Raw genomic sequence first — 57,671 nt, 5'->3', positions numbered from 1 at the left:
GTATCACTCCGGGAATGGTAAAAAACACTTACGGAACAGGTTGTTTCCTATTAATGAACACCGGAAAAGAAGCGGTTATTTCAAAAAACAATCTTCTTACCACAGTGGCCTGGAAAATCAACGGTGAAGTCAATTACGCTTTGGAAGGAAGTGTATTTGTTGGAGGCGCAGCGATTCAATGGCTGAGAGATGGGCTTAAGCTTATCAAATCTTCGGAAGAAGTAAATGAATTAGCAGCTTCTGTTGAAGATAATGGTGGGGTTTATTTTGTTCCTGCACTCACTGGTTTGGGAGCTCCTCATTGGGATCAGTATGCCCGGGGAACAGTTGTAGGGATCACCCGGGGGACAACCAACGGACATATCGCAAGAGCTACGCTGGAAGGAATTGCATTTCAGGTCTATGACATCGTAAAATCTATGGAAGCAGACTCTGGAAGACCAAGTCTTGAACTGAGAGTAGACGGAGGTGCTTCTGCAAGTGATCTTCTGATGCAGATACAGTCTGATCTTTTCGGATTTAAGATCACAAGACCAAAAACACTTGAGACCACTGCCCTGGGAGCAGCCTATCTTGCTGGTTTAGCAGTGGGATACTGGAAAGACATCAATGAAATACAATCTCAATGGGTTGTAGACGAGGATTTCAATCCGAAAGTGGATAAAGAAAAAGCAGATAACATGATTCATTTCTGGAACAAAGCTGTAAAGCATTCTCAAAACTGGATTGAAGATTAATTCACTGACCTTAAAAATACACATATGACTCCATTTATCGCAGAAGTGATCGGTACGATGCTTCTTATATTGTTAGGCAATGGCGTTGTAGCCAATGTTGTCTTGAAGGATACCAAAGGAAATAATTCCGGATGGATTGTTATTACTACCGCTTGGGCATTAGCTGTTTTCGTGGGAGTAACTGTTGCAGGGCCTATAAGTGGTGCTCATCTGAACCCTGCTGTTACCATAGGCCTTGCTGTAGCAAAAAAGTTTGAATGGAATCTCGTTCCTTCTTACATTGCGGCTCAGATGATTGGAGGTATGTTGGGTGCCTTTTTAGTATGGTTATTCCATAAAGATCATTTTGCCATTACAGAGGATGAAGGTGCAAAGCTGGCTTGCTTCAGTACTGGTCCTGCGATCAGAAAAGTTTCATCTAATCTTATCAGCGAAATTATCGGAACATTCGTACTGGTATTTGTTATTTTTCACTTTTCGGATCCGAGTATTAATGTACAGGCAGATCCTAATGCAAAAGTAGGATTAGGTTCTATAGGAGCCATTCCTGTAACATTCCTTGTTTGGGTGATAGGACTTTCTTTAGGAGGAACTACCGGATATGCTATTAACCCTGCCAGAGATCTTGCTCCAAGAATCATGCACGCCATTCTTCCGATAAAAGGAAGCAGTGACTGGGGTTACGCATGGATTCCTGTGATAGGCCCTGTTATAGGAGCTGTTATTGCGGCTTTATTATTCATAATATTAAAATAAAATACAGATGATGAAAATATTAAAAGGAATCTTCTTGCTTACTTTAGGTGCAGGAAGGTTATTTTCACAGGAAAGCAGTGAGCCTAAGGAAACCAAAGAAGGGAGACTCGATTTTACGGCCAACATTCAGAACAACCATTTGTGGAGAGGACTAATTATTACAGACAAACCTGTTGTGATGGGAAATCTTTCTTATGCACTGGATGCGGAAAAGAAATGGAAAGTGGGTATCTGGGGAGCATCTGCTCTTGCAGATGATAAGGACAATACGCATTATAAAGAGATCAATTACTATGTTCAATATTCTAACGGACGTTTTTATATTGGATTATGGGATCTTTATAATTCCCGAAATATCAATACTGCCGTTGCTGCGGATGACATCTTCAGTTATTCTCAGAGAAGAACAGCACATATTATTGATTTAAGAACTAACTATACTTTTGGGCCTTCATTCCCAATTAATATTGAAGCAGACATTATGTTGTATGGAGGTGCTAATGCAGGAGAGGTGATATTAGAACCAGATGGAAGCTATAAAAAGAACAGATATTCTACCTATGTTCAGGCTAGTTACCCTGTCATTAGCGGACAAAAAGTGAATCTGGATGCTTTTGTAGGTGCAGGATTTTCATTGAATGGGAATACCTTTTTATATGGGAATGGCAAAAACAACTTCGATATCGTGAATATCGGGGTAAAAGCCGGAAAAGTTCTTAAGATTACAGAACACTACAGTTTACCTGTTTCTATGATGGCCATGTGGAATCCTTCTAATAAATATGCGAGAATTCAGCTGGCTGCGACTGTTTTTTAAATCAGATTTTTAAACTAAATTATATAGAGACCACTCTTTTGGGAGTGGTCTTTTTGTTTGTTTAAAATTACCGGGATTCCACTATTTATGAGTTCAGCAGATATCTTTACCTTTGAAAAAAAAAGAATATGAAAAAATTTTTCAGTTTAATCATTCTATGCATCAGTATTTTTAGTCTGGCGCAGGTAAAAGTTCCTTTTGTGGGACATAGAAGTTTTGATATTTTGGAAGGCTATAGCGGGACGGGAACTCCACATTATTATTTGGATGTAAAGAAAAATGGAGATGTACATTTTGGATATGTTCAGGTAAATCAAGCTAATGGAAAGGAAACAAAAGAAGAAGTAAATGCAGGTAAATATGCTCCGAATAAAGTAATGAAAGTACAGTTTAAAAAGTATGACGAAACTTTCTTTGTTAAGTTTGATAAAAATAAAATCTTGATGACTGACGAAAAAGGAAATATCCAAAACCTTGATGGTTGTTGTTCCGCCCGAGAAAGTGTAGATAAAGAGACTTGTACTTGTGAAAGTGAACTGTATGAATAAAACCTAGCCACTCCTTGGAGTGGTTTTTTTTTGTTATGAAACCACCCCGTCAAAAATTCTTTGAATTTTTGACACCCCTCCAATGGAGAGGAATGGTTATACGAATTGTTGGGGTTTGTGGGGAAGGAAGTTTGGGATTATGGAATTTGTCAGGAATAAGGAATCACCGGGATTTTACGGTTTATAGTTTGTATAAATATCTTTACTTTTGAGGAATCAATTATGCACACCACAGTATGAAAATACTAAATATTTTTTGGATCTTACTTTTTATTGTCTCCTGCAGTAAAAAGGAGAACCATCCTTACACATTTTATTATTGGAAAACAAATCTGAAACTGAATCAGGAAGAGAAGAAAGTTTTAGATCAGGCAACTGTTCCTTACTTATATACAAGATTTTTTGATGTTGATAAATCAGGCGGAAAATTTCAGCCTGTTGCCGTCATCACAAAAGATCAGAGTTTTCAGACTGATAAGCAGATTGTACCCACTGTTTTTGTCACCAACCAAACGATGCTAGGGATTTCCCAGGACGAAATTAAGTTTCTGGCTGAGAGCATTCATCATTTGGTTCAAAAGAAAGCGGAAGAATATCATTTAAAAATAAACAATGAAATCCAGATTGACTGTGACTGGACTGCCGGTACACGGGATGATTATTTTAAATTTTTGAAGGAGCTCAAAAGAATTTCAGGAAAAGAGATCACCTGTACGTTACGCCTTCATCAGGTTAAAGATAAAAAGCAGACAGGAATTCCTCCTGTTGACAAGGTTTATCTGATGTGCTACTCCACTTCTTCCCCACTGGACAAATCTGACAAAAATTCTATTCTGGATGTGAATATCCTGAAAAGCTACCTTTCAAAGCTAGAAGACTATCCTATCAAGAAAATTGAAGTTGCTCTGCCTATTTATTCATGGGGGATTATCACCAATCACCTTGATAAGCATAAATTGATTAATGCTTTGTCTAAAAAGGATCTTGAAAATCCCAACTTTAAAAAGATCTCCGAATATGAGGTTGAAATACTGAAAGATGGCTTTTATTTCGGAAATTATCTGAACAAAGGCTTTACCATAAAGATAGAAGAAATATCAAAGGAACAATTAGAAGATGTAACTCATTTTCTTCAGAAAAAAATACCGCATTTTAATATTATTTATTATCAATTAGATAGTAAATTTGTGTTAGATCGAAAATTTTAAATCTACCATAAATTAAGACAGAGAATAGAGACTCAGTATCTTATGCTATTTTCTGCCAGCACCATTGATTACAAAACAACTATATAAAAACTAAAAAACACTACAAACCCTATGAAAAAGTATATTCTTTCACTGGCGGTTGTATCTCTTTTCTATACGAATTCCAACGCCTGTGCGTGGTCGGATCCGGATTATGAATACTTCAACCTTTTTACGCAGAGTATTATTAAGGATAAGTCTTATCTTCCTTTTCTTCATACCTATTCTTCAAGATTCTTTGGTGATTATAATCCATCTATGATTCCTGACGATAATATTGAAACATGGAAAAAATATTTCAACAATCAGCTTAATTATGCCGAGACACAAAGTCTGGTGTATAAGGTAAGCATGAATGACCTGAATGCTCTTAAAAATGGGACTCCTACCCACCCACTGTTACAAAAACTGGGAATAGGATTTTACTCAAAATATAAAGAAGGAATTGATTATTTGATTGAGGCCAAATATCTGGAACCTTTCATGAGCATCAATTATGTTGAAAGTGAAAATTCGTTTTATTATAACAGAGACGAGAACAGGAAAAATGCCACATCTCTTGATTATCATAAAACAATCGCCGCTCTTACTTCTTTGTATAATGCAGCCAGAAATCCTGAGATCAAGCAACGTTACGGATATCAGCTTGTACGTCTGAACCACTATACCAGAGACTATGATGCCGCACTACAGGCTTTCAAAACATATGTTGAACCTATCAAGCTAAAAGGTACAGTATATTATATGGCTCTCGATCAGTTGGCTGGTGCTCAAAGAGGATTAGAAATGAATGGTGATGCCAACTGGAATTTCTTTCAGGTATTTATGAACAGTAAAAACCGTAAGGAATCTGCTTTTATCTCTATGAAACTTTCGGATACGGCTTCTTTCAGTAATATTATGAAAAGAGCTAATACGAATGAGGAAAAGAACATGGCTTATTTCCTTTTAGGATATGAAGATTTCAACAACCCTATTCCTATTATGGAAAAGATGTTTGATATCAATCCTGATTCTGAAATCCTGAAGGTAATGGCAGTAAGAAGTATCAACGAACTGGAAAGAAGTTATCTTCCGACCTATTATTATACTTCCGATGCCTACGGCAGAGTGTCTGTTTATAGAGGTAATACTGAAAACAACACTTCAAAAGATGCCACTTCCGATAAAAAAACAACGGAAGTAAAAGAGGTAAAAGAAGAGAAAGTATCTTTCTGGCAGAAAATTGTAAGGTTCTTCAAAAATCTTTTCGGAGGTTCTAAATCTGATGCTTCCGGTGATGGAAATAAAGCAGATCAAAGTGATGATGAGTTATTGAATAATCCTAACAGAATTCCTTTTTACACTACAGGATACAGTGGATATGAGGATAACACAAAGGATTACCGTGATGACCTTGAAAAATTCACTTCAAAGGCTAAAGAAAAGTCAAAAGATGAATATTGGCAGATTGCCGATGCTTATCTTAAATTTTTAAAGAAAGACTATAAAGAAAGTACTGAGATCCTAAACGATATCAAAACAACTAATCCTGAATATCTGGAGGAAATTAAAAGGATGAAGGTTCTGAATGATATTGTTTCGCAGCCTAAAGTGGATGCTGCTTTTGAAGATCATCTAATGAAGGATTATGCTGAATATTTTGTGGAAAAAGAAGTTAAAAAAGATACGGCTAATGTCAACAGTGATTACGACTATTACGGAAGTGCACCTTCCACAGCTGATTTCTTAAAAGATGTAATGGCCAACCGTTACTTCCTTCAGGGAGAAGACGGAAAATCCTTCCTGATGAATAATAAGCTTTCTGACCTTCAATATAACCCGAACTCAAGTCTGGTAAAAAGTGTTGAAGAGTTTTACAGAAAGCCTAACAAAACCCAGTTTGAACAACAGATCATTGCTAAAAATATGGACAGCGTAGGAAATGTTGACGCTTTCTTCAATACCATCTATGGTGACAGAGCTATGAGACTTGCAGATTTTGAAAAGGCTAAATCTTATTATGAAAAGGTTCAGAAGTTTGGCGGAATTCCAAGAGAGAATTATGACTGGACTGAGAAAGACGGTCAAAAGATTACCCAAAAACAATATACTTCTTCTGAATATAATGGCTTTAATAATATTCCAGGTCTTGTTTTCGGACATAATGCATGGGAAAGCTACCAAAGCCCAGATGCTGAATCTATGAAATCTGAAGGTTACACCGAATTCCCTTTCATTAAAGATACTATGAATAAACTGGAACTGACGGATGTTTTGATCCAGCTTAAGAAAATCGGAAGCGGTAAGGATGAAAAGGCTGCAAGAGCTAATCAGCTTATCGGAAACCTGTTATACAATACATCAATTTTAGGATATTACCGCCATGTGTTTGTTATGGATATTGATAACAGCAACGGAGGAAAATACTACTTCTGGAATAATGATAAAGGCAATCCTTACAAGTATTATTATAAGAACTTCCTTGATACTTCTTATATTGAACCGGATAATTTTGATCTAGCGATCAACTATTATCAACAAGCGCTTAAGCTTTCGAACAATAAAGAAGAAAAGGCTAGAATCCTGTTCCAGATGGCAAGTGCCGAACAGGGTAAATATTACCAGTATGAAGCCAAGGCTCCGAAAGATTTTGATTATTCTGATCCGAAATGGTCTGAAAAAGAGGATGCCCACCAAAAGGAAATGGACAATCTGAAGAATCAAAAATACAGAACGTATTTTGCTCAGCTGAAGGCACAGTATTCAGATGCTGAAACTACCAAAAACCTGATGGGAAGCTGTAGTTATTTCAGCTACTTCATGAGATAGCCGATATAAAAAACGAATAGACAAAAAGTTATTAACTTCAAATAAAAAAGGAATCGTAATGATTCCTTTTTTGTTGTTTTTTGTCTCATCATACTTTATATTCTATCATCTATCCTGATCCCGTGACCATAAATTGATTAATGGAATATCTATTTTCACTCCTACACTGAATATAGTAGCATCGAATGTTTTATTGTTAATAAGTCGTCCATCATCTGTATATACGGTTTTTAACGGAAGAAGCTTTACACTCCCAAATAATACAAAAGGGCTATTTCTTATACCATAAATAAGACTCACCGAAGGGCTGAAAACTTCAGAAAAATGAACATCTTTCGGATAATCTTCTGTAGAAGATACTAAATAATGGTTCACTATATTTCCCAAATCAATAACATCAACAGTAAAACCAAAATTGTCTGCCTTCGGTCCATTTGAGGACCATGTAAAGGCCACTCCAATTGGGGCAACAATTTCACCAGTAAACTGTTTCTTCAAAGAAGTATTTCCATTCGTTAACAACCCTGAGAAGCTTCCTCCTACATATGCATTCAAGTCAATAGAATGTGCCATTCTTCTTTTGAGTTTATACGAAGTTGGAGGTAGTGCATGTGAATCGATAACATTTGCTAATTCATGTTCATCTTTTGCAGATAAAACATCTCCGAAAAATGAAGTGAGCTTGAAGAATTGATCCTGATATTTAAGTTTTAATTTGTCTATGGTTTTATTATATTTTGACTGTTGGAAATAAGCAGTTCCCAAACTTTTTAAAAGCGCAACCGTTTTTTCTTTGTCATTAACACTAAGCAAGTACAATGTATTGACTAAATGCATAGCATCTATCTTATCAATCTTTGCTGTATCAGATATTCTGGTAATTAATGAATCAAAATCTTTATCAAGTTCCTGCAACATTAGATAATTATCATTTTTAACATCTGATATATACTTGAAAAACGGTTGTACTTTTGAGATTTGACGGAAATTAATAGTATCTAATTTTGGATTTCCTATAAAGTTTAACTTAAGCCCACTGCGTTCATTAAAACTATATCCCAACGTTAGTATTACTTTTTCATTTAAATCCCAAAAAGTGATGCTTTTTGTTTCTATTTTAATTTTTCTTTCTTTCAATTTAAAAGAGAAACCTGCTCCCAATGTACCCGTATCAGTTTCTTGTCCTACTTTATCAATAATACTCATTACCTTTTGGGCAGCAGCTACAAAATTTTTGATTTGGATTTGTTCATATATTTCAATACCATCTTTTAAGATCTCTATTTGTTCTGAAAGCTCGATAGATGAATTTCCTGTTACTAAATATTGGTTAGCATCCATATTACTAATGATTTGCTCTGTAATCCTCCAGACACTATAAAAATTATAATTGGACCTTTCCTCTTTCTCCTTATTACCATCTAAAATAGCTTGTGAATCTTTATTTATTTTATCAAACTGGCTAAGGGTAATTAGAAGGTTACCCATCCATTTAGAAAGGTTGCTTTTATTATTTTCCTTATTCTTATAGTCTGAAAATTTAATATGTTTTAGCTGTGACCCATATTTAATTTCTATTAACTCTAACAGTACATTCCATTGATCCATTCTTAAGCTGTTAATTTCTTCAAAGGATAGGAGCCTATAGGAACTTTTATTATCCATTACATCCACTACAAAGAGCTCATTGGTTAAAACGTATAACAATGATATTGAATGATTAAGATATTTTTTTATTTCATCTCCATTACCATTGTACTTAGGATTCATATAAAAATACCGCACAATATCTCTATAATTATATCTTTCAGAAATCAATCTATTCAAATCAGCACCGAAATTAATACTCGTGAGAAGCTCTTTTCTACTCTTAATATCTTTGACTAAGAACTCCTCTACCCACTTACTTCCAGCTATATTCACAGGCATCCTTATAAAATCTGAAGAAATTGCGTAACGCCATGAACTACTGAAATTAGGAGTTTTATAGTCTTCAAGTCCCGCAAGAAGTTTAGCTGTTTCGGGAAACGCTTCAAAAACAAGGGGATTATTGAGTCTCTCTCTCACCTGATCCATAAACCAGATCAAAGTTTCCTGTTTCGCTCTGTTGGCTAGAAAAATAGCCATTGCCTCTATCATCTGAGATTCTGATGGTATATTGAAACTCTGAGCAGAGGTCCTTTGCTGTGCGGCCTGAACAATTGAATTTATATTGATTTGGTTTTGAGAGGCTTCGAAATTATTATTTAAGGGTATTACAATATCTACATCCTTTCTTTTATCAACATATGCATTTGCATATTGCCTTACATTTTCTTTATATAATTCATTCTCTTTCGCTAAATCCTCTACCTTTTTACGATTACTATTTAATTTTTCTTCTACCTTCGATAAATTAACTTCTTTAAATAACTTAAATGAATCATTCTGGAATTCTTCTGTTTTTTTAGTATTCAACAGGCTTTCAAAAATTTTAGCTTTAGGACTGAATTTCTGATAAAATTGTATACTATCTTTAATTATAAGGAGAGTTTTAATTAGTTCCAATTCTTCATTCTCTTTATCTAATTCTGCCCCTCTTAATACTAAAGATTTAAAATCTTTTTCAAGGCTGTTAACCTTTTCTGTCTTGTTACTGTCAATGTATTTTTTATCAAATAATCCTAAATTGAATTGTCTGATTATATCACTTCTTGTCAACTCATTTAATGTATTTCTATTAACAAGAAAATTACCTATATAACTTGTCTTAGTAGGATCACCAGTAGATTTATAATCTTTTGCTAATGAGTCAACTTTTGTTTTTCCTAAATTTGATATCAGGCTACTGTATATTTCATTAATTTGATCAGATGTTAGATTATCAGAGTTAATAACCTTACTCAGGTAATAAAGATTATAAATCTTCAATTCTTGGTTTTCCTGTGCGGAAACAATTGAATTTAGTCCCAATATCAATATGAGGGCTAAAAGGTTAAATTTCAGTTTCATGGCTTTTGGTTTTTCAGTTTTAGTTTAACATAAATTTACAACTTATATTGAATAATAGCATCCTTATTTTTTAATAAAAAAAGAGAATGAAAAATCATTCTCCTTTATTCTTTTGCTCTTGCTTTTGCAGCCATTCCTCATGTTTTCTTTTGAAGAATTCATATTTATAATCCTGATTTCTCTGTGCAGCATCTATGGAATGGGAAGTGTGGATATCTGCATCTTTCTTGGCAAATTGAGCCAGATTCTCGTAATAATGATGAAGTTGATCCAGCTCTGCTTCGGTAAGATCTTCAATATCTACTATTCTATTACTTGCTTTTTCATGAGCCGCAATGATTTCGTTTAGCTTGATCTGTATGGCTTTTGAATCTTTGTTCTGAGCTTTTTGAATGAGGAAAACCATTAGAAAGGTGATGATGGTAGTTCCGGTATTGATAACCAGCTGCCAGGTTTCGGAGTAATCAAAAAAAGGTCCTGTAACTGCCCAGGCTACAACCACAAATGTTGCTCCAATAAAAGCATATTGGCTTCCTGTAAATTTTACTGCCCAGTTTGAAAATTTTTCAAAAAGATTATTATTCTTGTGATCCATAGGTCAGATTATTTTATATTAAATGTATAAAATTAACCTGAACGTGTAAAAGAAATATTGAAATAAAGATAGAAGAGTATATAACAAAAAAACATTAAGATGATTGATTCATCTTAATGTTTACAAAATTAATTTGATATGAATAAATTAAAAGTTAATACAAATTTGAGAAAGGAATCTGTAGTAATTCCTCCTTTCTAAACCAGTATTAATATCGTTATTTCTTACTTTGAATCCGAATGAATACTCTCCTTGAGCAGCTGCTTTTCTCTGCAAATCTAAAATCACTTCTCATATTCTTTAGTAAGAACATTTTTTATTGTATTTCATCAACATTTTTTTCAACTTTTCCATTGGGTTTAAAAGAAATAGTTTGCTCCGAACTGATATCTGATTCCATCGATTCTGAAACCAAAATTAGCAGCAGGATCACTGGTATCATTACGGATATCTTTATCTAATAGATTGTACACACCAAATGTGAAACGAACATGTTTATTCAGTCTGTATACAGTTCCTAAATCTAATAGGAAATAAGATGGGATTGGGTATTCCTGTGCTTTCCCTCTGCTTACTCCCGGCTGGCTCTCACTTCTGTAGTTTCCTCTTGACCAGAATTCGAAGCTGTCATTGGCTTTCCATGATAGGTTTACATTGGCCATGTGCTTAGGGATTCTGGCATATGGTTTATTGTACAATGCAGGGATTTCATCAGATTTAATCTTTGTATCCGTATAGGTATAGTTTGCTTTTAATACGATATCCTTTGATACATTTACCCCAAGATTCGCTTCAAGTCCCATGCTGTTTGCCTTACCAAGATTTTCTCTTGTTGAGATAAAGTCATAGATATGATTATACAGGGCTTCAAACTGCTTACATTCTTCTGTATTGTTACATTTTCTAACTTCAACCAGCTTGTTTTTAAAGTCTGTGTTAAATCCTGTTACACTTAGGTTAATCACCTTCTTATTATCTTCAAACATTACTGTTAGTTCCTGATTGAAGCTTTTCTCCGGTTTAAGATCTTTGTTTCCGATGATTACTCCATCCTGAGTTCCACCACCGGTTACCTGTCCCCATCCTGGATTTACAGCTCTTAATCCCGGAGCTTTATATCCCCATGAAGCACCTCCTTTGAAAGTAAAGTTGTTAGTAGCACTCCATACTAAATATCCTCTTGGCGTAAAATTAGAACCATAGTTCTCATCATTATCTAAACGTGCTCCTGTAACCAAGTGTAGTTTATCAACCAATTTCCAGTTTCCTTCTGCAAAAGCAGACCAGTTCCAACGAGTCAGCTTGGTTACTACTTCCCCATTTTCAGACTTCATTTTATTTCCTAAGTCATTCAGTCTTTCATATCTGTATTCTGCACCAAAGCTGATCACATGATCTTTAATGTTGAAATTATTAAGACTGTACGCCGAGAAAGTTTCATACCTCATATCCCTGTTCGGGTTGTTAGTATTGTCATACTGGATGTAAGAATTTGTATGGAAGTTTGAATAATCTCCTTTATGACTTAATGCCAATACATTTCTCTCGTAGTTGTTACGTGAACTTTTTGCTTTAGGTCCCAATGAATAACCCGGATTCTGGTTTCTTTCCTGACGGTTATAATCGTAGCTTAGCTTAAATGTATTGTTTGTATTTGGAGTAAGGCTGAATTCTGTACCAAAAGCTTTGATTACTCTTTCGGTAAATCCACCTACAAATTTATCTTCATTTCTGTCCGAATAGCTTCCTGTAACTTTCATTTGAAGAAGGTTTTTCACTAAAGAACCGGCAGCATATCCATCAATCTGGTATGTATTTCCTGATTCTTTATGAACTTGCTGTATTAAGCTTGTTCCAACAGATCCTCTCCAACCGTCACTCAGTTTCTTAGTGATGATATTGATTACTCCGCCCATTGCATCAGAACCGTATAGTGAAGACATTGGCCCTTTTACCACTTCAATTCTTTCAATGGTTTCCAAAGGGGGCATCCATCCCTGCTCAATACCAGGACCGTCAGAGTTTGGTCTTGTCTCTCTTGTGTTGATTCTTTTACCATCGATTAAGACTAATGTCTGGCCAGATTCTGCACCTCTTATTGAGAAATCACTTGTACTTCCTCCTCCTGTAACGAAAACACCCGGAACATCCTGTAAAGCATCTGTAATATCTCTATAGGCTCTTTTTTTAAGATCTGCCTGGGAAATTACAGAAATAGTTGCTGGAGTATCCTTGATCTTCTGAGCATACCCGGAACCCGTTATTACTACTTCATTAATATGGTTACTTTTTAACGTGTCTTTAGTTTTCTGACCGCTTAATAAAGCTGATCCTAAAACAAGCAAGGAAAAAGATACTGTTCTAAACATCAATAATTTTTTTGTAAAATTATTATTTTTAATAATTCTAAATAAATAAACTAAGGTGAGATATGTCACCTTACCAATACCCACTAATAAGAGATCAATAATATCACTACAATTATGGTAAAAATATATCAACAGAGCTCTCCAGCTATTAAAGATAAACTCTCAAGGCTATCTCATGATTATCAATAATAAAAAGCAAAAAAAAGCAAATTAACATTGGGTAAATTTGCTTTCAAATGGCTTGCATACCTTCATTAAAAGGATTGATAGGAATAAAAAAATCCGTCCCTAAAAAGGAACGGATTGTATAATCATTGCAAAGTATGCAGTTATCACACTTTAATTTCAACGTCTACACCTGAAGGAAGTTCTAATTTCATTAGAGCATCAACAGTTTTAGAAGAAGAAGAGTAGATATCCATTAGTCTCTTGTGAGCTGATAATTGGAACTGCTCTCTTGCTTTCTTGTTTACGTGCGGAGATCTCAACACTGTGAAGATTCTCTTATTCGTTGGCAATGGAATTGGACCGTTTACAACAGCACCAGTAGCCTTTACCGTTTTTACGATTTTCTCAGCAGACTTGTCTACCAAGTTGTAATCGTAAGATTTTAGTTTTATTCTGATTCTTTGTGACATTTCTTTAATTTAAAAATTAACCTTTTGCTTTAGCTATGATTTCTTCAGCAACGTTTTGTGGAGTAGCTTGGTACTTCTCTAATTCCATAGAAGAAGTAGCTCTTCCTGATGAAAGTGTTCTTAGAGTAGTTACATATCCAAACATTTCAGAAAGTGGAACAGAACCTTTGATTACAACAGCTCCATTTTTCTCTTCCTGACCACTGATAGTACCTCTTCTCTTGTTAAGGTCACCAATGATGTTACCCATATATTCTTCCGGAGTTACAACTTCCAGTTTCATAATAGGCTCCATAATTACTGGCTTAGCAGCACGTCCCGCTTCTTTAAATCCTAATTTAGCAGCCATTTCAAAAGAAAGAGCATCAGAATCCACTGCGTGGAAAGATCCGTCTTTAAGAACAACTTTAATACCTTCAACTTCGAAACCAGCCAAAGGACCGTTCTTCATTGCAGCTTTAAAGCCTTTTTCAATTGCAGGAACAAATTCTCTAGGAACGTTACCACCTTTGATCTCATTGATGAATTCTAAACCAATTTTACCTTCGTCAGCAGGTCCTAGTTCAAATACAATGTCAGCAAATTTACCTTTACCTCCAGATTGCTTTTTGTAAACTTCTCTGTGGTTGGCAACTTTTGTTAAGTTTTCTTTGTACTCTACCTGAGGTTGTCCTTGGTTTACTTCAACCTTGAATTCTCTCTTCATACGGTCTACAATGATATCTAAGTGAAGTTCACCCATACCAGAGATGATCGTTTGTCCAGAAGCTTCGTCAGTTCTAACAGTAAACGTTGGATCTTCTTCAGCCAATTTAGCTAGAGCGTTACCCATTTTATCCTGGTCAGCTTTAGTTTTAGGCTCAACAGCGATACCAATTACCGGATCAGGGAAAACCATCGATTCAAGAACGATTGGGTTTTTCTCGTCACACATTGTATCACCAGTTTTGATAGATTTGAAACCTACCGCAGCACCAATATCACCAGCTTCAATATATTCTACTGGGTTTTGCTTATTAGCGTGCATCTGATAGATTCTAGAGATTCTTTCTTTATCTCCTGAACGAGTGTTCAAGATATAAGAACCTGCATCTAGTCTTCCAGAGTATGCTCTGAAGAATGCTAATCTTCCCACGAATGGGTCAGTAGCAATCTTAAATGCTAAAGCTGCGAACGGCTCGTTTACGTCTGGTTTTCTTGTAATTTCAGCGTCTGTTCTTGGATCAGTACCTTTGATATCATCTTTATCCAATGGAGAAGGCAAGTATTTACATACTGCATCCAACATAAACTGTACTCCTTTATTCTTGAATGAAGAACCACAAGTCATTGGGATAATAGATAAATCGATAGTAGCTTTTCTTAGAGCTTCGTTGATTTCCTCTTCAGAGATTGAATCCGGATCTTCGAAGAATTTCTCCATCAAAGTATCATCATAATCTGCAACAGCTTCAACTAGTTTCTCTCTATATTCAAGAACTTCATCTTTCATGTCTTCAGGAATTGGCACTACTTCGAAAGTAGCTCCTTGTCCTGCTTCATCCCAGATGATCGCTCTGTTTTTAATTAAGTCTACAACACCTTTGAAGTCTTCTTCAGCACCAATTGGTAAAACGATTGGAACTGCGTTAGATCCTAACATGTCTTTAACCTGGTTTACCACGTTAAGGAAGTCAGCACCTTGTCTGTCCATTTTGTTTACGAATCCCATTCTAGCAACTTTGTAGTTGTCAGCAAGTCTCCAGTTTGTTTCAGACTGAGGCTCTACTCCATCTACTGCTGAGAATAAGAATACCAATCCATCTAATACTCTTAAAGATCTGTTTACTTCTACAGTGAAGTCAACGTGTCCCGGTGTATCAATGATGTTGAAGTGGTAAGGTTTAGTATCTGCTAAAGGTTTTCCTTGATCTGTTGGAAAATTCCAAGAACAAGTAGTTGCAGCAGAAGTAATAGTAATACCTCTTTCCGCTTCCTGCTCCATCCAGTCCATTGTAGAAGCACCATCGTGAACTTCTCCAATTTTGTGGTTTACACCTGTATAGAATAAAATCCTTTCTGTAGTGGTAGTCTTACCTGCATCAATGTGAGCAGCGATACCAATATTTCTTGTAAATTTAAGATCTCTTCCCATTTCAGATTAGAATTTGAAGTGTGAGAAAGCTTTGTTAGCTTCCGCCATTTTGTGAGTATCAGATTTCTTTTTGAAAGCTGCACCTTCTTCTCTTGAAGCAGCTACAACTTCATTAGCTAATTTCAAAGCCATAGACTTATCATTTCTCTTTTTAGAGTAGCTAATTAACCATTTCATTGCCATAGAAATTTTTCTATCAGCTCTGATTGGCATAGGAATCTGGAAGTTAGCTCCACCTACTCTTCTAGAACGTACTTCTACGTGAGGCATAACGTTAGTTAATGCATCTTTCCAGATTTCTAGTGCAGTTTTTTCAGTTTCCCCTTTTTTAGTTTCTACGATATCTAGTGCATCATAGAAAATTTTGAATGCGATTGACTTCTTACCGTCAAGCATTAAGTTGTTTACGAATCTCGTTACCAATTGATCATTAAATTTCGGATCTGGTAACAACGGTCTTTTTTTCGCTTTTGTCTTTCTCATTGCTTTTGTACCTTATTTAATGATTATTTTTTCTTTCCTTTTGCAGGAGCAGCAGCTGCTTGTCCTGGTTTAGGTCTCTTAGCTCCGTACTTAGATCTTCTCTGAGTTCTTCCATTTACACCAGCTGTGTCTAATGCACCTCTTACGATGTGGTAACGTACTCCCGGTAGGTCTTTCACCCTTCCGCCTCTAACCAATACTATCGAGTGCTCTTGAAGATTATGTCCTTCGCCCGGGATATAGGCGTTAACTTCTTTACCGTTAGAAAGTCTTACCCTTGCAACTTTTCTAAGTGCAGAGTTAGGTTTCTTAGGTGTAGTTGTATATACTCTCGTACATACACCACGTCTTTGTGGACAAGAATCAAGGGCAGCCGATTTGCTCTTCTTGGCAAGCGTGGCTCTTCCTTTTCTTACTAATTGTTGAATAGTAGGCATTTAATTGCTTTTTATTTTAGGGTGCAAAAATAATAATATTTTTTTAATTGACAAGCAGTTATGAAGTTTTATTTTACAAGAAATTTTATTCATTTGTTTCCAAAACCACTGAAAACCTCCATTACTTTTATGTTATTGAATCATTTTAAGTAATAGAGGTTAGTATCAAAAAATCAAAGTTTTATTTAAAGGCATCCTTTATTATTTTTCCTTTCATGTATTGTGTAGGAACTCCTAAAAGTTCAGCCATCGTACTTGCAATATCAATTTGCTCATAATTTCCTGTGCTGATGGTAGCATTCTTTTTAAAATCTGGCCCCATCGCAAAAAACTCAATATGTCTGCATCCTGCACAATCGTCTCCATGTTCTGCAAAACCTCCGTTAGCATCTGTATGTCTGCCATGGTCATTAGAAACAATAAGTGTAGTTTTATCTTTATAAGCAGGCAGTGACTGGATATAATCCCAGATTTCTTTGATGGAAGCATCTGTTGTCTTAATTGCTTTGATGTATTCATCCCATTTATTAGCATGACCGTAAGAATCTACATCTTTAAGGTTGATGACAATAACATTCGGACTGTATTTCGCCATAACCTCTTTGGTTTTTGTTATCGTAACAAGGTCATCACGGTATCCTGATCCGTTTCCGCTCACTCCACAATCTACACTAGGCTGGAATTTTCCTTTCCAGTCTGCCAATTTACAATCATTCAAAACTTCCAGTTTATCTTTAGAAGCAATAACCCATGCTTTTGTTTTATCTGCTCCGGTGAACTTAAGCCACTGTTGCATTACAGATGGAAAGCCAGGTAATTCAGTCCCGTTATTTTTGATATTTTCATAGACACCTGAACACATGGCACTATGTCCAGGGTTTGTATTTGTATTCCCGTTGTTTTTAAAATTACTAATGAAAACACCTTGGTTCAATAAACTTACTCTATTAGGAATATTTTCTTTATTGGCTGCTTCCCAGGTTTCAGAAATACGAGGTCCGTCAACAACAAGAAGAACTACATTTTTAGTTTGATATTTGGCTTCCGGTTTTGTAGGCAGAGTTGGCGTCTGTGTTTGTGCATCTATATCGTTACTGCTGCATGACAACATGAATACTGATAAGATAGAATATAGGAAAAACTTCTTCATTGCTTTTTACTTTACTAGTATATTTCGAGTGCAAAGCTAGAAAACTCAATCTTCGGGTTCATTAACAAATTGTTATCTATTCCTTAAGAATTTAAGGAAAAATCAACAAAACGGGAAATAAATACCTTCTGAAAAGAAGACTATAACTGGTGTCTATTCTATTATCGTAACAGTAACATTCTTATTCCAATTAAATTTTTTGATGTTTTGTTTCAGTTCTTCCAGATTCTTCGTATTTATAGAATATATGGAAACTTCCAGTCTTGCGACTGTTATCTTGTCTTCAATTTTTAAAGTACCTGCTTTTTTCCAATAAGAAGGAACATAGCCCTGCATCCAGCCTTCATATACAACAGCAATATCATATTGATGATCCAGACAATATTTACTAAGAAAAATTCCAAACTTTTGGTCAAATGCTTTTTTATTTTCATTAAAATGAATTGTTTCTACAGATCCGAGACCGGCAATATCCAATAAATGAATATTTGTATAGTAACTGACCGCTCCAATATCATTAGCTACTACCTTAGAAGTATTATAAAACTGATGTAAAAATTTTGCAGACTGCACCTGCTGTTCATAAATATTCTTTCCACCATTACTCATAATAGGATGTGCAACCCAGCATTTATATAGCATAAGGAAAACATTAGCCGCAATAAACAAACTCACCAGACTCTCTTTTTTAATATAATCAGTAAAATTGAAGAACAGTTCTTTACATCTTGGTATTAATACCATACAAAAGCCTGTAAGAATATATGCTTCATATCGCAAGAGTCCTTTTAAATCAGCAAACATAGCATGACAGATCATCACCAGTGAGAATACAATTAATAAAAAGTTATCTTTCAATACTTCTTTTACTGTTTTCGTTTTAAAGTCTCTGGAAACGAACACTAAGCATAACAAAAGAGGGAAAATTCCTATTTTATAAAAACTGATATTCAGCAAAAGATTATCCAGCAAAATGACCTTAAGCTGTCCTAATATATTTGCATCAAGACTTAATTTTGTTCCTTTTACCACTACTGAATTAGGAAAGAAATAACCATCCTGCTGATAATTGCAAGCACAGAATGCTATAATAGGTATGAACCCCAACAATAAAACGAATAATGCTTCCTTCCATTTTCTGACAAAAGCAAACATAAAAGCCAAAATTACAAAGTAAAACATGCTTTCGAAACGGACTAATCCCATTAACAGCAAACTGAAATAAAAGCCAAATACAGCAAGCTTCTTATCTTTATAATGGGAAAAACAAAAAATATTAACAACAAACAGAAACACCTGGAAAACATGTTCCATCCCTGAAAGAATATTCAAAGGAAGCACAATAAAGAAAGCAGTAAAAAGTACGGCTAAAGCTGTTTTTTTAACTTCTTTAAAAACTTCAGCATAATATTCAGAAAGAACATAAAGTATTCCAATGCTAAAAATAACATTGAAATACAACGGAATCTGATCATTGTTTCCAAAAATTTTAATCAACACACTCAGCATGTAAGTAAATAATGGAGAAGAGGAAGTAGAAGAAAACTGATATTTTGTCATTCCCCATACTTCATACAATGCAAAATTCTTGGCCATGGCAAGATGAATGTAGGCATCATCCAATGGATAGATGTAGTGTCCCTCAGTTTTCAGAACAGAATTGATATAATACAACAGACAAACTGAGAAAAAAAGGATAAAAGACAGTAAGAAACTGCGCAAACCTATATTTCGGACTACTTCCATTTTAAGAATAAATATAAGATCTCAAAGATAATAAAACTTCAATAAGAGAAAACATGGTTGTTACCGTCTAATCTTATATAAAATAAGTTTGAATCCATTTAATCATGGTATCGTGTTGAAGATGCAAAAGAATAAGCAAATAAAATACTCCAGAAAAAATTAGATATGAGGATTTCATCTGATTATTATTGAATGACATAGTTCCAGAAGTATTTGCATTTAATAAGGATGTAAAAACAATAAATAATAATGTAGAATAAATATAGTTCCACCTCATCCAGTCAATTCCAAGATAATATAAAGGAGTTACCCAGAAAAGGCAGATGATATTACAACAAATATAGGTGTATAGTGATTCTCTTTTAAACATATAGATATAAAATCCTATTTGAAAAATCATTATAAGGAGTTCTATAACATGAACTAAAAAAGACAATTTATACTGAAGAACAAAATTAAAATCAAAGTAATATTCCAGATCAAAAATATTTTCTTTCTGAAAAACCACCCCCCTGCTTTTTAAAATAGATAAACTTTCTCCCTGATTAACACTTCCTCCCCAAAAATAAACGACTCCAATACATATGAAAGCAGTAATAACTAAAGACAAGATATATCTGACATTAATTTTTTTCCATTTGGAATAATGAATCCAAATCAAAAAAGGCAAGAAGAAAAATCCCAGTTCATGTATAAAAAGAAAAACTATATAAAAAAACCATAAAAGAGCATCATTGAGCTTAGATTTTTTTTCAAATGAATACCAAAGCATAATGAGAATTAATAACATCTCTCTCCTGCCTGCATTTCTTATAGTTAGTGCTGGAAATAGCAAAATGTAGGGCGAAACCATTATACATAAGTAAAAAAGATCTATTGTATACCTCCTGATGCACAAAAGTGTGCCATATAGAATCATAGAAAGACCTAAGATTTGAAAAATAAGAATTTGATATTGTAATTTCAATCCCGTCACATCCTGTATATAAAACAACACATTCCCCAAAAGGCCTCTTCTCTTGAACCCCCCATCTGTATAATTAATTAACCAGTCAGAAATAGTCCAACCCGAAACCGGGTCTTCGGCCATAAAATATAGAGCTATGAAAACACCTATATAAATTAATATAACTCCAATACTGAAATATTTCACTAGAGATTCTCTTTTATTTTCGGGAATGGTTATAGCTATATCAAAAAGCATATTGTATAATTTTTTGCTGTAAATTTTATATTTGGCAATATTAATACTTCCAAACTATTTTAAAAAATTTTCTTATAGTTATCATCTATTGATATCTCAGGATATTCGGCATGATATTTCGTAACTTTGAGATATATAAAAAATAAACTTATGAAAAACGCGAGTATTATAGGACTTAAGGAAACCGACTGCAAAAAAATAGCAGAAAAATTAAATGTACTTTTAGCCAACTATTCTGTATTTTATCAGAACACAAGAGGTTCTCACTGGAACATCAAAGGAGATCAGTTTTTTACTCTTCACCCGAAGTTTGAAGAACTTTATAATAGCTTAGTTTTAAAAATTGATGAAATTGCAGAAAGAATCCTGACATTGGGAGCCACCCCTGCACACAACTACTCTGATTATTTAAAAGTAGCCACCATCAAAGAAAGCAAGGAAGTAACTGATGGAACTAAAAGTGTTGAACAAATCCTAAATTCATTCAAAGTAGTAATTGATCTTCAGAGAGAGCTTTTAGATATTACAGATCAGGCTGGTGATGAAGGGACCAACTCTCAGATGAGCGACTACATTACCGAGCAGGAGAAAGAAGTTTGGATGTACAATTCTTATTTGGGGAAATAAACCCGTAAGATCATCAAAATATTTCAAAAAAATCGCCTTACATTTAGGCGATTTTATTTTTAATTTCTATATTTGCGTTAAAATTACACATATTATGAACGACGTAAGACTCAACTCTATTTTAGATAACGATTTCTACAAAATAACCATGCAAAATGCAGTGGTAAAACTTTTTCCTAGTTCTATTGTTAAATATGAATTCATCAACAGAGGGAAACACCATTTTCCGGAAGGTTTTGATGTTGCTTTAAGAGAAGCTGTTAATAAAATGGCTGAACTTAAACTTACTAAAGATGAAAAGAAATTCATGGCCAGAACATGTCCTTATATTGATCTTCCTTATTTGGATTTCCTGGAAGGTTACCACTATGATCCGTCTGAAGTGAAAATTCGTCAGGAAGGTGGAGATCTTTCTGTAATTGTTGAAGGACTTTGGTACAGAACGATCCTTTGGGAAGTTCCTCTGTTGGCATTAATCAGTGAGCTGCACTATGAGATGAACCACATGGAAAGAGATTCTAATGAAGTAGTGATGAGTAAAACTATTGAGAAGGCTGATTCCTTGGGCCGGCTTGGTGTAACATTTGCAGAATTCGGGACCAGAAGAAGACATTCTTATAAGGTACAAAATCTGGTAATGGAGGCTTTAACACAGAAAAAAGATTCTACCTTCATCGGAAGCTCTAATGTCCATTTTGCAATGAAGTACGGAGTGAAACCTATCGGAACTCATGCTCACGAATGGTTTATGTTCCATGCTGCCGAATATGGTTTTAAAATGGCTAATGAAATGGCTTTGGAACATTGGGTAGATGTTTACAGAGGTGATCTGGGAGTTGCTCTTTCCGACACTTACACTACGGATGTTTTCTTCCAGCAATTTGATAAAAAATTCGCTAAGCTATTTGATGGTGTACGTCACGACAGTGGTGACGCTCTGGAATTTGCAGATAAGACCATTGCCCACTATCAGAAAAATGGTATTAACCCGATGTTTAAATATATCATTTTCTCTGATGCTTTAAATCTTGAAAAAGTAGAAGAAATTACCAACTACTGCAGAGGAAAAATAGGAATTTCTTTCGGTATAGGAACCAATCTTACCAATGATGTAGGCCTAAAACCAATGAATATCGTAATGAAGCTTATCGGAGTACAAGCTCCTAATAAAGAATGGATCCCAACCGTAAAACTTTCTGATGAACATGGAAAATATACCGGCGATCCAAAAATGATAGAGCTTGCCAAGGAATTTTTAAGAATAAAAGATTAGAATTTAGATTTCAGACATAAGATGCTAGATATCAGATTTGAGATATTCACATTATAATTAACACATCTATGAAGTTAAAAATTTTTATAATTCTTACTGTTTTGATGGCCACTTTATCCTTCGCTCAGGAGAAGAAAAAAGAAAAAGTAAAATTCAATCAGGAACTGGCTACTTCACTAGGAGCAGACCAATACGGAATGAAGCCCTATACTATTGTAATGCTGACAACCGGCACTGCAAAAATTGAAGATAAAGCTAAAATGGGTTCTTTAATGAAAGGACATATGGAAAATATTGGTAAACTAGCCAACGAAGGAAAAATTGTAGTTGCTGGTCCTTTCCTGGAAAAGAATAAGGAAAATTATCGTGGTATGTTTATTTTCAATACAAAATCTAAAGAAGAAGCTGAGCAATGGGTAAAAACAGATCCCGCAGTTCAGGCAGGGGTTTTCAGTTATGAAATCTTCTCTTGGTACGGCTCTGCTGCATTACCATTGTATCTTAAACATCATGATGAAATTTCAAAAGAAAATCCTTAAATATAAAGCAAAATCCCTCAGTTGAGGGATTTTTTATGATTAGTCGATACAGATAAACGGCTTTCTTGGGGGATAGCAACAATAAGGATTACTGCAGAATGTATAGCCGGCCGGGCAGCCTCCATCTACTGGTGTTTCACAGGCTGCTGCTGCACCTCCTAAAACAGTTTTCAACTCTTTTCTGTTTAAGTTTTTTAAATTTTTCATAGTTATTTAGTTTAGTTTGAATTTCCTACTCTTTAAGATTTTCGGATCCCTCTTTATTTCTCATTAACTGAAAATAAATATACAATTATTTTTTTTAACAAATTACAATCCAAATAATTACATAACAAATCAACAATAATATCTCTTGTTTTAATGAATTAATTTAATTATTTTAGCCTACAATAAAATAATTTAAAATACTGATTATAAGTATTTTATAATCGTTATAAAAATAAAAATTAATCCCATGAAAAAAACAACCTTATCAAAACTTTCGAGAACAGAACTGAAAGAAGTATTCGGAGGGTATTTACATCTGGCAGAATGCCCCGGAGGATGCCATGGTGAAGCCATGATCAGATGTCCTGACGGATCAACCACTATGACTAATTATATATGCATGGGGGGAAGATGTGAAGTAGCCGCAATGTGCAAACCTATAGTCATAGGGCCAATTGATCCTATTGATCCAGAGCCTATTTTAATACCTTAATATTGGATACATACAGTGAGTCATTCCGGCTCACTTTTTTATTATCTTTAAATAAATAAAACCTACCATGAAAACCATTGAAGAAGTTCTGAAAAAACTTGATGAAATCATTATCTGGTGTAAAGAAAATAAAAGCCCCGCCGGATATTTTGCCTGTACTTATCGCATTATGACCGCACAGGTTTTAAAAGGAATTCAACAAAAGAAATTTGAAGACAATCCACGAATGACCATGCTGGATATCGCATTTGCACAACGCTATATTGAAGCATGGGAAAGTTACAGTAAAGGTAAAAAGTGTACCCATTCATGGTATATTGCCTTTGAAGCAACCCAAAATAATGATCTTCTGATATTACAGCATATTTTTCTTGGGATGAATGCTCATATTAATCTAGACCTTGGAATTTCTGCAGCGTCCATTGTACCCTATCGAAAAATCAATCCATTAAAAAAGGATTTTGAGAATATTAATAATGTGATTGCATCCATCAATCAGAAAGTACAGGATTCTCTGAACAAAATATGTTATCCGGTGCAACTCATCGATCAGCTTTCCAATGGGAAAGACAATGCTGTTCTGGACTTTGCGATTTCCAAAGCAAGAGAGACCTCATGGGCAACAGCTGTTATTGCATCCAATACTCCAAATTTTCTGAGAGAGCAGGTTATTAACATCGTAGATTATGCTGCAGCAAAGGTTGCTACCCAAATTTTAAATCCAAAAATTCTTACCTCTACCCTGCTTAAAGAACTTAAGAGGTGTGAAAGCAATGATATTGTAAAGAATATTGAAATCCTGGAATTAACTAAAACCACATAAACTAAAACAAAAAGGCCGGGATCTTCCTCACGGATCCCAGCCTCATAATGAACAAATAAAAAGAAACTATATGGTTTCCTTATGCTTTTTACGATAAGCATAATAGAACACAATCGGTAATATGGTAAATGAAAGCAGCATACAGATAATTAATCCGCCTACAATCATAATAGCCAAGGGTTTTTGAATTTCAGAGCCCATTCCGTTAGACATAGCTGCCGGAAGAAGCCCCATAGATCCCATCAGTGCAATCATCACTACCGGACGAATTCTGCTTTTTACCCCATCAGAAATGGATTCTTTAAGCGACATTCTGTTCTGAAGATTTTCTTTCATCACTCCAATCAGAACAATCCCATCAATAGTAGCCACTCCGAAAAGGATAATAAACCCAATTCCTGCTGAGATTCCGAAAATGGTTCCTGTAAACCAGAGAGATAAAAATCCTCCTATGAACGCAAAGGCCAATGTAATGGAAGAGATTAATGTATCTTTTACATTTCCGAAATTGAAATACAACAGCATCAGAATAAGCACCAGTGAAATAGGAACTACCATAGCCAATTGCTTGGCAGCTCTTTCTTTACTTTCAAATTCACCAGCCCAAGTCATTTTATGGCTTTTCGGAAGTTTTACTTCTTTATCCACTTTTTCTTTTGCTTCTTTAATGGTACTTCCCAGATCGCGCCCTTCAATATTGAATCCTACTCCAATGTATCTGCTGTTTCCTTCGCGATAGATGAACGATGGTCCTGTATGATAATCAATGGTTGCAATTTCTTTCAACGGAACCTTTTTATTATCCTGGGTCGGGATCAGAATATTTCCCATTTTTTCAGGAGTATCCCGGTATTCTTTTTCGAATCTCAGCATCACATCAAACATTCTTTCCTCTTCATAAAACTTGGTTGCGGCCTGTCCGCCAATCGTCATTTCAATTACCGCCTGAGCATCTGCTGTAGAAACCCCGTATTTTGCCATTTTGGAATCATGAAGCTGTATTCTGAGTTCCGGAAGCCCTATATTTTTAAAGACATTTACATCTGAAATTCCAGGAACGGTTCTGATGGAATTCGCTACCTGATTGGCATAATTTTCAAGTTGGAACAGGTCATTCCCAAATATTTTAATCACCAATGGTGCTTTCACTCCAGCCACATATTCTTCTACGTTATCCTGAATCGGCTGACTGAATCCAAAGTTGATTCCCGGATATTTTTCAAGGGAAACTCTCATTTGCTCGAGAAGTTCTTCTTTCGAGATTTTCTTCTTCCACTCATTTTCCGGTTTCAACTGAATATTAAATTCAATATTAAAGAATCCTGTAGGGTCTGTTCCATCATTGGGGCGACCGGTTTGTGTCATTACAAATTTCACTTCATCATACTTCATCAGAATATCCTTCATCTCTTTGGTTAATCGTACAGATTCATCCAGATTTACACTATTGGGGAGAGTAGCACGCACATAGATGGCTCCTTCATTCAGCTTAGGTAAGAATTCTGAACCGTAGTTTGAAAACCTCCAGCCACATAAAGCAAGTAAGGCAGCAAAACCGATCATAAACCCTTTTTTATGACGAACACTGAATTCATAAATTCTATAGATATTCACTCTGAAGAATCTGGAAATAAAGTTTTCTTTCTCCTCAATATTTTTGGTTAATAAAAGCTTACACATTGCCGGAACATAGGTTAAACTCAAGATCAATGAACCCAAAAGTGCATATCCCAATGTAAATGCTAAAGGAGAGAACATTTTTCCTTCCACTTTCTGGAAAGAGAAAATGGGCATCAAGGCAACAATCAAAATCAATAAGGCAAAGAAAATATAGCTTGCCACACTTCCTGCACTCTTCTTGATGATTCCCAGCTTGGAAATCTTATTAAACCTTCGGAGTCCAATTTTCTTGGCCTTCAATTCGAGGGCAACAAATACATGTTCAACAATAACCAATGTTCCTTCCAATAACAATCCAAAGTCTAGTGCTCCCATGGAAATAAGGTTCGCCGGAAGCCCTTGAATTTTCAACATGATAATCGCGAAAAGGAATGCCAACGGAATTACTGACGCCACGATAAACGTTGTTCTCCAATTGTACAGGAAGATGAATACAATAATGGAAACCAGAATCACCCCTTCAATCAGGTTTTTAGAAACAGTATGAACAGTTGTATTCACCAGTTCTGTACGGTCAATGATCGGAACAATCTGAACATCACCCGGCAATTCTCCGCCATTCAATTCCTCTATCCTGTCTTTAAGCCTTGCAATCACTTCACTTGGATTTTCACCACGAAGCATGATAACAATACCTTCTACTACATCATTTTCTTTATTGTATCCTACTTGTCCCAATCTCGGTTTTGCAGACACTTTAACTTCTGCAACGTGCTTCACCAAAATAGGAGTAGTACCTTTTACTTCAATCTGAATATTTTCAATATCCTCTTTTTTCTCCAAAAGACCAATCCCCCGCACTACATAAGCCTGATCTCCTTTTGCCACTACATCTCCGCCTACATTAATATTACTCTTCGAAACCGCTTCATACACATCCAGGGGGGAAAGGTCATAATTGTGTAATTCCGTAGGATTAATTTTTATTTCATATGTTTTTTCCTCACCACCGAAGCTTACCACATCTGCAACACCGGGAACTGCCAGTAATTCTCTTTCAACAACCCAATCCTGAATAGCAGTCACCTCTTTAATTGGTAACTTACTTTTAATAATATAACGATAAATTTCACCGGTAGCTCCTGATGGCGGTTCAATGTTGTACTCTGCTCCTGCAGGAAGATCTACATTACCAAGTTTATTGGAAGCATATTGCTGTGCATAGAAATCATTCACATGGTCATCAAAAATGACAGTAACCACAGATAATCCGAACAAGGAAATAGATCTTACCGAAGTTTTATTCGGAATGGCATTCATTTCCTTGGAAATTGGCAATGTGACAAACTTTTCTATCTCTTCTGCACTTCTTCCCGGCCATTGGGTAATTACTCTTACTCTTGTATTGGTTACATCCGGAAATGCTTCAATCGGAGTATGTATATAGGAATAGATACCCCCAGCCAACAACAGGAAAGTCCCTAAAAGAACAATCAATGAGTTTTTTAAAGAGAAGGAAACTATATTCTGTACAAATTTTCGCATTACTTCTTAGAGGTATTTAATTGGTTTTTCAGGTTCTGATAAATCAACAATCCATTGGAAGCAATTACATTTTCACCTTGTTTTAAATGACCTTCTACATAAATATATTGACTGTTAGAAGCAACTTCCGTTACAGGTCTTATTTCCAGCTCACAGTCTTTTTTATACACGACTACATAACTCTGATTATTATCGAAGAGCAAGGCTTTTGCAGGAATAGCCAATGCCCTTTTATTTTGTGCATTAACAGGTAAAACAACATCTGCAGACATTCCCGGTCTTAGCTTCATTCCGTGGTTATCCATAATAATTTTAGCTTTTAATACTCTTTCATTTTCATTAAAAACCTGAGAAATATTGTTGATCTTTCCTGCAAAACTATCATCCGGATACGCTAAAGTCTTCACCATTACAGGCTGATCCACATATACATGTCTCATATTGGTAGCGTACACATTCGCCATTACCCAAACCTTATCCAGATTGGAAATGGTAAAAAGCTGATCACCACCGGCAGTTACAGGCATTCCTTTAGAAATATTCTTGCTTACCACATAGCCATCTGCAGGAGCTTTAATCTGTAATGTGCTTCCACCGGCAGAATACAGCTGCATATTCTTTTGAGTTTTAGAAATATTAGATTGAAGGATTGTTACTTCAGCTCTTGCTTCCTGAAGATCTTTCTGGGAGGCAATATCATCTTTGTACATTGCTTCTACAGAGGCCAGTTTTCTTTTAGCCACAGCAAGCTGAGCCTGTAATGTCTGGGTATCATCCTGCATTTCGTTGACAGCTGTACTTTTTACAGAGGCCAAAACCTGTCCTTTTTTCACATAATCTCCAAGGGAAAAATAAGTATCAGTAACTACTCCATCCACAAGGCTTACGAAGGGAACCGTTTTATCAGAATTACTTTCCACTTCTCCAGTAAGAGTGATACTTTCTTCGATAGGAAGCATTTCAGCCTTAGCCAGCTTAATATCTTTTTTAAGTTCCTGACTGATACAATACCCTTTTTCAGCTTCGTTGGCTGGTTTCTGATCTTTGCAGCCCGTAAGGGTTACCAAAGCGGACAAATAAATAACTGCAATATATTTAGTAGTGTTCATTTTCATAAGTAGATGTTCATCTTATTTAAGGTCATTCTTAATGCCCAATTATAAATCCTGCCCTACAACATATTGCAGGTTCTCATAGTATTGATTAAGCTCTTTTTTAGTATCCAGTATGATCATTTTATTACCAATGTAGGTATCCAGAAAGTCCATGTATTCCAGCATGCTGATATTTCTGAGTCTGAAATTCTTTTCATGACTTACCAATAAACCATCTAATGTAGACTCGTAGGCTTCATCAATTTCTTCGGAAACTTCTTGGGTACGGATATAGTTTCTGAAAACAGAAACAATCTCATTCTCAGACTTCAGCTGATTTTTACGGGTTTCATTTTTACTTTTTTCAATTTCGAATTTAGCTTCCTGAATATTTCCTTTATTTCTGTCGAAGATGGGAAGGTCTACTGAAACGCCTAATCCAATAAAATCTTTCATGATGTTACCACCACGGTCATAACCAATAGAAACCGCTACATCCGGAGTTTTCATAGCGTTTTGAATTTCAAGGTTCTTAGCAGCGTGCTTCTCTTTATTTTTAGTAATCAGGATATCAGGACGGTTTTCCTTTGCTTTTTCCAGCCACTGGGTCAGTTCAATTTCTGAAAGCTGCTTTTCAGGCATGGTAAATGAATCTGAAATCACAAGATAAGAATGAGAAGGAATCATCAGTAAAGATTTCAGTTCTGCCTGCTGATCTTCTATTTCCTGCTTCAATGACACAAGCTTTTTCTTAAATTCAATTTCCTGCGCCTTTAAACGGATATACTCAGCTTTACTGATATTCCCAAGGTTTAATTGGTTATTATAAGATTTAGTTAGTTTCTCAATAGAAGCGATCTGACCCTGATAAATCTTCTGCTGTTCCTGATTATATAAAATCTCAGTAACTGAATTTCTTAAAGTCTTTTTAAGTTCACGCAATACTTCCTGCAATTCGTATTTTTCGCCCTCTACTTCAATTTTCTGTAATTCTATATTCTTTCTTCGCTTGCCTGCTGTCTGAATTACCTGTTCTATTTCGGCAGAGATCTGAGTATTCTTCCCCCAGTTTCCGATCAGCGCAGGCTGTTCTTCAATATCATAGGTTCTCCAGAGATTAACTTCACTGATACTTAATTTAGGATTAGGCCAATACTTAGCCTGAAGTGCTCTTGCTTCTGCCTGAGAAATTTCTAATTTTTGGGCAATAATATCAAGGTTATTGGCAAGAAAGATTGTTTCAGCCTCCTTTCTGCTGATCTTCAAAGTATCTGAAGTCTGCGCTGAAAAGAAACTGAAACAATGAATATAAAATAGTGTAAAAAAAATCTTCTTCAAGGTCTCTTATTTTAAGACCACAAAGCTATCCTCCTAATATTAGAGTCAATTTCGAATGAAATTAAAATTCAATTAGGTCAACATTAGAGTTTGATTAGAATAGATTGGGATAGATTTTAAAAGCTCTCTGATTTAGGAGATGACGCAGATTTTTTAACACAAATTACACTAATACTTTTCACAAATAACACCATTTTATATTACGTGAAAAATTTATCCACAATCCTCTGTGGAAATCTGTGCAATCCATGGGAGATTAAAATTTAGAAGGAAAGACAAGCAGAACATTCGTACCCACGTCTACTTTAGAATCAATTTTCAAAATAATATGATGATGATCAAAAATACTTTTAGATAAAGACAGCCCAATACCACTACCCTTGATCCCATCCACATTTTTTCCTCTGTAGAATGTATCTGCAATTTTAGCAAGATCATCTGCAGGAATTCCTTTTCCCTGATCTTTCACTTCAATATTCAATTGATCTTCATTTTCTGATAAAATGATTTCAACAGGATGGTCATAAGAATATTTTATTGCATTCTCTACAATATTATATAATGCCAGATACAAAAGCGTTTCATTACCCGGAAATTCCAGTAAAGACGGCTTTGTTACCTGAAGCTGGATCTTAATGGCGGAATTATTTTCTTTGGCTTTAACATCCAGTTTTTCATAAATCTTCCAGATCAACTCATCCACTCTTACCTGTTTATGGGAAGATTCAAGCTTTGTCATCCCGGACATCAGCAGAAGGTTGTTGAGAATATTTTCAATCTCATAGACATTATCCAGAGATTCTTTGACTACTTTTATATATTCTTCTGGAGTTCTGTCTTTTTGCGCGAATACTTCCAGATTTCCGGAAATAGCAGCTAATGGAGTTTTAAATTCGTGAGAAACATAATTGATAAAATTCTGTTGCAGCAACACATTTTCAGAGATTCTTCCCAAGAGTTTATTATAAGATTTAATCAGATCTTCAATTTCATCATTCGTATTAGTGGATGTAATAGCGGTAGAAATATTATTATAATCTACCTTATTAATCCGTTCCACCACATTCGAAATCGGTTTATACACCACCTTTGAAAGATATCGGCTTAAGAAATAAATAGCTAACAGCCCCATAATCAACACAGAAAGCATAATAATGGAAAGCCTCCATATCTGTGATTGAAATGAGTCATTAGGGGATTTTACAAAAACAACAAAGTCTCCCTGATTATCAGGGTAGAAAATACCATAATAAAACTGATTATCAGACATAAACTGAGTGTCCTTGTTATTTCTCGCAGCCTGTAAATGAAAAGGTCTAATATTTTTATCATTCAGATTTTGCCCAAACGTCACTTCATTATTCTGATTATAAACAGCTACCTGATTATTCTGGATAAGATGTTTATACTCCTGTTTAATCTGGGCGTGCCTGTCTTTGGGTAATTCGTCTTTTTCAAGATAATAAATGGCGGAAATCAGAGCTGTATTCCTAAGTTTTTCAAAATAAAAGATCTTCGTACTGTCATAATAGGCAAAAAATATCACCGCAGATGTGATGATAGAAACAATGCCGAACGAAAGGCTTGAAATAAGGGTAAATCTGTTCCGAAGAGTCATTCTAATCTTTAATTAAATATCCTGTACCTTTTACAGTATGAATAATTTTCTGTTCAGATTCATCAATCTTGTTACGAACATAGGAAATATATACATCCACCACATTCGTTGAACTGTCAAAATCTATTCCCCAGACGTTATGCAAAATCTGGGTTCTGCTCAACACTTTATTTTTATTTTCCATCAGGAAAGTAAAAAGCTTATATTCAGTAGGAGAAAATTCAATCTCTTTATCATTTTGGGTAACCTTGTGAAGATCTGTATCAACTGTAATATTGCCACAGGACAGTTGATTATCCTCTTTTTGATAACTCAGTTTATTCCGTCTTGTTAATGCTTTAATTCTTGAAATCAGTTCTTCAAAATGAAAAGGTTTGGATAAATAATCATCTGCGCCAAGGTCCAGCATTTTAATTTTATCATCCGGGCTGTTCAATGCACTTAAAACTAAAATCGGAGTATAGTTTCCTTTAAACCTTATAATTTGCGTAAGCTGCATCCCATCCAATCCCGGAAGCATAATATCCATCAGTATAATATCAAAATCATAGGTATGAAGAATTTCTCTGGCTTTTTCACCAGAGTCTGCAAGCGTCATCGTATAGCCGGCTTCAGAAAGCCCTTTCAACAGGAAGCTGCTAATTCTCTGATCGTCCTCTACCAATAAGATATTCATAATATTTCTGAAATTTCCAATAAATATAGGGATTCTGGTTGAAGAAAGGAAGCAGGATTTTTCAAGGTATTAGTTATAATTTGAAACTCTATCCGGAAATTCAATACTCAGCATTAACTTCCAGCCTTTTTTCCTAATTTTGAAGAATGGAGATGACCTATTTAATTATTGGATGTATTGTTGGTGGAGCCTTGGGAGCCATTATTTTATATTTTGCTCTGAAATCGTCTACGGTATCAAGAAACGCTTTCGATGAGTTAAACTTCTTACATATTAAAAGCAAATCGGATCTTGAAAACTCAAACACAAAAAATCAGGAGCTGAATCAACAACTCAATAAAGAAAAGGAACTCAATATACAGCAACAGGATCTTCTGAATGATCTGAAAAATGAATTTGCCAAGCTTTCTGCTCAACACTCTTCACTGAATAATCAGTTTCAGGATCAAAAACAATTATCCTTAAAACAGGATTTTCAGATTGAAACCCTTATTGCTGAAAAACAGGATTTTTTTGCTAAAAACGCTGAACTTTCTGCCCAGAATGAAAGTCTTCAAAAATCATTGAATACCCAGAAAGAAGAGATCACAAAAATACAGGACGAATCCAAGCTCCAGTTTGAAAATCTGGCCAATAAAATATTAGAAGAGAAAACCGAAAAGTTCACGACTTTAAATCAGAATAACTTAAAAAGTATACTTGACCCTTTTCAGGAAAAAATTACCGATTTGAAAAACAGAGTGAATGAAGCCTATGAAAAGGAAAATAAAGAACGCTTTTCTCTTGCTGAAAAAGTAAAAGAACTTGCTGAATTGAACCAACAGATTTCCGAAGATGCTAAAAAATTAACCAGAGCCTTGAAGGGTGAAAGTAAAACCCAGGGAAATTGGGGTGAAATGATCCTTGAAAGTATCCTTGAAAAATCAGGACTGGTAAAAGGCAGAGAATATTTTCTGGAGCATGAACTCCGTGATGAAGATAACAAGGCTCTTTTCTCTGAATTTTCAGGTAAAAAAATGCGTCCGGATGCTGTGGTAAAATATCCCGATGAGAGAAATGTCATCATCGATTCTAAAGTTTCGCTTACTGCTTTCACAGAATTGGTGGATGAAACAGATCAGGATATTTATACCATGAAACTAAATCAGCATTTGGGATCTATCAAAAATCACATTACGCAGCTCAGCCAAAAAGCATATGATGATTATGGGAAATCTCTGGATTTTGTCATGATGTTCATTCCAAGTGAACCTGCTTATATTGCAGCAATGCAGGCAGACCAAAACCTTTGGAATTATGCTTATGAAAGAAGAATTCTGCTATTAAACCCAAGTAACCTTATCACTTCTTTAAAACTGATTGCCGATCTATGGAAACGTGAATATCAGAACAAAAACGCCTTGGAAATTGCAGAAAGAGGAGCCAGATTGTATGATAAATTTGTAGGGTTTGTTGATAACCTTGAAAAAGTAGGCCGTAATCTCGACCTTGCTAAGAATGTTTATAATGATGCCTACAAACAACTTTATACAGGGAATGACAACCTTGTGATCCAGACTCAAAAGCTGAAATCACTTGGAATTAAAAATAAAAAGGATCTTCCTCAGAGCCTTATTGACAACAGTAATTTGATAGAATAAAAATCGAAACGCCATGAAAAAATCAAATCTCATCCTGTTAATATGTCTTATTCTTTATCTTGCTTCACTTCCTTTCACAGCAGTGTATGCCAAGGGTCATGAAATGAGTGGACTAGCCTGCGCATTGTTAGGCTGGGCAGAAATGGAAGGTGGCGGAATAGCCTGGATGGCTAACCCTCTGCTATTTATTGGAGTATTTTTTCTGTTATTAAAACAAGTAAAAATATCAGCAGTTATCAGCCTTATTGCATTTGGTCTTACTTTTTGTTATTTATCGGTCGCAGAAATTACAGTGAATGAAGCAGGGCATAAATTTCCCATAACAGGATATGGACCGGGATATTTTCTATGGATGGCAAGCTGCTTCACATTGTTACTGGGCAATATTACGCTTATGATTACATCAAAGAAGGTTCAGGATCAAAATCCGGGAAAAATAAATAATTAATTCAATAAAGTGACTGATATGTTTTCTCTTATAGCATCTTCATATCCTACCTCAAAATCAGTTAAAGAGATATTAATTTCTTCTTTGGCAGCAGGAATTCTGGTATATCTTTTTCTGATTATCTTCCAGCCTTTTGGTACGGAAAATTTTCATCATCCTTACAAATACCTTATTCTTTTTCCTTATACGCTTATTTTTGGAACTGCATTTTTTACTTCGAATCTTTGTGTCTCCCGATTCAAGGATTGGAATATTGCATCAGAGCTCCTAAAAATAATAGTGATTCTATTTCTCGGGTCCATTCTTTCTTATTTTTATAATTCATTGTTCATAAGCCATGTAACACTTAGTTTTGAAAACTATGGTTATATGTTTCTTTATTCTCTGGCTTTAGGTATACCTATCTCCGCTATTTATATTTTGTCAAGATATATTTATTTAAAAAACACTCATGAGAATATTACCAGAAATATGGCTCCGCAACCCATTGAAACTCCTTTAAATTCAACAAAAACTATTCTTAAAATTTCAGTGAATACTACTGAATTGATAATTCCTGAAAGTGAGTTCCTATGTGTTCAGTCTATGGAAAATTACTGTACATTATACTACTTGGACAACAATCAGGTAAAAAAACTATTGTTCAGAATAAGCCTTTCCAATATATTGATACAGTTACAAACTCCTGCTATCAAAAGATGTCATCGTTCTTATATTGTTAATCTTGGAAAAGTAAAAGATCTCAAAGGAAATGCTCAAGGTTACAAATTGATCCTTCCGGAAATGGATTTTGATATTCCTGTATCCAGGAGCTTTATATCTATTATAATCCCCCAACTACAGCAGCTTAAAAAATAAATGCTTGTCATTGGTCACTATTTCTTGATATTCGTCACATTAAATTGATCTCCTTTCCGAAAAGCTACATTTTTGCTCAAAAATAATTAACATGAGTAAAAATATTCGCTTCTTTTTGATCTTTATATTAGGGTTTATTGCCTATTACGCCTCTGATCTATTTTATTTTAAAAGCATCCAGCATTTTACGAAAGAACTATTTCACAGTAAAGCTATTGCCCATGTATTGGCCTACTCCATTACTTTGATTCCAATAATCATTACCTTGAAAGTATTATTTCCCCAAAAGAAAATCTTTGATCTGCTTTCTTTGCATCAATCTGCTATTAAAGGTTTTACCTTAGCTTTTATCGGAACCTCACCCATGTTGATCGGCTATATCATACATTTTAGAACAGCCAGTACAATCAATGTTGAATCACTATTCATCAATACCCTCTCATCTGCTTTTTTTGAAGAAATAATATTCAGGTCCTTTCTTATTGGAGCCTTATATAGATTCACAAGACTGGGTTTTCTTTCATCTCTTCTGTTGGGATCATTATTATTTGCACAGGTTCATTTATATCAGAGTCAAAATACAATAGAACTTGTTGAAATATTTGCCATTACATTTTTGGGTTCTATATTTTTTACCTGGATATATTTTGAACAAGGTTTTAATATCTGGGCAGCCATATTTCTTCATTTCTTCATGAATCTGTATTGGGAAGTATTCAATGTATCAGAGAACGTTTCCGGAAACCTATATGGAAATCTTTATAAATTTTTATCTATAATTCTAATTATAGGTGTTGTAGTTTACCTTAAAAAAAAGAAGAAAAACCCATTTCAAGTCACATGGAAAAACCTTTTTATAAAAAGCAGAGAAGTACAATCATAAATTTTGCATAATTTTGCAAAATGTTGATAGAAAGTTTTCAAAACGAAAAAATAAAAAACGTCACTAAGCTGCTTACTGACAATAGATTTCGTAAAAAATCAAAGGTTTTTGTTGTAGAAGGACAGCAGGAAAATGCCAGAGCCTTACAATATGATTTTGAGCCTGTAGAATTCTTCATCTGTGAAAATATCTTTAAGGAGAAACTTCCTGAGGGAAAAATCCATCATGTGAGTGATAAAGTCTATGAAAAGATAGCTTACAGAGGTAGTTCAGAAGGGATTATCGGAGTATACCAAGCAAAAGAAACTCCGCTTTCTTCTTATATTCCCAAAGAGAACTCTACTGTTATTATTGTTGAAGGCGTAGAAAAACCTGGTAATCTGGGAGCTATTCTGAGAAGCTGTGAAGCATTTGGTATTGATGCATTGATTGTTGCGGATGGAAAAACCGATTTTTATAATCCGAATGTTATCAGATCCAGCGTAGGATGCCTTTTTGGAATGGAAGTTTATCAGGCTGAAAATGAGGAGACCTTGGAATTCCTTAAGAACAACAGCTTCAATATCTATACAACATTGATGGATGAAACAGCTGAAGATCTTTATAAAAGAGATTTCACACAGCGTTCTGCAGTATTATTCGGAACAGAACATTCCGGATTAAGTGATTTCTGGATTGGAAAAGGTAAAAATACATTAATTCCAATGGCCGGCAGTATAGATTCTTTGAATTTAAGTAATGCAGTAGCGATAACCTGCTATGAGTCTTTGAAACAAAAGAAAGGATAGAGACAATATTCGAAACTGGTTTGATGATTTTCTACAAATCAGAATTATTGTTTTGTTCTATAATGAGCTTGCTTCACCTTCAGTTCGCAATGACTGGTTAAAGCTGAAGTTGATGATAAAGCATAAAAAAACCGTTTCACTGGGTGAAACGGTCCTTTTATTTTTAAGCTTAAGCTAAAATTATTTCTTAGCAGCATCTTTAGCAGCGTCAGCAGCTCCTTTAGCAGCTTCAGCAGCTCCTTTAGCAGCGTCAGCAGCTCCTTTAGCAGCATCTTTAGCAACTTCAGCTCCAGCAGCAGTAGTTGCAGCAGCAGCATCTTTAGTAGCTTCTACAGCAGTAGTTGCAGCAGAATCAACAACTTTAGCAGTAGAATCAACTACAGTTGCAGCAGAATCAGCTACAGTAGCAGCAGCAGAATCAGTTGTACCTTCAGTAGCTGTAGCGTCAGTTTTTTTACAAGCAACTAGAGAGATTGCAGCGATAGCAGCTACGAATAATGACTTTTTCATAATAAATTAAATTTAATTTTGTTAATATTGTTTTATAAAATTTTCTTCTGTTCTGTTATTTGAACAAGACAAAGGTATAGCAGTTAGAAAGTTTGTTTATGAAAAATAATTGTAATACCTTTGTAAAATAGTTTTACAAAAAAACATAACTGATAATCAACAATTTAATTATTTTAAAAAAATTGACAGATTTAGATCTATTACACTTTGAACAGCTAAAAAAGGATGTCCAAGGTCAATATTTAAAAGAATATACCCCTTCACAGGATGACATATCTAAGTGGAAGGGTATAGATATCATATATTTTCAGGAAGATTTGCGCAAAAAAGCGAAAGGTAACATCAGCGAAAAGTCATTTTACACCTATTTCAAAACTTCACCAGTCACTAAATTACCAAGAATAGATATGCTCAATTTATTGAGTATTTATGCGGGGTACGACTCATGGTATGAATTCAAGAAGCAGCATCTTTTTGCTGGAGAATTATTGCAGGAAAATGAAAATCTGGAAGAAGAAGAGATCAATGAACTGGAAAAAATAGTTTCTTCAGCCCCAGAACTCCAGAAAAATGAAATTCAGCCTAAAAACATTGAAATAAAACCCACTGAAAACACTGATTTACAAAAAACAAATACTGATAATCAAGAAGTTAATAAAAAACAAATTACATCCAGTGAAGTTGAAATTACAACCATTCCAACTAAGAAGAATTTCTTAAAAAAGAATGCCTGGGCAGTTATTACTTCCGTTTTAATTGCCATAACGGGTCTATTGGGATTCAAAGATGTCCTTTTTTCAAAAACTTATACTTATTGCTTTATTGATAAAGACAGAGGAACCTTTGTTATTAACACCTTAGACATTATGATTATCAAGGAAAATGAATCTCCTTTGATGTACAAAATAAAACCTGGTGAATGTTTCGCTTATTCAACCAAGGATAAAAACCTGAAAATGAAAATCAGTGCAGCGTTTTATGAGCCACTGGAAGTAAGCAGAAATCTTGAAAATGCTCCTGAAGAAGAAAAAATTGAGCTTAAGCCTGATGATTACAAAATGGCCGCTTATTATTTCTCAAGAAAAGATATTACAGGAAACTCAGAAGAGCAGGTAGCCCTTATTAAGCAGAAAAGAAATCAGCTGGAAAATCTAATCAGCAACAATGCTGTTATCTACCAGGTATATGACAATAACACCTATGGTATTGAAAAAATAGACAAACAAAAGTATATCACCCTCGTTACTACTCCTACTACATCTCTGAAAAATCTGAATGTAATAGAAATGAAAAAAGACAACGGTAAGATCGTATCCATTAAATTCAAAATTGCGACTACAGATGAAAAGAATAAATAATTTTTTAATCCTCACTATACTTCTGACTTTATTTGCTGCCTGTAATAAGAAAACAGAAGCTAGCGACCTAGATAAACTAAGAAACAGCAATAACACAAGAAGTTACCCGGCTGTACAAATGGATAGTATGCAGGCTATTAATTCTATTACCAAGCAGAAAGTTCAGGAGCTTCTAGATCTATCTACTCTCTATGTTAGCGGTAACAGAAATACTGAAGTAGACAGTTTTATTTATTCACAAATGGAGAGTTATTTCCACAAACCGGACTCTCTGACCTTCAAAAGGATGTTTAAGGAACTGGATAGTATGAAAGTGAAGGCTGCAAAGGTAAACGAGCTGAGTGTTTATAAAGAATTCTATAAAAAAGACACCTTAGACTATGCTAAATTCAATGTAGAATATTTTGATGATAAGAATAAGTCTTTGGGAAGCTTTGAAAAGAATGCCCAATATATATTACTGTCAACCTCCAAAATGAAAAAGGAGTTTAAATTTTACTTTTTAGATTTTTATTCCAAACCGCTAAAAAAAGACAGTACTTCTGTAGGCGTAACCAAATAGTGGAGGGGAATATCATTTTCCCAGACATCATCAATAGAATCATCGGGGTCAAAATAATTGACACCGATTTTTTTTGTCTCTGGAGATAAGCTTTGGAAAAGTCCGTCATAGAAACCCTTTCCATATCCTACTCTATTCCCATTGCGGTCACAGTATAAAAGCGGAGTAATCACATAATGAAAATAATCTTCTCCGGAATCTTCATTGGAAACAGGTTCAGAAATTCCCCAACTGTTTATTTCAAATACAGTGTCATTGAAAACCTCAATAGTAATTAGTTGATCTTCTATAACTTTAGGCACATAAACGCGTATATTTTGTGCTAAAAAATAATTGATGAAGATTTGAGTATCAATCTCATTAAACTTCTCAATCGGAACGAAAATATGAATTTTCTGTCCTGCATAAGGCTTAAAGTAAGTAATGAAATTCTGAAAAATCTTTTCAGATAAAAAGAAAGCCTCATCACAAGACAAGGCTTTTCTTTGTTGCATATATTTTTTTCTAAGCTCAGTTTTCAACATAACAGTTATATTATTTTTACTGAACAGTTTCTTTATACATTATGCGTTTTCAGCAGGTTCAAGAATTTTATACAGTTTATCTGACAAACGAACTCTAAACGGAATTTCAAATGTGATCTGATCTCCCAGTTTTGCAGTTTCGCAAGGACCTCCATTTGCATAAATCTGAGTAATTATAAATTCCTGTTCACCAGTTGTAGGACCGGAAATCAATACTTTATCTCCTACTGAAACTTCTTTATTTTCAATTAAAAACTGTCCAATTTTTGATTTTGAGAAGTAATGTTCTGCTTTTCCAACCAACACTTTTTTAACAGCTATTTTCTGACGAATGTTTTTGGTTTCAGCTTTTGCTAAAGGAGTTTTAGGCAGATCACCTGAGTTTTTAAACTTCAAAGCATCAGATTTTCCTTTTCTGAATACTTTATTTCCAACTTGTAATCCTTTTCTTAATTTCAGCTGCTCTTCCAAAGGTAAATGGATGGTATCTAAACATTCTGTAGAACAACAGTTTTCCATTGCCGCCTTACATTCATCACACTGAATAAATAACAGGTGACAGGCATCATTAGCACAATTGGTATGATTATCACAAGGTTTTCCACATTGGTGACACTGAGAAATAATATCGTCTGTGATTCTTTCTCCTAAACGGTGATCGAACACAAAGTTCTTCCCAATGAATTTACTGTCTATCCCTTCTTCTTTAATCTGACGGGTGTATTCAATAATTCCTCCTTCCAGCTGGAATACGTTTTTAAACCCTTGGTGTTTGAAATATGCACTGGCTTTTTCACAACGGATCCCTCCAGTACAATACATCAATAAGTTTTTATCTTCTTTGAAATCCTGTAATTGTTCTTTGATGATTGGTAAACTTTCTCTGAAGTTTTCTACATCAGGAGTAATAGCACCTTCAAAGTGTCCTACTTCACTTTCATAGTGATTTCTAAAGTCAACTACAATGGTGTTAGGATCGTCAAGCATATTATTAAATTCCTGAGCTTTTAAGTGAACTCCTTTGTTGGTTACATCAAAAGTATCGTCATTAAGACCATCAGCAACAATTTTATTTCTTACTTTAATGGTCAATTTTAAAAAGGAATGATTGTCTTGCTCTACCGCTACATTCAAACGAATTCCTTTCATAAAGTCATATACTTCTAACGTATTGCGGAAAGCTTCAAATTGATCTGCAGGAACGCTCATCTGAGCATTAATTCCTTCATGGGCAACATAAATACGGCCAAGCGCATCAAGGGCGTTCCAGGCTACAAATAGGTCGTCACGAAATTTTTTGGGATCTTCAATTTTAGCGTACGCATAGAAAGATAAAGTAAGACGTTCCTTACCAGCTTCATCAATAAGTCTAGCTCTTTCTTCTGCGCTTAAGGTGTTATACAGTTGCATGCTATAAACGTTTTAAGTGAGAAAAATATTTTTGCAAAGATAAACATTTTCAAATTAATGCCTCTTCATTAGCTTAATGATAATTGACAGCTGCCGGTGATGAGTAATGAAAAATACTTTTTATATTGTACTTAGTTATGGCAACATTTTGTCATATTTCATTTAATTTTATTTTAAGTTTTGTTAATATCAGGCTTAACAATTATGACATAATGTATAAAATGACATAATAGCCGTTAAATTTTAGTTAAAATTGAAACATAGCATACTAATTGATTACCTATTTAACATTAAATTTGTTTACTCAAAAACATAAAAAGAAATTAATTAATAAACAAGAAAGATATACAATGAAGAGTACTTTAAAAAAACTATTACCATTTGCAGTAGTCGGAGTTATTTCTGGGGCTACTACCGTTGGAGCTATACAATATTTCGGACATGACTCCAATAACGGAGATCAGTCATTTTTCACAACATCAGCTCCTAACACATCATTTGCAGGTATGAATACCGGAGCAGTAGGTGATGACTTTGTAAAAGCGGCTAAAACAACTGTTCCTGCTGTGGTTACCATTAAAAATTATCAAAGCAGAACAGCAAGCAGAGCTACTGAGCAGGATCTGTTCGATTATTTCTTCGGAGATCCGTTTGGTGGAAGAGGCCAGCAAAGACAAAAGCAACAACAGGCTCCGGACAATATGCCTTCAGGAATGGGTTCCGGAGTAATTATTTCTCCTGACGGATATATCATCTCGAACAACCACGTAGTGGCAGGTGCTAATAAACTTGAAGTTGTCCTGAGCAACAAAAAATCATATATCGCAACTTTAGTGGGAACTGACCCCAACACAGATATTTCTCTATTAAAGATTGAAGAAAAAGGACTTCCTTACTTAAACTTTGCCAACTCTGACAATATTGATGTAGGACAATGGGTATTGGCTGTAGGAAATCCATTGGGATTAAACTCTACCGTAACTGCAGGTATTGTTTCTGCTAAAGGAAGAGGAATAGGTATCTTAGGAAGCCAGGGAAAAGCAAGTAATCCTATTGAGAGTTTTATTCAGACAGATGCTGCCATCAACCCTGGTAACTCTGGAGGAGCTTTGGTAAATACTAATGGGGAACTTATCGGGATCAACTCTGCGATCCAGTCTACAACAGGATATTATCAAGGGTACGGATTTGCCGTTCCATCCAATTTAGCCAGAAAAATTGTTGAGGATATCAAGAAGTTCGGTATCGTACAAAGAGGATTCTTAGGGGTTCAGTCTTTAGACCTTTCCAATGACCAACAGGTTCAGGCCTATAACAAACAATTCAAAACCATGATTAAGTCTGGTAGCGGAATCTATGTAACAGGATTTGGGGATAACAGTGGCGCAGAAGATGCTGGACTGAAAAAAGGAGATATCATTACAAAAATAGACAACTACGATATCACTGATTTTGCTGATCTTTCTATGTCTATTGGAAGCAAGCGTCCTGGTGATAAAGTTCAGGTAACCTATTCAAGAAATGGTAAAGAAGCTACAACAAATGTAACTTTGAGAGACCAGAAAGGTGGGACATCTACAAGAACTAAGGCAGATCTTAGTGTAACCGAAAAAATCGGAGCTGAATTTGATCCTCTTACTGAAAGATTCAAAACCGAATATGGTCTGAATAGCGGTGTAGTCACTAAAAACGTATCTGAAGGAGGAGAAATGGCTAAGATCGGAATCGTAGACAACTATATCATCATTGAAATAAATGGCAAGCCGGTAAATTCACAGAAAGACATCGAAAGCATATTGAGTAAATACCAAGGAAATGTACAGGTGAAGTTTGTGGATGACTATGGAAGAATGTACACGAAAGGATTTAAAATGCCTTAATCAACAACTAAACAATAGTTATTTTCATATCAAAGAAAAACGCTGCAAAGATTTGCAGCGTTTTTTTTATTATTTATTTGGGTTTATTCATTTTCTCAGCGATTCTTTTCTTCTTGTTCCGCTCATAGATCACTTCTACAATCTTACCCCCAATCCAGGAAAACGGAAAAAAGGTAAGGAAGATTGAAATCTTATAAAATGTAGGATGATAAGGAAATATAATTACATCCAGCATTGCGATAAAAAGCATAATGAAACCAATCAGAATAGCATAGGCCACTTTAGCGTATTTAACAATGATTGCGGTTGCTACTCCACCAATGGTAGTTCCCAGTCCGGAAATAAACAAAAGAAAGCCGAAAAAGGCCTTATCGTCCTTCATACTGAAAAGAAATCTCTGCCAATGCTCAAACGGAGCAAAAGCTTCGAAAGTAACCCATTGCGGAAAAGCTCTTATACCAAGAGTAATAATAAGCCCTGTTATCCCAAGGCCCATCAATATCGCAAATGTATTTCTTATAAAGTTCATTAATCCTGATGTGCGATCATAGAAATTTCAATATCCACATTTTTAGGCAGACAAGAAACCTGTACAGTTTCACGTGCCGGGTAACTTTCTGCATCTAAATAAGAAGCGTAAATATCGTTCATTACAGCAAAATCATCCATGCTCTTAAGGAAGATGGTTGCTTTTACAACGTTTTTAAAAGTCATTCCAGCTTCTGTAAGGATTGCCTCAAGGTTTTTCATTACCTGATGCGTTTCCTTTTCAATTCCTTCTACCAGTTTACCCGTTGCAGGATCTACAGGAATCTGTCCGGAGATGTATAAAACTCCGTTAGCCATATTAGCTTGTGAATAAGGACCGATAGCCGCAGGTGCATTAACTGTATTGATTATTTGTTTCATATACGGATATTTATTTTTTTGTGAAATTATCTTTCATTACCAACCAAAAGTTAAGCAATTTCATGATAATCTCGTTAGATTTATTTTGGATGCAAATATAAAATTTATATTGTCAAATGCCAATCTGATATTAGAAAGGTGCATTTGGCTGGGTAAAGCTTCTGTCCTTATACTTCAATGCATCACTTAAGATATTGGCTTTGATCCCAATAAAGAAGTCATATACCTTATATTGTCCAAATGGCACCCAGTTAAAATTAATGGTAAAACTTCGCTGATCTCTTGAAAAACCAATTCTTGTATACGCCAATTCTTTAGTCACTAAGTCATAATGGGTACTTCCCGTAACGTTCCAATAAGGAGTAAGCTTAATACTTCCATCAAGACCTAGAGATGCAATTTTATTTCCAAACCTGTTAGTTCCTTTAGAATAGGCATAATTAGCATTAATATTCAATGTCCATGCCTGATCGAAACGTGAGTAGTTATCATCATCAAAATAATAATTCTCATTTCTTACTTCTCCTTTTGAAGAATATTTCTTAGCATAATCGGTTTTCTCTCCAAAGATTTCGCTGCTTAAAGGGTAAGATAACTGAACATTGAATCCCTGTACTCCAAAAGCTCCAAACTTCTCTGTTCTGATTCCTTGATCTTGTCCTGGAATGAATTCAATTTTATATGGATCAAGAGAAAGGCTGGTATTAACTGTAAGTTTATTATTAAAGAAAGAAGACTGTCCATTAATAGTGAAAATAGACCAAGGGTGATCTTTAGCAGCAAAGTTGTAGCTTCCTGAAAGGTTTAAAGACTCAAAGATCTTCACTTTTTTTACTCCGGTAGAATCACTTTTAGATTTCACCTTCATTTCGATATTGTTTCCGATATTGAAACCTAATGCACCCACCAAATTGTTTGATGGACTTCCAATAATTCCTTTTTCAAAGATGGAATAAGGAGTAAGCGCTCCGGTTGCATTATAATAGTTCTTATAGTATCCGAAATTAGGACTTGAAAAATCCGGAGAGTAGGTAAACCCAATACTTGGAGTTACCATGTGTCTCACCGCTTCTACAATAGATCCTTTTTTGAACTTCATCATCCCGTACAATGTTGTCTGAAGACTTGCAGTAGTTGAAAATGAAGAATATCCTGCGAATTTTTTATTGATTTCATCTACCGTTACATTCTTTACAGGGTCATAATATCTGTTTAATGTTTTTGTAGTTAAAGCATTATCAATATTAGCACTTAAACTGAATGTAAAATATTTAGCCAAAGTAGTATTGGTAGCTAAAGCGATATTGTTCTTAAGCCCAGTCTGCATTTTATCCCACATTTCTTTTTTGAACAACTCATTTTCCTGAGTATTCACAAAGTTCGTCAGGTTAAAACCAGTATTTACAGTAATATTTTCAAGAAGTCCCTGTCTTACTCCGGATTTCGATTTAAACAGATAAAACTGATTAACCGCTACATTCATCTGTGGAAGACGAAGATCTGCCAATCCTGTTGCAAAGTTTTGTGAGTAAGATGCCGTTCCTGTAATGGTTACCGGAAGTTTCAGAAATCTTTTGGTAAGGGTTATCGTTGAGTTCTGCTGGGTTCTTAATACATCAGGTACTCTGACAGATCCATTATTAGATCCACTATTCAAAATATATTGATTATTGAGCGTATTATTATAAAACTTTGTACTTACAATATCTACAGAAGCGCTGAATGTAAGAAAAGGATTCGCTTTTGAATCCTGGGAATGCGTCCAGCTGATACGATAAGTACTGTTTTTTGTATAATCATCCAGTCCTTTGATTCCTCTTATCATAGTTCCTAGATCAGCATTAAAGCTTCCGGAGTAACGGTATTTTTTCTGATAATTCATCTGTGGCCGGAGGTTCCAGCTTCCTTTGGTATAAATATCTGCGAGTACTTTAAGATCAAAATGTTCCCCAATCGGCTGATAATATCCAATACCATTAAGGAAAAATCCTACATCTTCTCTTTCCCCGAAACTCGGAATCAAAATACCCGCTGCTCTTTTATCCGAGAAAGGAAGAATTGCAAAAGGCATGATAAGCGGTGTAGGAACCTGCTCTATATACATTTGAATAGGTCCTGTAACGATTTGAGATTTATTTTTTGATTTTATCAGCTTAATATTGGAAGCCCTCATGAAATAATCTGCTGCCGTATCTTTTTTCTTAACAAAATATTCATCGGTGGTATAGTCTGCTTTTCTCATAGCAAACACCGAATCATTGTATTTTTTTGTTTTTTGGGCTATAATTACTCCTTCACTTTCCTCTGTTCTTGCATTGAAAGCAATAGCCTGTTTGGTTTTTGTATTATAGCTGAATTCGTTGGTTTCGTATTTTTTCCCAGCCTGGGTAGTTACTACAGGCTGTATGATTTTTCCTAAAGAATCTAATTTTCCTCTGGCATAGATCAGGTTTTTATTATCATCAATGGAAATATAATCTGCATCAATCTGCATATCCTGATACTTTACCTGGGCATTCTTATTAAGGAATGTCATCTTTTTAGGGATATCTCGCCGCTGATCGTCTGCTTTTGTTTGAAGTACATCATCTAAAGCTTCTTTTTTTGCAACAATGGTATCCTTTTTGGAAATAGTATCTTTAACCAGATTTTTAGGCAATTTTTCAGGAGTTTTCTGTGCTAAAAAATTGTTAAAAATTAGGATAATTAAAATTTGTAATATATTTTTGAAGACGGTTTTGGCCAATTTTGTTCTATATAATTAAGGCCCAAAATTAATATAATTTTTATAACTGTAAGATGCGCAAACAAAATTTTAAAATAATTTTATCATTTCTCCTTCTCCTAATCAGTAACTTTATTTTCTCTCAAAAGAAGTTTACACTAGTTCTTGATGCGGGACACGGAGGAAGTGACCATGGAGCCAACAGGACTTATTCAGACATTGGAAGAATTGCAGAAAAGGACATTACTCTCGCCATTACCTTAAAGGTGGGAGCCATGCTTGAAAAAAACAGAGACTTCAAAGTAATCTATACCCGAAAGATTGATGAATATCCTTCTTTATCCGACAGAACCAACCTTGCTAACAGAAGCAAAGCAGATCTTTTTGTATCCATTCACTGTAATTCTTCTGCAAGACCTACAGCTTATGGTACAGAAACTTATGTACAGGGACCCAACCAGAATAATGAAAATCTGGAGGTTGCCAAAAGGGAAAATGATGTAATTTTTCTGGATGAAAAGGATAAGCAGATCTTCGGATCTTACAACCCCGATTCTCCGGAATCTTTAATCGCGTTAAAGCTGCAACAAAGTAAATATCTTGAATCCAGTCTTCTTTTAGGTGGATTGGTAGAAGATAACTTTGTGAATAAAGATAAAAGATCTTCAAGGGGAGTATTCCAGAAGAACCTTCACGTTCTCCGTATGAATGCCATGCCTTCTGTTCTGATAGAAACAGGTTTCATCAACCATCCGGAAGAGAGCCACTATATTGCCTCCGAAAAAGGACAGAATGAAATTGCAGAAAGTATCTACAACGCTATCATTGACTATAAAAAAGCGGTTGACAGAAAAACAGGAGGGTCTTTTACCATTAAAAAGCAAGAACCGGAAAAACCTGCAGAAACTCCGTTGAAGAATGATTTCAGAATATTACTGATGAGTTCTCCTACGAAATACAATGAGAATGATCCTGCGTTGAAAGGGCTGAATTATGTTCTTACTCTTAAAGAAAACGGACAATACAAATACTATTACGCAGTAACCAATATGGCTTCTGTGAAAGATATTAATCTTAAAACAGCTAAAGATGCCGGGTTCAGGAATGCATTTGCGGTAGGATTCATGCCTAATCAGAGAATAAACATGGGATATTATACGCTGGAAGTATATACCGGAGAAAAACTGAATGGTAATTCATACATACTTCAGAACCTTAAAGATGTAGAAAGAGAGAAAGACAATGGCGTGTTCTATTACACCTATGGAAAGGCTTATACTTTGGAAGATGCCGTAAAACTACAGAAGGAGGTTGAAGCCAAAGGTATTAAGAATACGGTGATTCAAAAAGTATATAAATAATCAAAAAATAATTTTGAAGTTTCAAAAGGTTTTTCTACTTTTGCAACCTCAAAATTTGGCCTATTCGTCTAGTGGTCAGGACTCAAGATTTTCATTCTTGCAACAGGGGTTCGATTCCCCTATAGGCTACAAAAAAAGGAGAAATGATAGTTATCGTTTCTCCTTTTTTATTTTAATACAATCAGATATTATTCTGGTGATTCGATATTTTTTGCATAAGACCTGCTTCCTCATAAAAAATCATCCTGGTAACTGCTTTTAATAGCAGTCCCCTTTTATTAGATTGTAAAGCCCATTTCTCTACTAATAAACTTAGTATAAAATACCAATACTCCCCTTTATCCTATGTATTCTGTCAATATTTTTAACTAAGATTTAAAATCAAATATGAAAATCCCGAAATAATAGCACACTGGTACTGAACAACTTATTATTATTCAAATAAAAATATCATGGTTTTTACTCTAAAAAACCAGTCTGTATACGTTATATTTCACAAAAGTCTTATATTTGCAAAAATTTTTTAATAAATTTAACCATAATTGGTCAAACAAATATGGTGACACTGATGAAAAATATTATTGATAACCCACAGTCTGTAGGAAACTACAGATTATCAAATTTTATATCATGCCGGATTTAAAAATACAAGAAGCGAAATTGCTTTTTAAGAAAATCCACTCTAACCCAAAAAGTTACGATTTACAAATCAATGAAGACGGGATTACAGGCAAGGATGATAAAATAAATTTCAGACTTTACAGGACAGGAGAAAGGGTTGCTTTTGAGGTAACAATAGACGGACTTACTTTCACCAATACCACTGGAGAATGGAATAACGCACTGATCATGCTAGGGAATACGATCAAAAAAATTGAAAAAGAACAAGAAAATTTAAAAATAGAACAAGCAATAGATAAGCTTAGAAAGTACCTTTCAGAAGAAAATTAATTTTTTTAAAAATAAATTTGGTAGTTTCAAAAAAAGTTTATAGTTTTGCACTCACATTTGAACGATATGGCAAATCATAAATCAGCATTAAAGAGAATCAGACAGAACGAAACTAGAAGACTTCGTAATAGATATTATCACAAGACTGCTAGAACAGCATTGAAAGCCTTAAGAAATGAGGAAAACAAAGTTGCTGCAACAGAGCAACTGCCAAAAGTTATCGCTTTATTGGATAAATTAGCTAAGAAAAATATTATCCACAAAAACAAAGCGGCTAACTTAAAAAGCAAATTAACAAAGCACGTTAATAAATTAGCGTAAAAGTATAGCTGGCCCGTTCGTCTATCGGTTAGGACCTCAGATTTTCATTCTGGTAAGAGGGGTTCGATTCCCCTACGGGCTACTTAATTTTTAAAAACCACTTGTTTTATAGTGGTTTTTAAAAACAAAGTGGAAAGCTAATACTTAAATAAATCTAACCGGCCCGTTCGTCTATCGGTTAGGACCTCAGATTTTCATTCTGGTAAGAGGGGTTCGATTCCCCTACGGGCTACAAACTAAGAGTTGATACTTATAAAAACAAAAAACTAGCACACTATTTCGGTAGTGGAAGATAGAGGGCCCGTTCGTCTATCGGTTAGGACCTCAGATTTTCATTCTGGTAAGAGGGGTTCGATTCCCCTACGGGCTACTAAAAAGGACTTTTTCGAAAGTCCTTTTTTTGTTTTCATACCCTTCCCTATCTCAGTCTCTATTTATTTTCAATAGCTTTAAGGCTCTACAGCCATTCTTATTTTGATCCGGTATATCTGACTTAATTATTTTGTGGAATATTAAATTTCATTAAAAATATCACCGGAAATAGAAATATTATTTTCTGCATCTTCTTTAATTCCTTAAATTTGACTAAAACTATTCATATAAAAAATAATAACATGAAATTTAATTTACTCTTGAGAGATAAATTCTCTTTTCAAGCTGCCTTAGTTGCATTCTGTTTATTCTCCACTCAGTTTCTATTTGGCCAGGACAGAATTTATGCTCATGCTCAAAGTTCTGGCGTATTTGGTGTAGCCTGTTTAGGATGCCGTGTAGATAATCCATTGAATGCTGTTGGAGGTAATGAAGATGATTATTCCACAATGGTATTGGGAACTGCATTATTAGGCGGGATTCAGCAAACATTAATTTTCCCGGATCTTAGAGCCGATACAAGACTTGTTGTAGGAATAGGAACAGATAACATTCCTTTATCTGTACAACTCTTAAGTGGTGTAACTCTTGAAACGATGAACGGAGGTACATCTAACGAGGACCGCAGAACAATAGACATTAGTCTTCTAAAATTAGGAGCAACTCCTAATAGAGGTACAGTAGAATTTAAGCCTACAAAACCTTATGATGGAATAAGAATTGGCCTAACCGGAGGGGTATTAAGCCTTGGAGGTGGATTCAGAATTTATTACGCTTACCAGGATCCATTGATTCACTTATTGGCTCATAGCCAGAATGGACAGGTCACCCTGAGCGGAAATGTTAGTGTAGAAGGTTCTGAAGTTTCTTTAACGAATACTTCAGGAAAAGAAGTGTATCGTTCAAAGCTTAGAAGCAATACATTTGATTCTAATCAGCCTGGAGGAGTTTACATCATGAATCTTCAGACTAAGGAAGGAAAAACATATTCTAAAAAAATCATTATTAAATAAATGTGACCAGTCCTGCAATAACGATACAAATTAAAACATAAAAATAAAAAACGGCAGTCTTTAAAAAGGCTTCCGTTTTTTTGTGTCTAAGGGTATATAATCCATTAATATATCATTAAAAAAAATAGATTATATAAGTTAAATTTTAGTATATCACAAAAAACTGAAATAAATTATTTAACATAATTATTTTATTTATAAATTTACACAAAACTAAAAAATCAAATTTTTAATATATGAAAACTAATTTATTATTGAGTCCACGCAGTATTAAGACTGCTGTTTTTGTTTCTTTATTGTTTCTAGCAAGCAACATGTCATTTGCACAAATTGTAAAATATTATGCAAACGCCCAAGCGAATCAAGTATATGGCGTATGTATAGGCTGTGGGGTTGTAAATCCATTGAACGCGATTGGTCCTAACGAGAGTGATTATTCCGTTCTACAGGTTTCCATCGGCTTACTGGCGCGTACTGAACAAACATTAATTTTCCCTAACAGTACCTACACGAACAAATTGGTGATTGGGATCGGTTCTAACGGAACACCTCTAAGTGCACAAGTATTAGGGGGTGTATCTATTGAGACATTCAATGGAAATGTTTCTAACAATGATTACCAAAACCTTAACAATGACATTTTAAAGCTTGGGGCTGGTGATCCAAGTAAAGGTGAAATTGAACTTACCATGAACAAACCTTATGACCGTATTAAGATCAATGTAAATGGTGGATTATTGAGTTTAGGTGGAGAGTTTAGAGTATATTACGGATACCAATACAGAGATCCTTTCATTAGTTTTATGGCTCACGGCCAAAATGGTCGGGTTACTCTGGATAAAAACTTAAAAGTAGAAGGTTCAGAGGTTACTCTGATCAACACTTCCGGAAAAGAGGTATTCAGCACCAAATTAAATTCCAATACATTTGAAACCAACCAGCCTGAAGGGCTATATATTATAAAACTTCAGACTAAGGATGGGAAAACACATTCAAGTAAGGTTTTACTTAAATAATTAAACATGCCAAAAGCGGCAGGCTAAAAAAAGCCTGCCGCTTTTTTTCTATATATACTACTAATACAACATTATGATTCATTGACAATAATAAAAAACTAATACCTAAATCTCAATATATGAAAACTAATTTATCATCAAGGCGTTACTTAATAAAAGTAATTTTATCGAGTACAGTTCTGCTTCTTATGAGTACATTTTCATTTGCACAAAGCAAAATTTATGCAAGCAACCAAACCAACCAAATCTCAGGAATATGCCTGATCTGTAGTGTAGAAAATCCGCAAAATGCAGTGGGAAGCGATGAAAATGATTATTCATCTTTCAAGATCGGCATTGGTATTAATGGTAAAGTAGAGCAAACTTTATCTTTCCCTGTCATCAGCAAATTAAAGGCAATTATTGGTATTGGCACTCCCAACAACAATCTCGCTGTATCCACATTGAAAGGAGTTACCATTGAGACTTTCTTGGATAACACCTCTAATAATGATAAGGTATCTGTTAACCATGAAATGCTCAAAATCAATAGCTCACACCAAGGAAGTATTGAAATCAATCCCACTAAGCGTTTCAATCGTATCAAAATCGTTTTGGACGGTAAGCTTCTTGACCTGAATGATGAATTCAGAATTTACTATGCTTATTTACCTGGCTTTTTTACGGAATGCGGGGTTCCGCCACTTAACCCGCTTTATTATTATTCCTTTAATGGAAATACTAATGATGCGATATCGGATATGCATCTTATAGGTAGTACACCCAACACATTCCAAAATGGGCTAGTATGTGGTCAGGCTTTAGAAGCTTTAACAACTGAGAAAAAATTTCTGGCAGACAAACCTCTTCCTCTCCCTAACATGGATAGCCCGAAAACCGTTTCATTCTGGGCTCGTGTTGAAAATTCCGGACATCTTAGAATCGGAGTTCCCGGAAATGAGATCATTATAACTCCGGAAACGGCAAAAGCTGCAATGTATCCATACCCTATAGGGGAAAATGATCTTATTTACGCTCAGGGTGATAATGCTCCAGGCCAGCTGAATCACTATGTGGTAGCATATGATTATGATGATAAAAGCACAGATCATGCGGAAGACGGAATGTTGTGTATTTACAAAAATGGGGTTCTTATACAGTCCACAAGCTCTTTGAATGTATCTTGTATTGGTCATAGTTATTCTTTTGGAAATGATGAAGCATTTGAACGCAATATCAACCTGGTTCTTAACAAGGCCCTCATTGATGAACTTATCATCTATGACAGAAAGCTAACCCCCGAAGAAATCCGACTGCTATTTTGTTCTTATGAAAAACTTCCAAGCTGCCCACCGCCATCAATCGTATCTAATCCGGATAAAATATATGCCTCTGGACAAACCAGCCACACCATTGGGTTCTGTGGCGGTTGTTCAATACAAAATCCTCAAAATGCAGTAGGAGCTAATGAGGAGGATTATTCTTCATTAATAATACCCGCAGGTGAAACCGGAAAAATAGGGCTGTCTTTAATTTTTCCAGCTACTACCACCAGGAAGTTCAGAAAAGTAGTGATTGGTATAGGTACCAGTAATTTATCGCTGCAACAATTAAGTAAAGTTTCTGTGGAAACATTTTTGGGAAATACGTCCAATAATGACTTAACTTTCATCACAGATAGTATGTTAAAACTTGGAACACAATTAAACAGGGGAACTATAGAATTCATTCCTCAGAAAAGTTTTGACCGTGTCCGGATATATCTTAATAATGGGCATAGTGATATCATAGCAATATATTATGCTTACCACGTCTCCACTCCACAAATAATATGTGGTACTCCACCGGCTAATCCTATCGCCTATTATCCTTTTGAGGGAAATCTCAATGATACGATCTCGGGATTAAATATAGTTAATCATAATACACATCTATCACTTGATTATGTAAAAGGGTTTTCCTGTGGCAAAATGCTTGTAATTGGTAATCCTCATATAGTTAGTGATAGTCTTTATAAATTCAAAAGTCCGGAATTCCCTCTTCCTAATACTGACTATGAATTGACATTATCTTTTTGGGCTGATGTTAAAACAGCATTAATTCCGTCTATTCAATTAAATGCGTTTGGAAAGACACTATCAATGAAATCTCAAAAAATACATTTTGGTACTGATTCTTCAACTCTTCCTGGTTTCAATCACTATGCACTACGTTATACTCATGATAACGTTTGTTTATACATTAATGGAAATATTTCAGACGGCCCCGCTGCACAATGTTTACCTCGGGAAGTTTTTGAATATCAAAATAAACAATTCGAAATTTATACAAGCTGTTCTACACTTGACCAATTTATTATTTATGACAGGGCCCTGTCTAAAGAGGAAATTGAAAATCTGGCTTCAGTTTATGGAACTCCTGCAGTTTCATCTACATCATCATCTACAGCAATGAAAGCAACTCTCCCTGAAGAGCAGCTTACCATTACTCCTAACCCAACTACGGGACAGATTACTTTGGATGGAAACATTCTCCTTCTGGATTCTGAAATTTCCATCAGAAATACATCAGGAATGGAAATGCACCGCTTTCAATTCAGATCAAAAACTTTTAATGTACCTTCTACTCTGCCAGGTGGTGTTTACCTGCTTACCGTGCAGACTAAAGATGGAAAAAAGTATACCCGTAAGTTTATCCTGACAAGATAAATTTGAAAATCATTTAAGATCAGACAAGGCAGGTTACATCAACCTGCCTTGTCTATTTTGGTATATACATGCTACATTAAGCTGCAGAAAGTCTTCAGAAGCGGAATACAGATCAGACAACTCTTTTTTAATTTCTAAAAAATAGACATACGCCTTAGATGCAACAGTTGTAATATCCATCGTACTCTGGCTCCAGACACACTACATGCATTCTACAACCTCAATAACTGAAAGGGTGCAACCTTTGTATTTTTTATCACCAACGTTGTATAAGTTTTCGAATTAAAACTTAAAATTTTCATCTTTTTTATGGCAACACTAAAAAAATACATCCGATTTCTCAAAAAAACCCGGCCAATTCCTGGCCGGGTCAGAGTGAAACAAAAATTAGCTATGCTAAAATTAATTTTTAATCAGCTTTTGCTGATATACCGCTTTATCAGTTGTCGCATTTAGAATGTACATCCCTTTTGGTAACATGCTTACATTTACCTTCCCATTATTGTACTGGGTATTGATAAGTTTGCCTGAAACATCATAAATGGCAACACTTACTACTTTTTCCTGTGTTTTGATATACAGCACATCAGTAACAGGGTTTGGATAAATACTGAATCCTATCTTTTTAACCTCTGCAGTCGCTAATGTAGAAGTAATACTGTTTACTTTAAGTGTACTTTCCACCAATTTACCGTTCGAGTTGAAGCTGATTACAATATCAGCTGTTCCTGAACCTATAGGAGTAAGCACCAGCTCTTCATTAATGTTGATATCAGCAGAAACTACCGATGGGTTGCTATTTGACTTAACAGATTTCACAATAGAGGCTCTAAAACTATCTTCATCAGAAACCAATGTTTTCAAATCAATAGTTGTAATACCAGATACAGTAACCTGCGAGGGGAATGTATTGCTTACTACCGGAGCAGTATTATCCGGGAAAACCGCTACTGAAGGGAACCAGTAATAATCATTCAACACTTTGGTATCAATAAGAGTTCCGCTTGCATTAAATGTGTGAATCCAATTCTTTTGGAAATGAGCTCCAAATCCGCTTTCTGTGGTACTCGCAATAAGATTTCCAGTAGCAGGATTTACACGAAGCGCGGCTCCATAAGGTACTTGCTTATAATTTCCAGTCTGTCCTGGCAGCGTAATAAATGTTTCATTAAATACTTTGCTGGTTACATCAAATCTTGCAATCTGACTTCCCGCTTTCATCCAATATAATGTATTCTCTGTATTACTTGCCGTGAAACTTCCTGCATTCCATGCTCCCCAAGAGCCTGAATAGGATGAAGCTGGAATATTATAATACTGCAGAGCAAAAGTAGCAGGATCAATATTGGCTAACTTCTGATTCTGAATAGCCCAGATACTTCCGTCTTTAGCCTGAACAATAGAATGGAAAGAACCTGCAATGGTATTGATTATCGTATTGGTATTAGGATCAATAATCTGAATTCCTGCGGTTTGATTCACCGCAAAAACATATTTTGAAGTACGGATCATATTTCCGATCTGTGCTGTGCCTGTTCCGTTAATTACACTTCCTATCTGCAGATTGTCAATATCAAATAAATAGATTCCTTTAGATGTTCCGATATATCCTTTATGTTCATTAACCCCAAGGAATGATCTTCCGTCTGCATCCCCGATCTTATCAAATGTTGCAATTTTCTGTAAAGTCTTTGCATTGGCAACTACCAATCTTCCTCCTGGTGTATACTGAGTATCTCCACCATCAGCAGCCTGCTTGGAAACAAAATAGAATTTATCACCATAAATGGTTCCGTGTGACGTAGTAGCTCCGAAAGCATGGTTATTATTTACGCTACTGTAAGCACGATAGTTGATCTGCCCATTGTTATCAATAAAATTAACAGAACCATTGCTATGCCCAAACCAATCTTCATTGACCATAAAAAATCCATTGGTAAAGTTCGTAGTGCTTACATAAGGAGAAACCGGTGTTAGAGTAGATATTGGCGGAGTTTGAAAAGCAGGGCTATAATTCCATACATCCCATGATCCGTTTTGAAGGATACGTCCCGTAAATCCTGTACCTGAAGGCGAAAAGTCAGTATCTGCCGGATTTTTCACCAGATAAGACCAGAAACCATTATTCCAGCCAGATACCCAATGGTCATTCACATCTTTTGCTGTGTAATCATCGAAATCGTAGGCTGTAGTCTTGATAACTCCATCCATCGGATATAAAGGGTAACTTGCATTTCCATTTTTAATAAGTGCATTAGAGTCCTGCCCGTTCAGGTCAAATCCAATTCCACCTACAGCAGTACCGTATGGAGTTCCGGGATACAGTAGTGAAAAAAATCTGTGATCAGCTTTTGCAATTGCCTTAAGCATATCTTCTCCTGTAGCATTACCATCCCATCTAAAACCCCATACCAGAGCATCAGGATTTTTGCTGTCATTCCACTGCACTACAAATGCTGCCTGATTGGAACCTGTTCCTACCCAGTACTGAATATCAGAAAAACTGATAGTGGTAGTAATATTAGTGGTAGCTAAAGGAGTATTTACCGAAATATCATTCCGGGGTACTCCCTGTACTTTTATCTGGGCATTCGTAAAAAATGCAAACAGAAAAAGCACGGTAAAAAGGTAAAACTTTTTCATTCTTACTAATTTAAATATATGTTACGTTTGTTATTTTTTCAGATGTAAATCGTAAGCTCCTGCCACTTCTGTAGATACTTCACCCAGCCAGCCAGCTTCCTGGTTTACTCCTGTGTATACTTTCACAAAATCGATTCCCGGAAGTTTTACATATTTTCCGTTTTTGTCAACAGCCCAGGAAATATCAATATTGGAAGCTTCATCATTGTTGGGAGCATTATCTGCATATCCAAAATCATAAGATTTTCCTACCCAATAGTTCCCTGTTCCGCTTTGGTCATAATAATTATTTTTAA

The 57,671-nt window shown here is 35.2% G+C and carries 49 protein-coding genes and 4 tRNA genes (2 of these 53 cut by a window edge); 29 read left to right on the top strand and 24 right to left on the bottom strand.

Annotated features, from left to right (window positions below):
* From glpK to J2772_RS17720, 6 genes are all read left to right on the top strand, one after another.
* Nucleotides 1–737: the 3' end of a glycerol kinase GlpK gene (glpK, locus tag J2772_RS17745; RefSeq protein WP_209919080.1), read on the top strand. The gene continues 760 nt to the left of window position 1, outside the view; the window shows 737 of its 1,497 coding nt (coding positions 761–1,497); its start codon lies beyond the left edge, outside the window; its stop codon occupies nt 735–737.
* A gap of 24 nt (nt 738–761) precedes the next feature.
* The gene (locus tag J2772_RS17740) at nt 762–1,493 is read left to right on the top strand and encodes an MIP/aquaporin family protein (protein WP_209919078.1); all 732 of its coding nucleotides are present in this window, start codon (nt 762–764) and stop codon (nt 1,491–1,493) included.
* A gap of 7 nt (nt 1,494–1,500) precedes the next feature.
* A complete protein-coding gene (locus J2772_RS17735) occupies nt 1,501–2,310 on the top strand; it encodes a hypothetical protein (protein WP_209919076.1) in 810 nt (269 codons plus the stop codon).
* Nucleotides 2,311–2,438: 128 nt separating this feature from the next.
* Nucleotides 2,439–2,858: a hypothetical protein gene (locus J2772_RS17730; protein ID WP_209919074.1), complete on the top strand. Its 420-nt coding sequence runs from the start codon at nt 2,439–2,441 to the stop codon at nt 2,856–2,858.
* A gap of 236 nt (nt 2,859–3,094) precedes the next feature.
* Nucleotides 3,095–4,066: a hypothetical protein gene (locus J2772_RS17725; protein ID WP_209919072.1), complete on the top strand. Its 972-nt coding sequence runs from the start codon at nt 3,095–3,097 to the stop codon at nt 4,064–4,066.
* A gap of 111 nt (nt 4,067–4,177) precedes the next feature.
* Nucleotides 4,178–6,916, top strand: a complete 2,739-nt coding sequence (locus J2772_RS17720; RefSeq protein WP_209919069.1) for a hypothetical protein — start codon at nt 4,178–4,180, stop codon at nt 6,914–6,916.
* A gap of 105 nt (nt 6,917–7,021) precedes the next feature.
* Here J2772_RS17720 and J2772_RS17715 read toward each other — a convergent pair whose 3' ends face one another.
* From J2772_RS17715 to J2772_RS17670, 10 genes are all read right to left on the bottom strand, one after another.
* Nucleotides 7,022–9,907 (bottom strand): hypothetical protein, encoded by a 2,886-nt coding sequence (locus tag J2772_RS17715; protein WP_209919067.1) that lies wholly within the window; start codon nt 9,905–9,907, stop codon nt 7,022–7,024.
* A gap of 94 nt (nt 9,908–10,001) precedes the next feature.
* Nucleotides 10,002–10,502: a low affinity iron permease family protein gene (locus J2772_RS17710; protein ID WP_209919065.1), complete on the bottom strand. Its 501-nt coding sequence runs from the start codon at nt 10,500–10,502 to the stop codon at nt 10,002–10,004.
* A gap of 359 nt (nt 10,503–10,861) precedes the next feature.
* The gene (locus J2772_RS17705; RefSeq protein WP_209919062.1) at nt 10,862–12,871 is read right to left on the bottom strand and encodes a TonB-dependent receptor domain-containing protein; all 2,010 of its coding nucleotides are present in this window, start codon (nt 12,869–12,871) and stop codon (nt 10,862–10,864) included.
* A gap of 332 nt (nt 12,872–13,203) precedes the next feature.
* Nucleotides 13,204–13,509: a 30S ribosomal protein S10 gene (gene rpsJ / locus J2772_RS17700; protein WP_002661363.1), complete on the bottom strand. Its 306-nt coding sequence runs from the start codon at nt 13,507–13,509 to the stop codon at nt 13,204–13,206.
* 16 nt (nt 13,510–13,525) lie between these two features.
* Entirely contained in the window at nt 13,526–15,643 is a 2,118-nt protein-coding gene (gene fusA, locus J2772_RS17695) for an elongation factor G (RefSeq protein ID WP_209919061.1), read from the bottom strand.
* Nucleotides 15,644–15,649: 6 nt separating this feature from the next.
* A complete protein-coding gene (gene rpsG, locus J2772_RS17690; protein ID WP_034677991.1) occupies nt 15,650–16,126 on the bottom strand; it encodes a 30S ribosomal protein S7 in 477 nt (158 codons plus the stop codon).
* Between the two features lie 23 nt (nt 16,127–16,149).
* Nucleotides 16,150–16,563 carry a 30S ribosomal protein S12 gene (rpsL, locus tag J2772_RS17685; protein WP_002983146.1) on the bottom strand — a complete coding sequence of 138 codons (414 nt, stop codon included), beginning with the start codon at nt 16,561–16,563 and terminating at the stop codon, nt 16,150–16,152.
* 181 nt (nt 16,564–16,744) lie between these two features.
* Nucleotides 16,745–17,713 (bottom strand): alkaline phosphatase family protein, encoded by a 969-nt coding sequence (locus tag J2772_RS17680; RefSeq protein ID WP_209919060.1) that lies wholly within the window; start codon nt 17,711–17,713, stop codon nt 16,745–16,747.
* 153 nt (nt 17,714–17,866) lie between these two features.
* Nucleotides 17,867–19,459, bottom strand: coding sequence for a hypothetical protein (locus J2772_RS17675; RefSeq protein WP_209919059.1), 1,593 nt, complete (start codon nt 19,457–19,459; stop codon nt 17,867–17,869).
* A gap of 73 nt (nt 19,460–19,532) precedes the next feature.
* Nucleotides 19,533–20,663, bottom strand: a complete 1,131-nt coding sequence (locus tag J2772_RS17670) for a hypothetical protein (protein WP_209919058.1) — start codon at nt 20,661–20,663, stop codon at nt 19,533–19,535.
* Between the two features lie 150 nt (nt 20,664–20,813).
* Here J2772_RS17670 and J2772_RS17665 point away from each other — a divergent pair, with 150 nt between their 5' ends.
* From J2772_RS17665 to J2772_RS17655, 3 genes are all read left to right on the top strand, one after another.
* Nucleotides 20,814–21,290: a Dps family protein gene (locus tag J2772_RS17665; RefSeq protein WP_209919057.1), complete on the top strand. Its 477-nt coding sequence runs from the start codon at nt 20,814–20,816 to the stop codon at nt 21,288–21,290.
* A gap of 94 nt (nt 21,291–21,384) precedes the next feature.
* Nucleotides 21,385–22,563 carry a nicotinate phosphoribosyltransferase gene (pncB, locus tag J2772_RS17660; RefSeq protein ID WP_089734644.1) on the top strand — a complete coding sequence of 393 codons (1,179 nt, stop codon included), beginning with the start codon at nt 21,385–21,387 and terminating at the stop codon, nt 22,561–22,563.
* A gap of 68 nt (nt 22,564–22,631) precedes the next feature.
* A complete protein-coding gene (locus J2772_RS17655; protein ID WP_209919056.1) occupies nt 22,632–23,102 on the top strand; it encodes a YciI family protein in 471 nt (156 codons plus the stop codon).
* 39 nt (nt 23,103–23,141) lie between these two features.
* On the opposite strand, the gene J2772_RS17650 is transcribed toward J2772_RS17655, so the two are convergent.
* On the bottom strand, nt 23,142–23,309 hold the full coding sequence (locus tag J2772_RS17650) for a bacteriocin-like protein (RefSeq protein WP_209919055.1): 168 nt from the start codon (nt 23,307–23,309) through the stop codon (nt 23,142–23,144).
* Between the two features lie 247 nt (nt 23,310–23,556).
* On the opposite strand from J2772_RS17650, the gene J2772_RS17645 reads away from it, so the two are divergent.
* A complete protein-coding gene (locus tag J2772_RS17645; RefSeq protein ID WP_209919054.1) occupies nt 23,557–23,802 on the top strand; it encodes a hypothetical protein in 246 nt (81 codons plus the stop codon).
* A gap of 67 nt (nt 23,803–23,869) precedes the next feature.
* A complete protein-coding gene (locus J2772_RS17640) occupies nt 23,870–24,625 on the top strand; it encodes a DUF5995 family protein (protein ID WP_209919051.1) in 756 nt (251 codons plus the stop codon).
* A gap of 66 nt (nt 24,626–24,691) precedes the next feature.
* Here the strand turns inward: J2772_RS17640 and J2772_RS17635 are convergent, their stop codons facing one another.
* The 5 genes from J2772_RS17635 to J2772_RS17615 all read right to left on the bottom strand — a co-directional run bounded on the left by J2772_RS17635 (nt 24,692) and on the right by J2772_RS17615 (nt 32,516).
* Complete coding sequence (locus tag J2772_RS17635) at nt 24,692–27,790, bottom strand: efflux RND transporter permease subunit (protein ID WP_209919049.1); 3,099 nt, start codon at nt 27,788–27,790, stop codon at nt 24,692–24,694.
* Nucleotides 27,790–28,899 carry an efflux RND transporter periplasmic adaptor subunit gene (locus tag J2772_RS17630; RefSeq protein WP_245365258.1) on the bottom strand — a complete coding sequence of 370 codons (1,110 nt, stop codon included), beginning with the start codon at nt 28,897–28,899 and terminating at the stop codon, nt 27,790–27,792. Before J2772_RS17630 ends, J2772_RS17635 begins: the two co-directional genes overlap by 1 nt.
* Nucleotides 28,900–28,947: 48 nt before the next feature.
* Nucleotides 28,948–30,222 carry a TolC family protein gene (locus J2772_RS17625; RefSeq protein WP_209919043.1) on the bottom strand — a complete coding sequence of 425 codons (1,275 nt, stop codon included), beginning with the start codon at nt 30,220–30,222 and terminating at the stop codon, nt 28,948–28,950.
* A 256-nt stretch (nt 30,223–30,478) separates the two neighbouring features.
* Complete coding sequence (locus J2772_RS17620) at nt 30,479–31,840, bottom strand: sensor histidine kinase (RefSeq protein ID WP_209919041.1); 1,362 nt, start codon at nt 31,838–31,840, stop codon at nt 30,479–30,481.
* 1 nt (nt 31,841) lies between these two features.
* Nucleotides 31,842–32,516 carry a response regulator transcription factor gene (locus J2772_RS17615; protein WP_066696085.1) on the bottom strand — a complete coding sequence of 225 codons (675 nt, stop codon included), beginning with the start codon at nt 32,514–32,516 and terminating at the stop codon, nt 31,842–31,844.
* A gap of 146 nt (nt 32,517–32,662) precedes the next feature.
* On the opposite strand from J2772_RS17615, the gene rmuC reads away from it, so the two are divergent.
* The 5 genes from rmuC (at nt 32,663) to J2772_RS17590 (ending at nt 37,133) form a co-directional block, all read left to right on the top strand.
* Nucleotides 32,663–34,156 carry a DNA recombination protein RmuC gene (gene rmuC / locus J2772_RS17610; protein ID WP_410494436.1) on the top strand — a complete coding sequence of 498 codons (1,494 nt, stop codon included), beginning with the start codon at nt 32,663–32,665 and terminating at the stop codon, nt 34,154–34,156.
* 13 nt (nt 34,157–34,169) lie between these two features.
* The gene (locus tag J2772_RS17605) at nt 34,170–34,604 is read left to right on the top strand and encodes a hypothetical protein (RefSeq protein WP_209919036.1); all 435 of its coding nucleotides are present in this window, start codon (nt 34,170–34,172) and stop codon (nt 34,602–34,604) included.
* Nucleotides 34,605–34,622: 18 nt separating this feature from the next.
* On the top strand, nt 34,623–35,462 hold the full coding sequence (locus J2772_RS17600) for a LytTR family DNA-binding domain-containing protein (protein ID WP_209919034.1): 840 nt from the start codon (nt 34,623–34,625) through the stop codon (nt 35,460–35,462).
* A gap of 91 nt (nt 35,463–35,553) precedes the next feature.
* Nucleotides 35,554–36,345: a CPBP family intramembrane glutamic endopeptidase gene (locus J2772_RS17595; RefSeq protein ID WP_209919032.1), complete on the top strand. Its 792-nt coding sequence runs from the start codon at nt 35,554–35,556 to the stop codon at nt 36,343–36,345.
* A gap of 20 nt (nt 36,346–36,365) precedes the next feature.
* The gene (locus J2772_RS17590; RefSeq protein ID WP_209919030.1) at nt 36,366–37,133 is read left to right on the top strand and encodes a TrmH family RNA methyltransferase; all 768 of its coding nucleotides are present in this window, start codon (nt 36,366–36,368) and stop codon (nt 37,131–37,133) included.
* A 180-nt stretch (nt 37,134–37,313) separates the two neighbouring features.
* Here J2772_RS17590 and J2772_RS17585 read toward each other — a convergent pair whose 3' ends face one another.
* Nucleotides 37,314–37,643, bottom strand: coding sequence for a hypothetical protein (locus tag J2772_RS17585; RefSeq protein ID WP_209919029.1), 330 nt, complete (start codon nt 37,641–37,643; stop codon nt 37,314–37,316).
* Nucleotides 37,644–37,825: 182 nt separating this feature from the next.
* Here J2772_RS17585 and J2772_RS17580 point away from each other — a divergent pair, with 182 nt between their 5' ends.
* A complete protein-coding gene (locus J2772_RS17580; RefSeq protein WP_209919027.1) occupies nt 37,826–39,001 on the top strand; it encodes a hypothetical protein in 1,176 nt (391 codons plus the stop codon).
* Nucleotides 38,985–39,563, top strand: coding sequence for a hypothetical protein (locus J2772_RS17575; protein ID WP_209919025.1), 579 nt, complete (start codon nt 38,985–38,987; stop codon nt 39,561–39,563). Before J2772_RS17580 ends, J2772_RS17575 begins: the two co-directional genes overlap by 17 nt.
* Here the strand turns inward: J2772_RS17575 and J2772_RS17570 are convergent.
* Nucleotides 39,512–40,057, bottom strand: coding sequence for a 5-formyltetrahydrofolate cyclo-ligase (locus J2772_RS17570; protein WP_410494434.1), 546 nt, complete (start codon nt 40,055–40,057; stop codon nt 39,512–39,514). The genes J2772_RS17575 and J2772_RS17570 overlap by 52 nt on opposite strands.
* 69 nt (nt 40,058–40,126) lie before the next feature.
* Complete coding sequence (locus J2772_RS17565) at nt 40,127–41,497, bottom strand: rhodanese-related sulfurtransferase (protein WP_209919021.1); 1,371 nt, start codon at nt 41,495–41,497, stop codon at nt 40,127–40,129.
* Nucleotides 41,498–41,847: 350 nt separating this feature from the next.
* Between J2772_RS17565 and J2772_RS17560 the strand changes: the two genes are divergently transcribed.
* Complete coding sequence (locus tag J2772_RS17560) at nt 41,848–43,377, top strand: trypsin-like peptidase domain-containing protein (protein WP_209919019.1); 1,530 nt, start codon at nt 41,848–41,850, stop codon at nt 43,375–43,377.
* A gap of 73 nt (nt 43,378–43,450) precedes the next feature.
* Here J2772_RS17560 and J2772_RS17555 read toward each other — a convergent pair whose 3' ends face one another.
* The 3 genes from J2772_RS17555 to J2772_RS17545 form a co-directional block, all read right to left on the bottom strand.
* A complete protein-coding gene (locus J2772_RS17555) occupies nt 43,451–43,906 on the bottom strand; it encodes a hypothetical protein (protein WP_089734682.1) in 456 nt (151 codons plus the stop codon).
* Entirely contained in the window at nt 43,906–44,286 is a 381-nt protein-coding gene (locus J2772_RS17550) for a RidA family protein (RefSeq protein ID WP_045491236.1), read from the bottom strand. The genes J2772_RS17555 and J2772_RS17550 overlap by 1 nt, the downstream gene beginning before the upstream one ends.
* A 130-nt stretch (nt 44,287–44,416) precedes the next feature.
* A complete protein-coding gene (locus J2772_RS17545; protein ID WP_209919017.1) occupies nt 44,417–47,032 on the bottom strand; it encodes a putative LPS assembly protein LptD in 2,616 nt (871 codons plus the stop codon).
* Between the two features lie 53 nt (nt 47,033–47,085).
* On the opposite strand from J2772_RS17545, the gene J2772_RS17540 reads away from it, so the two are divergent.
* From J2772_RS17540 to J2772_RS17495, 10 genes are all read left to right on the top strand, one after another.
* Nucleotides 47,086–48,372, top strand: a complete 1,287-nt coding sequence (locus tag J2772_RS17540; protein WP_209919015.1) for an N-acetylmuramoyl-L-alanine amidase — start codon at nt 47,086–47,088, stop codon at nt 48,370–48,372.
* A gap of 57 nt (nt 48,373–48,429) precedes the next feature.
* Nucleotides 48,430–48,501, top strand: a tRNA-Glu gene (locus J2772_RS17535).
* Nucleotides 48,502–49,002: 501 nt separating this feature from the next.
* Nucleotides 49,003–49,323 carry a hypothetical protein gene (locus tag J2772_RS17530; RefSeq protein WP_209919013.1) on the top strand — a complete coding sequence of 107 codons (321 nt, stop codon included), beginning with the start codon at nt 49,003–49,005 and terminating at the stop codon, nt 49,321–49,323.
* A 66-nt stretch (nt 49,324–49,389) separates the two neighbouring features.
* Nucleotides 49,390–49,644 (top strand): 30S ribosomal protein S20, encoded by a 255-nt coding sequence (gene rpsT / locus J2772_RS17525; protein ID WP_068940340.1) that lies wholly within the window; start codon nt 49,390–49,392, stop codon nt 49,642–49,644.
* Between the two features lie 10 nt (nt 49,645–49,654).
* A tRNA-Glu gene (locus J2772_RS17520) sits at nt 49,655–49,726 on the top strand.
* A gap of 78 nt (nt 49,727–49,804) precedes the next feature.
* A tRNA-Glu gene (locus tag J2772_RS17515) sits at nt 49,805–49,876 on the top strand.
* A 66-nt stretch (nt 49,877–49,942) separates the two neighbouring features.
* A tRNA-Glu gene (locus J2772_RS17510) sits at nt 49,943–50,014 on the top strand.
* Nucleotides 50,015–50,258: 244 nt separating this feature from the next.
* Nucleotides 50,259–51,029 carry a T9SS type A sorting domain-containing protein gene (locus J2772_RS17505; protein WP_209919010.1) on the top strand — a complete coding sequence of 257 codons (771 nt, stop codon included), beginning with the start codon at nt 50,259–50,261 and terminating at the stop codon, nt 51,027–51,029.
* 236 nt (nt 51,030–51,265) lie between these two features.
* Nucleotides 51,266–52,045, top strand: coding sequence for a T9SS type A sorting domain-containing protein (locus J2772_RS17500; RefSeq protein WP_209919008.1), 780 nt, complete (start codon nt 51,266–51,268; stop codon nt 52,043–52,045).
* Between the two features lie 119 nt (nt 52,046–52,164).
* Entirely contained in the window at nt 52,165–54,732 is a 2,568-nt protein-coding gene (locus J2772_RS17495; RefSeq protein ID WP_209919006.1) for a T9SS type A sorting domain-containing protein, read from the top strand.
* 402 nt (nt 54,733–55,134) lie between these two features.
* Here the strand turns inward: J2772_RS17495 and J2772_RS17490 are convergent, their stop codons facing one another.
* Both J2772_RS17490 and J2772_RS17485 read right to left on the bottom strand, forming a co-directional pair.
* Nucleotides 55,135–57,375 carry a DUF5074 domain-containing protein gene (locus tag J2772_RS17490; RefSeq protein ID WP_209919005.1) on the bottom strand — a complete coding sequence of 747 codons (2,241 nt, stop codon included), beginning with the start codon at nt 57,373–57,375 and terminating at the stop codon, nt 55,135–55,137.
* Between the two features lie 30 nt (nt 57,376–57,405).
* Nucleotides 57,406–57,671, bottom strand: partial view of a cell surface protein gene (locus J2772_RS17485; RefSeq protein WP_209919003.1) — the 3' portion only. It continues 955 nt past the right edge of the window; the window shows 266 of its 1,221 coding nt (coding positions 956–1,221); the start codon falls outside the window, past its right edge — the gene reads right to left on this strand; its stop codon occupies nt 57,406–57,408.

Source organism: Chryseobacterium jejuense (genome assembly GCF_017877355.1).
Taxonomy (GTDB): domain Bacteria; phylum Bacteroidota; class Bacteroidia; order Flavobacteriales; family Weeksellaceae; genus Chryseobacterium; species Chryseobacterium jejuense_A.
The sequence above is the reverse complement of the archived record's forward strand: the minus strand, read 5'-3'. Positions and strand labels throughout refer to the sequence as shown.

Excerpts from the sequence above, each read along its gene's own strand:
- J2772_RS17740 (WP_209919078.1), top strand. The coding sequence starts at position 762 with ATGACTCCATTTATCGCAGAAGTGATCGGTACGATGCTTCTTATATTG.
- J2772_RS17735 (WP_209919076.1), top strand. The coding sequence starts at position 1,501 with ATGATGAAAATATTAAAAGGAATCTTCTTGCTTACTTTAGGTGCAGGA.
- J2772_RS17730 (WP_209919074.1), top strand. The coding sequence starts at position 2,439 with ATGAAAAAATTTTTCAGTTTAATCATTCTATGCATCAGTATTTTTAGT.
- J2772_RS17725 (WP_209919072.1), top strand. The coding sequence starts at position 3,095 with ATGAAAATACTAAATATTTTTTGGATCTTACTTTTTATTGTCTCCTGC.
- J2772_RS17720 (WP_209919069.1), top strand. The coding sequence starts at position 4,178 with ATGAAAAAGTATATTCTTTCACTGGCGGTTGTATCTCTTTTCTATACG.
- J2772_RS17715 (WP_209919067.1), bottom strand. The coding sequence starts at position 9,907 with ATGAAACTGAAATTTAACCTTTTAGCCCTCATATTGATATTGGGACTA.
- J2772_RS17710 (WP_209919065.1), bottom strand. The coding sequence starts at position 10,502 with ATGGATCACAAGAATAATAATCTTTTTGAAAAATTTTCAAACTGGGCA.
- J2772_RS17705 (WP_209919062.1), bottom strand. The coding sequence starts at position 12,871 with ATGTTTAGAACAGTATCTTTTTCCTTGCTTGTTTTAGGATCAGCTTTA.
- rpsJ (WP_002661363.1), bottom strand. The coding sequence starts at position 13,509 with ATGTCACAAAGAATCAGAATAAAACTAAAATCTTACGATTACAACTTG.
- fusA (WP_209919061.1), bottom strand. The coding sequence starts at position 15,643 with ATGGGAAGAGATCTTAAATTTACAAGAAATATTGGTATCGCTGCTCAC.
- rpsG (WP_034677991.1), bottom strand. The coding sequence starts at position 16,126 with ATGAGAAAGACAAAAGCGAAAAAAAGACCGTTGTTACCAGATCCGAAA.
- rpsL (WP_002983146.1), bottom strand. The coding sequence starts at position 16,563 with ATGCCTACTATTCAACAATTAGTAAGAAAAGGAAGAGCCACGCTTGCC.
- J2772_RS17680 (WP_209919060.1), bottom strand. The coding sequence starts at position 17,713 with ATGAAGAAGTTTTTCCTATATTCTATCTTATCAGTATTCATGTTGTCA.
- J2772_RS17675 (WP_209919059.1), bottom strand. The coding sequence starts at position 19,459 with ATGGAAGTAGTCCGAAATATAGGTTTGCGCAGTTTCTTACTGTCTTTT.
- J2772_RS17670 (WP_209919058.1), bottom strand. The coding sequence starts at position 20,663 with ATGCTTTTTGATATAGCTATAACCATTCCCGAAAATAAAAGAGAATCT.
- J2772_RS17665 (WP_209919057.1), top strand. The coding sequence starts at position 20,814 with ATGAAAAACGCGAGTATTATAGGACTTAAGGAAACCGACTGCAAAAAA.
- pncB (WP_089734644.1), top strand. The coding sequence starts at position 21,385 with ATGAACGACGTAAGACTCAACTCTATTTTAGATAACGATTTCTACAAA.
- J2772_RS17655 (WP_209919056.1), top strand. The coding sequence starts at position 22,632 with ATGAAGTTAAAAATTTTTATAATTCTTACTGTTTTGATGGCCACTTTA.
- J2772_RS17650 (WP_209919055.1), bottom strand. The coding sequence starts at position 23,309 with ATGAAAAATTTAAAAAACTTAAACAGAAAAGAGTTGAAAACTGTTTTA.
- J2772_RS17645 (WP_209919054.1), top strand. The coding sequence starts at position 23,557 with ATGAAAAAAACAACCTTATCAAAACTTTCGAGAACAGAACTGAAAGAA.
- J2772_RS17640 (WP_209919051.1), top strand. The coding sequence starts at position 23,870 with ATGAAAACCATTGAAGAAGTTCTGAAAAAACTTGATGAAATCATTATC.
- J2772_RS17635 (WP_209919049.1), bottom strand. The coding sequence starts at position 27,790 with ATGCGAAAATTTGTACAGAATATAGTTTCCTTCTCTTTAAAAAACTCA.
- J2772_RS17630 (WP_245365258.1), bottom strand. The coding sequence starts at position 28,899 with ATGAACACTACTAAATATATTGCAGTTATTTATTTGTCCGCTTTGGTA.
- J2772_RS17620 (WP_209919041.1), bottom strand. The coding sequence starts at position 31,840 with ATGACTCTTCGGAACAGATTTACCCTTATTTCAAGCCTTTCGTTCGGC.
- J2772_RS17615 (WP_066696085.1), bottom strand. The coding sequence starts at position 32,516 with ATGAATATCTTATTGGTAGAGGACGATCAGAGAATTAGCAGCTTCCTG.
- rmuC (WP_410494436.1), top strand. The coding sequence starts at position 32,663 with ATGGAGATGACCTATTTAATTATTGGATGTATTGTTGGTGGAGCCTTG.
- J2772_RS17605 (WP_209919036.1), top strand. The coding sequence starts at position 34,170 with ATGAAAAAATCAAATCTCATCCTGTTAATATGTCTTATTCTTTATCTT.
- J2772_RS17600 (WP_209919034.1), top strand. The coding sequence starts at position 34,623 with ATGTTTTCTCTTATAGCATCTTCATATCCTACCTCAAAATCAGTTAAA.
- J2772_RS17595 (WP_209919032.1), top strand. The coding sequence starts at position 35,554 with ATGAGTAAAAATATTCGCTTCTTTTTGATCTTTATATTAGGGTTTATT.
- J2772_RS17590 (WP_209919030.1), top strand. The coding sequence starts at position 36,366 with ATGTTGATAGAAAGTTTTCAAAACGAAAAAATAAAAAACGTCACTAAG.
- J2772_RS17585 (WP_209919029.1), bottom strand. The coding sequence starts at position 37,643 with ATGAAAAAGTCATTATTCGTAGCTGCTATCGCTGCAATCTCTCTAGTT.
- J2772_RS17575 (WP_209919025.1), top strand. The coding sequence starts at position 38,985 with ATGAAAAGAATAAATAATTTTTTAATCCTCACTATACTTCTGACTTTA.
- J2772_RS17570 (WP_410494434.1), bottom strand. The coding sequence starts at position 40,057 with ATGCAACAAAGAAAAGCCTTGTCTTGTGATGAGGCTTTCTTTTTATCT.
- J2772_RS17565 (WP_209919021.1), bottom strand. The coding sequence starts at position 41,497 with ATGCAACTGTATAACACCTTAAGCGCAGAAGAAAGAGCTAGACTTATT.
- J2772_RS17560 (WP_209919019.1), top strand. The coding sequence starts at position 41,848 with ATGAAGAGTACTTTAAAAAAACTATTACCATTTGCAGTAGTCGGAGTT.
- J2772_RS17555 (WP_089734682.1), bottom strand. The coding sequence starts at position 43,906 with ATGAACTTTATAAGAAATACATTTGCGATATTGATGGGCCTTGGGATA.
- J2772_RS17550 (WP_045491236.1), bottom strand. The coding sequence starts at position 44,286 with ATGAAACAAATAATCAATACAGTTAATGCACCTGCGGCTATCGGTCCT.
- J2772_RS17540 (WP_209919015.1), top strand. The coding sequence starts at position 47,086 with ATGCGCAAACAAAATTTTAAAATAATTTTATCATTTCTCCTTCTCCTA.
- J2772_RS17530 (WP_209919013.1), top strand. The coding sequence starts at position 49,003 with ATGCCGGATTTAAAAATACAAGAAGCGAAATTGCTTTTTAAGAAAATC.
- rpsT (WP_068940340.1), top strand. The coding sequence starts at position 49,390 with ATGGCAAATCATAAATCAGCATTAAAGAGAATCAGACAGAACGAAACT.
- J2772_RS17505 (WP_209919010.1), top strand. The coding sequence starts at position 50,259 with ATGAAATTTAATTTACTCTTGAGAGATAAATTCTCTTTTCAAGCTGCC.
- J2772_RS17500 (WP_209919008.1), top strand. The coding sequence starts at position 51,266 with ATGAAAACTAATTTATTATTGAGTCCACGCAGTATTAAGACTGCTGTT.
- J2772_RS17495 (WP_209919006.1), top strand. The coding sequence starts at position 52,165 with ATGAAAACTAATTTATCATCAAGGCGTTACTTAATAAAAGTAATTTTA.
- J2772_RS17490 (WP_209919005.1), bottom strand. The coding sequence starts at position 57,375 with ATGAAAAAGTTTTACCTTTTTACCGTGCTTTTTCTGTTTGCATTTTTT.